The organism is Arthrobacter sp. NPDC056493, from assembly GCF_042795115.1.
GTDB lineage: Bacteria > Actinomycetota > Actinomycetes > Actinomycetales > Micrococcaceae > Arthrobacter.
This window is the reverse complement of the sequence record NZ_JBHTSL010000011.1, coordinates 1-57,671: the sequence shown is the minus strand read 5'-3', so window position 1 is coordinate 57,671 and position 57,671 is coordinate 1. Positions and strand designations below refer to the sequence as shown.

Annotated in this window: 49 protein-coding genes, 1 tRNA gene and 1 pseudogene (1 of these 51 running past the window's edge); 24 read left to right on the top strand and 27 right to left on the bottom strand. The window is 65.3% G+C overall.

The genetic code is table 11. From position 1 onward, the window contains the following. A protein-coding gene (locus ACFQ50_RS07190; RefSeq protein ID WP_377994842.1) for a DMT family transporter crosses the window boundary here: on the top strand, positions 1–116 show its 3' portion. 808 nt of this gene lie to the left of the window's left edge; only the last 116 of its 924 coding nucleotides appear in the window; the start codon falls outside the window, past its left edge; the stop codon is at positions 114–116. Positions 117–125: 9 nt separating this feature from the next. On the opposite strand, the gene ACFQ50_RS07185 is transcribed toward ACFQ50_RS07190, so the two are convergent. After that, positions 126–995 (bottom strand): glycosyltransferase, encoded by an 870-nt coding sequence (locus tag ACFQ50_RS07185; RefSeq protein ID WP_377994841.1) that lies wholly within the window; start codon positions 993–995, stop codon positions 126–128. A 143-nt stretch (positions 996–1,138) separates the two neighbouring features. Continuing rightward, positions 1,139–2,110, bottom strand: coding sequence for a hypothetical protein (locus ACFQ50_RS07180; protein WP_377994840.1), 972 nt, complete (start codon positions 2,108–2,110; stop codon positions 1,139–1,141). 156 nt (positions 2,111–2,266) lie between these two features. Here ACFQ50_RS07180 and ACFQ50_RS07175 point away from each other — a divergent pair, with 156 nt between their 5' ends. The 3 genes from ACFQ50_RS07175 (at position 2,267) to ACFQ50_RS07165 (ending at position 4,733) form a co-directional block, all read left to right on the top strand. Next, positions 2,267–2,812 (top strand): peptidylprolyl isomerase, encoded by a 546-nt coding sequence (locus ACFQ50_RS07175; protein ID WP_377994839.1) that lies wholly within the window; start codon positions 2,267–2,269, stop codon positions 2,810–2,812. A gap of 4 nt (positions 2,813–2,816) precedes the next feature. Next, complete coding sequence (locus ACFQ50_RS07170; protein WP_377994838.1) at positions 2,817–3,698, top strand: rhomboid family intramembrane serine protease; 882 nt, start codon at positions 2,817–2,819, stop codon at positions 3,696–3,698. A gap of 567 nt (positions 3,699–4,265) precedes the next feature. Then, positions 4,266–4,733, top strand: a complete 468-nt coding sequence (locus tag ACFQ50_RS07165) for a carboxymuconolactone decarboxylase family protein (protein ID WP_377994837.1) — start codon at positions 4,266–4,268, stop codon at positions 4,731–4,733. Positions 4,734–4,931: 198 nt separating this feature from the next. Here ACFQ50_RS07165 and ACFQ50_RS07160 read toward each other — a convergent pair whose 3' ends face one another. Further along, positions 4,932–5,528, bottom strand: coding sequence for a DNA-3-methyladenine glycosylase I (locus ACFQ50_RS07160; RefSeq protein ID WP_377994836.1), 597 nt, complete (start codon positions 5,526–5,528; stop codon positions 4,932–4,934). Positions 5,529–5,538: 10 nt separating this feature from the next. Continuing rightward, the gene (locus ACFQ50_RS07155) at positions 5,539–5,790 is read right to left on the bottom strand and encodes a cell division protein CrgA (RefSeq protein ID WP_377994835.1); all 252 of its coding nucleotides are present in this window, start codon (positions 5,788–5,790) and stop codon (positions 5,539–5,541) included. Positions 5,791–5,962: 172 nt separating this feature from the next. Between ACFQ50_RS07155 and ACFQ50_RS07150 the strand changes: the two genes are divergently transcribed. Together ACFQ50_RS07150 and ACFQ50_RS07145 are read left to right on the top strand one after the other, a co-directional pair. Continuing rightward, a complete protein-coding gene (locus ACFQ50_RS07150; RefSeq protein WP_377994834.1) occupies positions 5,963–6,763 on the top strand; it encodes a class E sortase in 801 nt (266 codons plus the stop codon). Between the two features lie 169 nt (positions 6,764–6,932). Continuing rightward, entirely contained in the window at positions 6,933–7,574 is a 642-nt protein-coding gene (locus ACFQ50_RS07145) for an aminodeoxychorismate/anthranilate synthase component II (protein WP_377994833.1), read from the top strand. A gap of 13 nt (positions 7,575–7,587) precedes the next feature. On the opposite strand, the gene pknB is transcribed toward ACFQ50_RS07145, so the two are convergent. The 7 genes from pknB to ACFQ50_RS07110 are packed head-to-tail and all read right to left on the bottom strand — an operon-like array spanning position 7,588 to position 17,299. Further along, a complete protein-coding gene (gene pknB / locus ACFQ50_RS07140) occupies positions 7,588–9,531 on the bottom strand; it encodes a Stk1 family PASTA domain-containing Ser/Thr kinase (protein WP_377994832.1) in 1,944 nt (647 codons plus the stop codon). 3 nt (positions 9,532–9,534) lie between these two features. Then, positions 9,535–11,373 carry a protein kinase gene (locus ACFQ50_RS07135; protein WP_377994831.1) on the bottom strand — a complete coding sequence of 613 codons (1,839 nt, stop codon included), beginning with the start codon at positions 11,371–11,373 and terminating at the stop codon, positions 9,535–9,537. Then, positions 11,370–12,824, bottom strand: a complete 1,455-nt coding sequence (locus ACFQ50_RS07130) for a peptidoglycan D,D-transpeptidase FtsI family protein (RefSeq protein WP_377994830.1) — start codon at positions 12,822–12,824, stop codon at positions 11,370–11,372. Before ACFQ50_RS07130 ends, ACFQ50_RS07135 begins: the two co-directional genes overlap by 4 nt. After that, on the bottom strand, positions 12,821–14,269 hold the full coding sequence (locus ACFQ50_RS07125) for an FtsW/RodA/SpoVE family cell cycle protein (protein ID WP_377994829.1): 1,449 nt from the start codon (positions 14,267–14,269) through the stop codon (positions 12,821–12,823). The genes ACFQ50_RS07130 and ACFQ50_RS07125 overlap by 4 nt, the downstream gene beginning before the upstream one ends. Continuing rightward, complete coding sequence (locus tag ACFQ50_RS07120) at positions 14,266–16,077, bottom strand: PP2C family protein-serine/threonine phosphatase (protein WP_377994828.1); 1,812 nt, start codon at positions 16,075–16,077, stop codon at positions 14,266–14,268. Before ACFQ50_RS07120 ends, ACFQ50_RS07125 begins: the two co-directional genes overlap by 4 nt. 2 nt (positions 16,078–16,079) lie before the next feature. After that, a complete protein-coding gene (locus ACFQ50_RS07115) occupies positions 16,080–16,562 on the bottom strand; it encodes an FHA domain-containing protein (protein WP_087872353.1) in 483 nt (160 codons plus the stop codon). After that, positions 16,559–17,299 carry an FhaA domain-containing protein gene (locus ACFQ50_RS07110; RefSeq protein WP_377994827.1) on the bottom strand — a complete coding sequence of 247 codons (741 nt, stop codon included), beginning with the start codon at positions 17,297–17,299 and terminating at the stop codon, positions 16,559–16,561. The genes ACFQ50_RS07115 and ACFQ50_RS07110 overlap by 4 nt, the downstream gene beginning before the upstream one ends. Before the next feature lie 391 nt (positions 17,300–17,690). Between ACFQ50_RS07110 and ACFQ50_RS07105 the strand changes: the two genes are divergently transcribed. Next, positions 17,691–17,773: transfer RNA gene (locus ACFQ50_RS07105), tRNA-Leu, on the top strand. A 183-nt stretch (positions 17,774–17,956) separates the two neighbouring features. Here ACFQ50_RS07105 and ACFQ50_RS07100 read toward each other — a convergent pair. From ACFQ50_RS07100 to ACFQ50_RS07090, 3 genes are all read right to left on the bottom strand, one after another. Then, positions 17,957–19,312, bottom strand: coding sequence for an MFS transporter (locus ACFQ50_RS07100; RefSeq protein WP_377994826.1), 1,356 nt, complete (start codon positions 19,310–19,312; stop codon positions 17,957–17,959). Between the two features lie 169 nt (positions 19,313–19,481). Then, positions 19,482–20,177, bottom strand: a complete 696-nt coding sequence (locus tag ACFQ50_RS07095) for a FadR/GntR family transcriptional regulator (RefSeq protein WP_377994825.1) — start codon at positions 20,175–20,177, stop codon at positions 19,482–19,484. Positions 20,178–20,187: 10 nt separating this feature from the next. Continuing rightward, the gene (locus ACFQ50_RS07090) at positions 20,188–21,315 is read right to left on the bottom strand and encodes a mandelate racemase/muconate lactonizing enzyme family protein (protein ID WP_377994824.1); all 1,128 of its coding nucleotides are present in this window, start codon (positions 21,313–21,315) and stop codon (positions 20,188–20,190) included. Between the two features lie 126 nt (positions 21,316–21,441). Here ACFQ50_RS07090 and metH point away from each other — a divergent pair, with 126 nt between their 5' ends. Next, a complete protein-coding gene (gene metH / locus ACFQ50_RS07085; RefSeq protein ID WP_377994823.1) occupies positions 21,442–25,092 on the top strand; it encodes a methionine synthase in 3,651 nt (1,216 codons plus the stop codon). Between the two features lie 35 nt (positions 25,093–25,127). On the opposite strand, the gene ACFQ50_RS07080 is transcribed toward metH, so the two are convergent. From ACFQ50_RS07080 to ACFQ50_RS07050, 7 genes are all read right to left on the bottom strand, one after another. Further along, positions 25,128–27,923, bottom strand: a complete 2,796-nt coding sequence (locus ACFQ50_RS07080; protein WP_377994822.1) for an ATP-binding cassette domain-containing protein — start codon at positions 27,921–27,923, stop codon at positions 25,128–25,130. After that, on the bottom strand, positions 27,920–28,477 hold the full coding sequence (locus ACFQ50_RS07075) for a hypothetical protein (protein WP_377994821.1): 558 nt from the start codon (positions 28,475–28,477) through the stop codon (positions 27,920–27,922). The genes ACFQ50_RS07080 and ACFQ50_RS07075 overlap by 4 nt, the downstream gene beginning before the upstream one ends. A 70-nt stretch (positions 28,478–28,547) precedes the next feature. Next, the gene (locus tag ACFQ50_RS07070; protein ID WP_377994820.1) at positions 28,548–29,468 is read right to left on the bottom strand and encodes an AEC family transporter; all 921 of its coding nucleotides are present in this window, start codon (positions 29,466–29,468) and stop codon (positions 28,548–28,550) included. An 85-nt stretch (positions 29,469–29,553) separates the two neighbouring features. Beyond that, positions 29,554–30,882, bottom strand: a complete 1,329-nt coding sequence (locus ACFQ50_RS07065; RefSeq protein WP_377994819.1) for an enolase C-terminal domain-like protein — start codon at positions 30,880–30,882, stop codon at positions 29,554–29,556. Then, positions 30,879–32,492: an aldehyde dehydrogenase (NADP(+)) gene (locus tag ACFQ50_RS07060; RefSeq protein ID WP_377994818.1), complete on the bottom strand. Its 1,614-nt coding sequence runs from the start codon at positions 32,490–32,492 to the stop codon at positions 30,879–30,881. The genes ACFQ50_RS07065 and ACFQ50_RS07060 overlap by 4 nt, the downstream gene beginning before the upstream one ends. Positions 32,493–32,539: 47 nt before the next feature. After that, complete coding sequence (kdgD, locus tag ACFQ50_RS07055; RefSeq protein ID WP_377994817.1) at positions 32,540–33,454, bottom strand: 5-dehydro-4-deoxyglucarate dehydratase; 915 nt, start codon at positions 33,452–33,454, stop codon at positions 32,540–32,542. Positions 33,455–33,597: 143 nt separating this feature from the next. Further along, the gene (locus tag ACFQ50_RS07050; RefSeq protein ID WP_377994881.1) at positions 33,598–34,485 is read right to left on the bottom strand and encodes a LysR family transcriptional regulator; all 888 of its coding nucleotides are present in this window, start codon (positions 34,483–34,485) and stop codon (positions 33,598–33,600) included. A gap of 143 nt (positions 34,486–34,628) precedes the next feature. Here ACFQ50_RS07050 and ACFQ50_RS07045 point away from each other — a divergent pair, with 143 nt between their 5' ends. From ACFQ50_RS07045 to ACFQ50_RS07020, 6 genes are all read left to right on the top strand, one after another. Next, complete coding sequence (locus tag ACFQ50_RS07045; RefSeq protein ID WP_377994816.1) at positions 34,629–35,630, top strand: Bug family tripartite tricarboxylate transporter substrate binding protein; 1,002 nt, start codon at positions 34,629–34,631, stop codon at positions 35,628–35,630. Between the two features lie 5 nt (positions 35,631–35,635). After that, positions 35,636–36,223, top strand: coding sequence for a tripartite tricarboxylate transporter TctB family protein (locus ACFQ50_RS07040; RefSeq protein ID WP_377994815.1), 588 nt, complete (start codon positions 35,636–35,638; stop codon positions 36,221–36,223). A gap of 9 nt (positions 36,224–36,232) precedes the next feature. Further along, positions 36,233–37,765, top strand: coding sequence for a tripartite tricarboxylate transporter permease (locus ACFQ50_RS07035; protein WP_377994814.1), 1,533 nt, complete (start codon positions 36,233–36,235; stop codon positions 37,763–37,765). Continuing rightward, complete coding sequence (locus ACFQ50_RS07030; protein WP_377994813.1) at positions 37,762–38,166, top strand: universal stress protein; 405 nt, start codon at positions 37,762–37,764, stop codon at positions 38,164–38,166. Before ACFQ50_RS07035 ends, ACFQ50_RS07030 begins: the two co-directional genes overlap by 4 nt. Before the next feature lie 89 nt (positions 38,167–38,255). Beyond that, complete coding sequence (locus tag ACFQ50_RS07025; protein WP_377994812.1) at positions 38,256–38,588, top strand: hypothetical protein; 333 nt, start codon at positions 38,256–38,258, stop codon at positions 38,586–38,588. A 176-nt stretch (positions 38,589–38,764) separates the two neighbouring features. After that, positions 38,765–39,040, top strand: a complete 276-nt coding sequence (locus ACFQ50_RS07020; protein WP_377994811.1) for a hypothetical protein — start codon at positions 38,765–38,767, stop codon at positions 39,038–39,040. Positions 39,041–39,475: 435 nt separating this feature from the next. Here the strand turns inward: ACFQ50_RS07020 and pdxA are convergent, their stop codons facing one another. The 3 genes from pdxA to ACFQ50_RS07005 form a co-directional block, all read right to left on the bottom strand. After that, positions 39,476–40,504 carry a 4-hydroxythreonine-4-phosphate dehydrogenase PdxA gene (pdxA, locus tag ACFQ50_RS07015; RefSeq protein WP_377994810.1) on the bottom strand — a complete coding sequence of 343 codons (1,029 nt, stop codon included), beginning with the start codon at positions 40,502–40,504 and terminating at the stop codon, positions 39,476–39,478. After that, complete coding sequence (locus ACFQ50_RS07010; RefSeq protein ID WP_377994809.1) at positions 40,497–41,849, bottom strand: four-carbon acid sugar kinase family protein; 1,353 nt, start codon at positions 41,847–41,849, stop codon at positions 40,497–40,499. Before ACFQ50_RS07010 ends, pdxA begins: the two co-directional genes overlap by 8 nt. Positions 41,850–42,181: 332 nt before the next feature. Beyond that, positions 42,182–43,387 carry an exo-alpha-sialidase gene (locus tag ACFQ50_RS07005; protein WP_377994808.1) on the bottom strand — a complete coding sequence of 402 codons (1,206 nt, stop codon included), beginning with the start codon at positions 43,385–43,387 and terminating at the stop codon, positions 42,182–42,184. Between the two features lie 43 nt (positions 43,388–43,430). On the opposite strand from ACFQ50_RS07005, the gene ACFQ50_RS07000 reads away from it, so the two are divergent. The 8 genes from ACFQ50_RS07000 to ACFQ50_RS06965 all read left to right on the top strand — a co-directional run bounded on the left by ACFQ50_RS07000 (position 43,431) and on the right by ACFQ50_RS06965 (position 51,656). Beyond that, the gene (locus ACFQ50_RS07000; RefSeq protein WP_377994807.1) at positions 43,431–44,264 is read left to right on the top strand and encodes a DeoR/GlpR family DNA-binding transcription regulator; all 834 of its coding nucleotides are present in this window, start codon (positions 43,431–43,433) and stop codon (positions 44,262–44,264) included. A 581-nt stretch (positions 44,265–44,845) separates the two neighbouring features. Then, positions 44,846–46,363, top strand: a complete 1,518-nt coding sequence (locus tag ACFQ50_RS06995; protein ID WP_377994806.1) for an extracellular solute-binding protein — start codon at positions 44,846–44,848, stop codon at positions 46,361–46,363. 24 nt (positions 46,364–46,387) lie between these two features. Further along, positions 46,388–47,356 (top strand): ABC transporter permease, encoded by a 969-nt coding sequence (locus ACFQ50_RS06990; RefSeq protein WP_377994805.1) that lies wholly within the window; start codon positions 46,388–46,390, stop codon positions 47,354–47,356. After that, positions 47,356–48,282 (top strand): carbohydrate ABC transporter permease, encoded by a 927-nt coding sequence (locus ACFQ50_RS06985; protein ID WP_377994804.1) that lies wholly within the window; start codon positions 47,356–47,358, stop codon positions 48,280–48,282. Before ACFQ50_RS06990 ends, ACFQ50_RS06985 begins: the two co-directional genes overlap by 1 nt. Before the next feature lie 4 nt (positions 48,283–48,286). Further along, on the top strand, positions 48,287–48,946 hold the full coding sequence (locus tag ACFQ50_RS06980; protein ID WP_377994803.1) for a YesL family protein: 660 nt from the start codon (positions 48,287–48,289) through the stop codon (positions 48,944–48,946). A gap of 184 nt (positions 48,947–49,130) precedes the next feature. Beyond that, complete coding sequence (locus ACFQ50_RS06975; protein ID WP_377994802.1) at positions 49,131–50,120, top strand: aldo/keto reductase; 990 nt, start codon at positions 49,131–49,133, stop codon at positions 50,118–50,120. A gap of 41 nt (positions 50,121–50,161) precedes the next feature. Further along, positions 50,162–50,941 (top strand): HpcH/HpaI aldolase/citrate lyase family protein, encoded by a 780-nt coding sequence (locus tag ACFQ50_RS06970; RefSeq protein ID WP_377994801.1) that lies wholly within the window; start codon positions 50,162–50,164, stop codon positions 50,939–50,941. 475 nt (positions 50,942–51,416) lie between these two features. Beyond that, positions 51,417–51,656 carry a hypothetical protein gene (locus tag ACFQ50_RS06965; protein WP_377994800.1) on the top strand — a complete coding sequence of 80 codons (240 nt, stop codon included), beginning with the start codon at positions 51,417–51,419 and terminating at the stop codon, positions 51,654–51,656. A 484-nt stretch (positions 51,657–52,140) separates the two neighbouring features. Here ACFQ50_RS06965 and ACFQ50_RS06960 read toward each other — a convergent pair whose 3' ends face one another. The 3 genes and pseudogenes from ACFQ50_RS06960 to ACFQ50_RS06950 all read right to left on the bottom strand — a co-directional run bounded on the left by ACFQ50_RS06960 (position 52,141) and on the right by ACFQ50_RS06950 (position 54,397). Beyond that, the gene (locus tag ACFQ50_RS06960; RefSeq protein ID WP_377994880.1) at positions 52,141–52,404 is read right to left on the bottom strand and encodes an enolase C-terminal domain-like protein; all 264 of its coding nucleotides are present in this window, start codon (positions 52,402–52,404) and stop codon (positions 52,141–52,143) included. Continuing rightward, a pseudogene (locus ACFQ50_RS06955) lies at positions 52,398–53,207 on the bottom strand (mandelate racemase/muconate lactonizing enzyme family protein); the annotation flags it as partial. The pseudogene ACFQ50_RS06955 and the gene ACFQ50_RS06960, both read right to left, overlap by 7 nt. A 92-nt stretch (positions 53,208–53,299) precedes the next feature. Beyond that, on the bottom strand, positions 53,300–54,397 hold the full coding sequence (locus ACFQ50_RS06950; RefSeq protein ID WP_377994799.1) for an alcohol dehydrogenase family protein: 1,098 nt from the start codon (positions 54,395–54,397) through the stop codon (positions 53,300–53,302). Between the two features lie 244 nt (positions 54,398–54,641). On the opposite strand from ACFQ50_RS06950, the gene ACFQ50_RS06945 reads away from it, so the two are divergent. Both ACFQ50_RS06945 and ACFQ50_RS06940 read left to right on the top strand, forming a co-directional pair. Further along, positions 54,642–55,460: an IclR family transcriptional regulator gene (locus tag ACFQ50_RS06945; protein ID WP_377994798.1), complete on the top strand. Its 819-nt coding sequence runs from the start codon at positions 54,642–54,644 to the stop codon at positions 55,458–55,460. 435 nt (positions 55,461–55,895) lie between these two features. Beyond that, the gene (locus tag ACFQ50_RS06940; RefSeq protein WP_377994797.1) at positions 55,896–57,422 is read left to right on the top strand and encodes an MFS transporter; all 1,527 of its coding nucleotides are present in this window, start codon (positions 55,896–55,898) and stop codon (positions 57,420–57,422) included. Positions 57,423–57,671 lie beyond the last annotated feature (249 nt).

The following is a 57,671-nucleotide window of genomic DNA, read 5'->3' as shown; positions in this document are numbered from 1 at the left end:
GGCTGGCGCTCATCCTCGTGGGCCTGGCCGTTGTGGTGGCCGGACAGCGGAACGGCAAAGCCCGACGGGGCCAGCCGCCTGAGGAACGCCCGCTTCTCGAGCTGGGGGCCGACTGACCCGCCGGACTACTGGCCGCCGCGGCGGACCGGCTGGCTGGTGTTCACGGTGTGGATGGCGCGCAGCAGCTTCGCCGGGAAATACACCGAGAAGAAGACCACCATGGGTGCCTTGAGGGCCATCTTCTTCACGTTGTGGGCCTTGTACGTGCGGTCGAAGCGCGTCACGTAGTACCTGTAGTCGCGCGGTGAGTCCTCAAGCCGGCGGGCCGACATCCCGGAGACCATCTGCGGCCAGTACTGGACCTTGAGATCGTGGTCCGCGAGATGCAGGGACAGGTCGATGTCCTCGTGCATCTCATCCTTTTCATCCCGGCAGGTTTCACCGCGGATGGTCTCCCACGCGGACCGGCGGAGGGCCATGTTGGAGCCGAACAGGAAGTGGTACTGGTGCTTGGCCAGTTTCAGCATCAGCTGGCGCATCTTGTCATCTGCCTTGAGTCCGAAGCGGCGCATCGGCATGTCGTAATAGACCACGGGCCCGGTGGCGGCGGAGGTGGAGAGGTCCTCGAAGGCCTTCTGCACCTGCTCCACCCAGTCAGGTTCGACCACCGAGTCGGCGTCGATCCGCCCCAGGACGTCGCCGGTGGCGTTGTCCAGGCCGAAATTGCGGGTGGGGATGAGTCCCTGCGCCATGTCTTGGCGGAGCAGGATGATGGGGCTCTCCGGGTACTCCTGCTGCATCTGGGTGACGATCGATGCCGTGCGGTCCTTGGACATGTTGTCCACCACGATGATCTCGTGCGCCGGAACCGACTGGTAGACCGCCGCGATGAGGCACTGCCGGATAACACTTTCCTCGTTGTAGGCCGGGATAACAATCGATACGCGCGGCTCAGTGTCAGTCAAGGCATCCTCTGCGGATCTATCGGGTGACATCACCTCAAACTTAGCACCGATGCTTTCCATTACGGCGGCACAGTGCCCGCCAGGCAGGGAGGGCACAGGACACTCCCGCAGAGACGGCAAGAGGGGCCCCGCCGTTGCGGAACCCCTCTTGTTACTGCCCTGCGGGCAGTTGGCTAGGCCTTCTTATCGGCACCGTTCCCGATGTTGGATGCGATGTTCTTCACCGCAGTCTTTTCATCGGTGGCAACCTGGCCGGCGTCGGAATCCGCGTCGTCGGCAACGTGCTTTGCCTTATCGGCGGAGGCGGCGGCGTTGTCCTCTTCCAAGGAGGCCAAGTCTTCCAACGAAGCCGACGTGGTTGCGGCGGGAACCGGCGCCGGAGTTTCGGACAGGGCACTCTCAGCTACCGGGGTGGCGGAGGCTGCCGGGGTGGTTGCAACCGGCGTCGAGGGTGCGGGCGTCACGGGCGCGGGGGTCTTCCACGGATCCTCGACCGGCTTTGACGCCTTCCATGCGGCCACGCCGGCGGCTACGGCCGCTGTGATCACCCCAAGAATGAGGAGTCCGCGCTTTTTCGGCTTCTGGGGCTCCACTACCAGCGCCTTGCCCGTCACTGCCCGGCTGGCCTCGTTGGCGGCTGATTTCAGGTGGCCGCCGGCAACATGGGCCTGTTCCTGGATGGTGTGGATGATACCGACGTCGCCGAGCTTCTGGGCCACGGCGTCAACGCGGGCGGGGGTGCCCTCGAGTGTCCTGTGGACAGCTTCGGAAGCGGTTCCGATCTGGTCCGAGAGCCGCGGAAGGTACTCCACCACTACGCGGTCGCGGGCCTGCGCAATAACGGGTGTGGCCCGGTCCAGCGCGTCATGCATGTATGGGGTGGCGCCTTCCACGACGTCGTGGATCTTCGGGGCAAGCTGCGCCAAACCGTCCTGGAGCCGCGGGGTTACCGTGGCGACACCGTCCGCAAGGTTGTGGGCCGCCACCTTGAGGCCCTCCTGGATCTTGGGGGAAGCCGTATCAATGCCGTGCTGCAGGCGGGGAACTGCCCAGTCCACTGCTGCTTCCACGCGGTCTTTTGCGTTCTCAACTGCAGAACTGACCGACAACTCCAGTTCGCGGGCAATACGATCCGATTTCTTCACAACTACCTCCCGATTAATGTGACGGTTCTGTTGTTAGCCTACGTGTACGAATAGCCGGGCTGCTATTGTTCCGGCGGATTCACGGTGGATTTCACCGAGCGCGGAACTGTCTTTTCCGCCCGGGTTCGCGTTGACGCGCCGTGAAAGAATGGCCGTATGACTGCCTCAGCAACTGCAAAAGCAACCATCCACACCAGCCTCGGCGACATCGTTGTGAACCTCTTCGGCAACCACGCGCCGAAGACTGTTAAGAACTTCGTCGGACTGGCCACCGGCGAACAGGCCTGGACCCACCCGGAAACCGGCGAGGACAAGACGGGCACGCCGCTCTACAACGGCACCATCTTCCACCGCATCATCAAGGACTTCATGATCCAGGCCGGCGACCCGCTGGGCCGCGGCACCGGCGGACCGGGCTACCGCTTCGACGACGAGATCCACCCCGAGCTGAGCTTCAGCGCTCCCTACAAGCTGGCCATGGCCAACGCCGGCATCCAGATGGGCAAGGGAACCAACGGTTCACAGTTCTTCATCACCACCATCCCCACCGACTGGCTGCAGGGCAAGCACAGCATCTTCGGTGAAGTTGCTGACGATGAATCCAAGAAGGTTGTGGACGCCATTGAAGGTGTCCGCACCGGCATGGGCGACCGCCCGGTTGAAGATGTGACCATCAACAGCATCGACATCGAGCAGCTCTAGCCACATGAGCTACGGAACTCCGGCGGCGGAGCCGTCAGCGCAGGTACCGGTGTGCCCCCGGCACCCGGACCGGCCCTCGTATGTCAGCTGCCAGCGTTGCGGGCGGCCGGCATGCCCCGAGTGCCAGCGCGCGGCCGCCGTCGGATTCCAGTGTGTTGACTGCGTCAACGAGGCAAAGCGTACGACGCCGACAGCACGGACCGTTTACGGCGGTGCCGTCGCGTCCGGCAAGCCTGTGGTGACATACGCGATCATCGCCGCGTGTGTCCTGCTCTTTGTTCTGCAGTGGCTGCTTCCCGGAAACGCGGTGTTCCGGACCCTCGCCTACGCATCGGTTTATGCGACGCCCGAGTACGGGGTGTTCCAGCCGTGGCGCATGCTCACCTCGGCCTTTCTGCATTCCCAGGGCTTCCTGCTCCACATCGTCCTGAACATGTACACCCTGTGGATTTTCGGCCAGGCGCTGGAACCGCTGCTGGGCCGGATCCGCTTCCTTGCTGTGTACCTGCTGTCCGCCATCGGCGGGTCGGTGGGATACCTGCTGCTGACACCGATCCTGCCCGAGGGCGGGCCCGTGGGACTCGTGGGCGCCTCCGGCGCGATCTTCGGGCTGTTCGGTGCCATGCTCGTTGTGCAGCGCCACCGTGGCGGTGAGACAAGACAGCTCTGGGTACTGATCGCAATCAACGGCGTCATCGGCTTCATGGTGCCGCAGATCGCCTGGCAGGCCCACTTGGGCGGCTTCATCACCGGCGCCCTGTGCGCAGCTGCCATCGCCTACGCCCCACGTGGCCCGCGACGCAACATCCTGCAGGCGGGCGGGCTGGCGCTCGTGATGGCCCTGCTGGTGGCGGCGTCCTGGTACCGGGTACTCGTGGCGTCCTGACGCTGGGGCTCCGGCAGCTCTGCCGGGTCCAGCCCTCCCCCATGCCCCCGCTTTCCGAAGCGGGGGCATTTTTGTGTGCGCAGGCCGCCGGTGCACCTCCGTCGTGGACCTGAGCCGGTGGGTTTTCCACAGCGGTTATCCACAGTGTTAATAACTTACATAGGTGTAAGTCACCGGCCAGACCCCGGGATGACGGGCCGATGAGCCGGTTAAGGACAATGTGCGCGGCTTCATCCACACCTGTGGATAACTTTGGTGCCCGCCGCTGTGGTTAAGTGGACAACTTCATCCAAATTTCACCACAGTGGGGTGTTCTGGGCCTAGACAGACATCTGAAAGCCGGTTGGCCCGCTTTGCTGGCGTGCTTTCAACAGGGTTATTCACAGTGTTAATAACTCACAGGTCTGTCATTCCACGGCGCAGAGGCCCCGCAACGCCTAGTTTCTGCCGTTCCTGCCAACGATCCCCACAAGTTTTCCCCATCTGTGGATAACTTGTGGGTAGTCGCCTGTTGCTAAGTGGATAACCGTCCCTGTATCCACACCGCGCCCGTGTAGTCTCTATGGCGTGAGTACCCACAACCACATCTTCCTGGACAAGCACCACCCCGCAGCCTGGCGGGCACTGAACGGACTCGGGCTAAAGGCCAAGGAAGCGATGCTTGAGACCGGCCTGGACGAGAAGCTGATCGAACTACTCAATGTCCGGATATCGCAGATCAACGGCTGTGCCTATTGCCTCGACATGCATGTCAAGGACGCCGTCAAAGGCGGGGAATCCACCCAACGCCTGGCCGTCCTGCCGGCATGGCGCGACACCGCGGTGTTCGAGGACCACGAGCGTGCCGCGCTGGCCCTGGCCGAGAGCGTCACCGTCCTCCCGGATGCCCGCACACGCGATCTGGAAGACTCCTACGCGCGGGAGCACCTCACCGAGGAGCAGTACTCAGCGGTGAGCTGGCTGGCCATCGCGATGAACGCCTTCAACCGCGTTTCCATCACCAGCCAGCACCCTGTCCGGCCTGAAAAGGGCTAGCGGCCGGGGTTTTCCACAGTCATTTCCACAACTGTTAATAACTTGGAAAATGCAAGTTTCGGCCCTCTCGCGCCGTCAACCGGGGACGCGGTGCCCTTTCCCCGGGCCGCAGCCAGCGAAGTTATCAACACTGTGGATATCTTTACCAACATGTGTGGACCGGTCATCGGTGGGCCGGCCGGTCCGGGACGGCAGCGGTTAGGACCAGACGCCTGACGTTCCCCGCCGGTGGCTGTCCACTAGGTGTGTGTCCACCATTCCGATCGCCTCCATGAGGGCGAACATGGTGGTGGGCCCCACGAAGGCAAAGCCCTTCTTCCGCAGTGCCTTGGAGAGGGCTATGGACTCGGGGGACGTTGTGGGCACGTCGGCGTAGGTGACGGGGGCGGGGGTCGCCGGCGGCTGGAACTTCCAGACGAAGTCCACGAGGCCGCCCTCGGCGCGCAGCGCGATGGTGGCGTTGGCGTTGGTGATCGCGGCACGGATCTTAAGGCGATTGCGGACGATGCCGGGGTCCTGAAGCAGCCGCTCGACGTCGGCGTCGGTAAAGGCGGCCACGGTCTCGGGGCGGAAGTTGTCGAAGGCCGCACGGAAGGCAGGCCGTTTGCGCAGGATCGTGGCCCACGACAGGCCAGCCTGGAAAGCTTCGAGGCTGATGCGCTCGTACAGGCCCTGCTCGTCCCGGACTGGCAGGCCCCACTCGGTGTCGTAGTACTCGCGCAGAAGGGGATCCGTGGAAGCCCACAGCGGACGGGCCAGGCCATCGTCGCCGATGATGACGCCTTCTGCGGTCATGGGCGCGGGCTCAGGAGCGCCAGCGCGTGGTCATCAGGAAGCCGACGATTGCGATGCCGAACCCGGCCATGATGTTCCAGGACCCCCAAGACTCGACGGGGAACACACCCTGGCTGATGTAGAAGGTGATGATCCAGAGCAGGCCGATGATCATCAGGCCGAACATGACCGGCTTGAACCAGACGGGGTTCGGCTTGTAGGCCTCGGTGGAAACGGGCTCGGCGGGGCGGGCAGGCTTCTTGCGGGGCTTTGACTCGGGCACATGTCCTCCTTGGCGGCTGAATCAAGAGGAGGGACCGAGGCTTGATATCCTGCTGGAAGGGGATTGCCGGCGGTCTGCACACTCTTGGTCAGGTCTGAAGTCTTACTAGCAGCCAATTCTAGCTGTAGTTCAGTCCGCGCCGGTGCCCCGCAACCGCCTTGGAGGAGATCGCTTGGTAGTGCAGGAGAAGGTGACGGCCACCGCCAAGCCGGCAACCGGCGTCGTAATCCTGCGGAAGGCCGTCCAGATCTTCGGCGAGCTGCTCATCACCGCCGGCATAGTGCTGCTGCTGTTTGTTGCCTGGCAGCTGTGGTGGACCAACGTGGAGTCCGATGCCAAGCAGAGCGCCGCGGTCAAGGACTTTGCCCGGGACCTGGGCGGACCCGTGACCCCCGCGCCCACGCCGGCAGCCACAGGCGGCACCGCTGCTGCCGGCCCGAAGGACTACGGAGCGCCCGTGGTGGGAGAGGCCCCCGGGCACGGCGGCACCATCGGAATCATGTACATCCCCCGGTTCGGTGAGAACTACACCCGGCCCATCGTCGAAGGCACCAGCGCGGACGTCCTGGACACCCTGGGCCTCGGGCACTACGGCAACACCTCCATGCCCGGTGCGGTAGGCAACTTCGCCGTGGCCGGCCACCGCCAGACGCACGGCGCCGTGCTGGACAACATCCACACGCTGGTGCCCGGGGACAAGATCTACGTCCAGACGCGGGACGGCTACTACGTCTATGTCTTCCGCAACAACCGCATCGTCATGCCCACTGAAGCCGATGTCCTCCTGCCGGTGCCCAACCAGCCCGGAGTGCGCCCCACCGAAAGACTTCTCACCATGACCAGCTGCAACCCCCGCTTCGGCTCCGAGGAACGGATCATCGCCTACTCGGTGCTGGACCACTGGCAGCCGGCCTCGGCGGGGCCGCCCGCCGAGATCGCAGCCCAGGTGGCCCGCACTCGAGGGGGAGCATAGGCATGTACGGCTGGATATTCCGTCATCTCCCCGGCCCCCTTTGGCTCCGCGTACTCACGTCGCTGGTGCTGGTTGCCGGTGCCCTGTTCCTGATGGTCGAGTTCCTTTTCCCCTGGATGTCCCAGTTCACCCAATTCACCGACTCAACGATTGGTGCGCCAAAAAACCCATGAGCACAGCAAAGATTCTCGTCGTGGACAACTACGACAGCTTCGTCTACACCCTGGTGGGCTACCTCCAGGAGCTGGGCGCCGAGACAACAGTGGTCCGCAACGACGATGTGACCCTCGCCGAAGCGATCGAAATGGCAGAAACGCGCGACGGCGTACTCATCTCGCCCGGCCCGGGCTCGCCGTCCGAAGCGGGAGTCTGCATCGAGCTGATCCGGTGGTGCGGCGAGAAGACAAAGCCGATGTTCGGCGTGTGCCTCGGGCACCAGGCCCTGGCGGAGGCCTACGGCGGAACGGTGACCCACGCCCCCGAGCTCATGCACGGCAAGACGTCGCTGGTCCAGCACAACGGGGCCAGCGTTTTTGCCGGCCTGCCCTCCCCCGTGACGGCCACGCGCTACCACTCCCTGGCCGCCGTCCGGGACACAATTCCGGAGATCCTGGAGATCACCGCGGAAACCGCCAGTGGCGTCATCATGGGGCTGCAGCACCGCACCGCGCCGCTGTGCGGTGTCCAGTTCCACCCCGAGTCCGTCCTGACCGAGGGCGGCTACCAGATGCTGGGCAACTGGCTCGAGTCGCTGGGCATGAAGGGCGCGGCCGGGCGGGCAGCCAAGCTCAGCCCGCTTATCCAGCACTAGGGCTGGTCCGGCCCTACTTGCCCTTGGTGGGGCTCGCCGTCGGCGTCGGGGTGGGTGTGGGCTCCGGGGCCGGCGCAGGGGCTGTGGCCACTGTAACGGTGATGGCCTTGCCCTGTTCCACGAGCGAGTTCAGCGGATCGCTCTGGCCGGTCACTTTGCCGGGCTGGACCTGGGAGTTCTCCACCTCACGGATGACGGCAACCAGGCCGAGTTCCTTGAGTGCCGCCTCGGCCTCGGCGCGGGTCATGCCGCGAAGCTCGGGCATGGCCACCTTGCCGGTGGAAACCAGGATCTCGACAGTGCTCCCCACCGCCACCTGCTGGCCCGGGGCCGGCTTGGTGGTGATCACCAGGCCCGCCGGAACAGTGGCGCTGTTGGCCATGGTGGTGGACGGCGCGCCCACCAGTCCCGCCTGCCGCAAAATGTCACGGGCCGCCGCCTCCGTCCGTCCCGGCAGCGTCTCCGGGATCTTGACGGCACTGGGGCCCGCCGAGATGTTCAGGACCACTTCGGAGTTCGGTTCCAGCGACGATCCCGCGGGCGGCGCGGTGCCAATGGCTGTGCCCTTGGCGATCGAGTCGTTCTGCACCCGCTTGATCTGTGGCCGCAGCTTCGCGTCGTAGAGCGTCTGCAGCGCCTCTGATTCGGACAGCTTCTCCACCGAGGGAATCGCGACGCGCGCCGGTTCGGCAGGCGGTTGGTTGAGGAAGTTATAGAACCACAGGCCGCCGCCGGCCAGCACCAGGAGGGTAAAGATCACGAACGTCGTGATCCAGGCCCGACGTCGGGACTTCTGTAGGCCGGATCGCTCCCGTTCACGGGGAAGCCCGAGCGGAAGTTCGTCGTGCTCGGCCGTCTCGTAGACGGCCGAGGCCTCAGCCGGCAGCACGGACCCATCATCATCGGTGTCCCGGGTGCGCCGAAGGCGGCCACCGGGAGCGTCGTCGAGGAAGCTGGCTCCGGTCATGGAGAACGCTTCCGTCGGCGGCGTGCGGTGCGGCTCAGGGATGTCATTGGGGTCAGTCGGAGCCTCGCTCGGTGACAACGCGGGGACGGCAATCCCGTTCTTCGCGGCCCGCAGCGCACGGCGGAAAGCCGCGGCGTCCTGGAAACGGTCCGCCCGGTTCTTCTGCAGCGCCTTTTCCAGCACGCTGTCCAGCGCCCCGGAAATATCAGGGTTGAAATTGCTGGGCGGTTCGGGCCTCTCGCGGACATGCTGGTACGCCACGGACACGGGGCTTTCACCCACGAAGGGCGGGCGGCCGGTCAGCGTTTCGTACAGCAGGCAGCCTGCCGAGTACAGATCGCTGCGGGCATCCACGGCCTCGCCGCGCGCTTGCTCCGGCGACAGGTACTGGGCGGTGCCCACCACGGCCTGGGTCTGGGTCATCGTCGCGGAGGAATCGGCAACCGCGCGGGCAATGCCGAAGTCCATGACCTTGACCATGTCCGAGTTCTCGCAGTACATCACGTTCGCCGGCTTGATGTCCCGGTGCACGATTCCGGCCTTGTGGCTGTACTCCAGTGCCGACAGGACACCCAGCGTGTACTCCACCGCTTGGTCAATGGTGATGTCGCTGGCCCTGATCAGGTCCCGGAGGGTCTTGCCGGCCACGAACTCCATGACTATGTAGGGAACGCGGACCTGGTCGTGCCCGTCGCCCGGCACGGTGTGCTCGCCGGTGTCGTAGATTGCCACGATAGACGGATGGTTCAGGGCTGCGACGGCCTGGGCCTCGCGCTTGAACCTGGCCTGGAACTGGGGGTCGCGCGCCAGGTCGGGGCGGAGCAGCTTGATGGCGACCGTCCGGCCCAGCCGGCTATCCAGGCCACGGTGCACGTCGGCCATGCCCCCGCGGCCGATGAGTTCCCCGAGTTCATAGCGTCCGTTCAGGACGCGCTGACTGGTCACCGGGACGTTGTCTTCCCGGTGTGACGGAGTTCGTGGCGTGGTCACGGCTTACCTTCCAGTCGGCGAGCCGCTTGGAGTTGGCGTGGGTGTGGGAATCAGCGCCTCGGCAAGGTGGTAGGTCACGACCGACCCGGCGTCGACCTCCCGGCCGCTGTCGGGCTCGGTCCGGACAAGCGTTCCCGGTTCCTGGCCCGGTTCGCCGGCCTCGTCGGCGCCCTTTTGCCAGCGCAGCCCGGCCTTCTCGATGGCTGACTGCACCTCGGTTTCGCTGCTGCCCGTGCTGATGTCCGGAACCTTGATCTTTTCGGGCCCCTTGGAGTAGGTGACCGTGACGGTGTCGCCGGCCTGCAGCGGACCCGACGGGTTGAGGTCGGTGACCGTGCCGGGAGTGGCAGGGTTAAACACTTCCTTGCCGTCCACCTTGAGGCCCAGAGCGATGAGTTCGGTGCGTACCTCGCTGAACTGCTTGCCGAGGTACGCCTCCGGAATCACGTTGATGGCCTCGGGAGTTGTCTGCGTGGGCGTCGGTGTGGGGGTCGGCGTCGGGGTTTCCGACGTCTGGGTCGGCGTGGGCGTGGCACTGGTGCTCACGCTGCGGCTGGGCGTGCCCGACGCGGTGGCGGCAGGGTTCTGGCCCGGGAACAGGAAACCTGCCTGGCTCAGCAGGATGCCGGCGACAGCGAACAGGACCAGTAGGATCAGGGCGATCAGCGGCCAGGTCCACGGGCTGCGCTTCCGCCGCTCGGGCTCATCCTCTGGTTCGTCGTCGTACTGCTCCGGTTCCTGGTCCCAGGAGCGTTCGGCGGCCAGGGCATCGGCACGCGAGAGCGTACTTCCCGCCCGGGTCGGCGCGGCATCCGGGTCTCCGGCGGCTGCTGCCGCCCCGCCGGCCGCAGCACCGGCCGCCGCTGCGCCCAGCACGGGCAGCGCGGAAGTGGCCGTCGTCGAGTTCTTCTCCGAGCCGATCACGCCGGTCGGCGCGGTGGCGATATTCACCGGTGCCGTCATGGCGCCGGTGCCGCCTTCGTACAGGAGCATGCCGGGGACGGCGGCATGGGCCGCGGAGATGTCACCGTTGCGGATGGCCTCTGCCGCCTCGGCCAGCTTGATGGCGTTGGCCGGGCGGCTCTTTGGATCCTTGGCCAGCATGGACATCAGGAGCGCACGGACCGGCTTGGGAAGCGACTCCGGCAGGGGTGGCGGCGCGTCGTTGACCTGGGCCAAGGCGATGGCGATCTGGGACTCCCCGGAGAACGGCCGGTGTCCGGTGAGGCACTCGTAGCCGATCACGCCGAGAGAGTAGATGTCCGACGCACCGGTGGCGGTCTGGCCGGTGGCCTGCTCGGGGGCAAGGTACTGCGCGGTGCCCATGACCTGGCCGGTCTGGGTCAGCGGCACCTGGTCCGCCAGGCGCGCGATGCCGAAGTCGGTGACCTTGACCCGCCCGTCGGGGGTGATCAGCAGGTTTCCGGGCTTGACGTCACGGTGCACCAGGCCTTGGGCGTGGGCCACGGAAAGGGCCCGTGCCGTCTGCGCCATGATGGACAGCGTGCGGTCAGGTGAGAGGACCTGCTCGTGCTCGATGATGCTGCTCAGCGGCTGGCCGGGGACCAGCTCCATGACCAGGTAGGCGGAGCCTTCCTCCTCGCCGTAGTCGAAGACGTTGGCGATGCCCACGTGGTTGAGGAGGGCGGTGTGGCGGGCTTCGGCGCGGAACCGCTGGAGGAAGCCGGGGTCGCCCGTGTACTCCTCTTTGAGCACCTTGATGGCCACGATCCGGCCCAGGATCTGGTCCTTGGCCTTCCAGACTTCACCCATGCCGCCGATCGCAATACGCGTGGTCAACTGGAATCTGCCGCCGAGGGTGATTCCCGATGTAGGCCTCACTTATTCAACACCGCCTCAAAAATCTTCTTTGCGTTCGGACTGGTTAGCTGTGCTCCGGTGGTGATGTCCACGCCCTGCATGACGACGGTGACGGAGACTTGCGGATCGTTGGCCGGGGCGAAGCCCGTAAACCAAGAGTTGTTCAGGCCGTTCCCGAGCTCTGCGGTGCCGGTCTTGCCGGCCACCTGGACACCGGGGACGCCGGCCCCGGAGGCGATGCCCTCGCTGACCACGCTGGTCATCCAGTCAGTGATCTGTCCGGCGATCTCCGGCGTCGTCGAGGTCCGCAAAGCCACCGGCTTGGGTTCGTCGATGACCCTGAGGTCCGGGGAACGGACTGCCTTGATGAGGTTCGGAGCCATCTGCACCCCGCTGTTGGCAATCGCCGAGGTCATCAGTGCGATCTGGAGCGGCGTAGCCCGGACGTCGCGCTGGCCGATGGCCGACTGCGCCAGTCCGGCGGCGTCGAGATCCGACGGGAAAACGCTCTTGGCGTAGTCCAGCTTGAGCTGGTCGCCGAGCTCCTGGCCGAAGCCGAACTTGCTGGCCTGCTGGGCGATCGCATTTTCCCCGAGGTCGCGGGCAATGCTGGCGAAGGGCGTGTTGCAGGACTGCTGCAGCGCGAACGCGAAGCTGGCCGTGTTCCGGGTGTAGCAGTTGCCGCCGGCGTAGTTGGGCAGCTGGTACGCGATGCCCGGGAAGCTCATCTGGGCCGGGTTGGGCAGCACGCTGTCGGCGTTGTACTTGCCGGAGTTCAGGGCTGCTGCCGTGTCCACCAGCTTGAACACCGAGCCGGGTGCCAGCAGGGCGCCGGTGGGGCCGCTGACCGAGGGGTTCAGGTTGACGCCCGGGACCTTGATGGCCTCGTTGTAGGCTGCCTGTTCCTTGGCGACGTCCTGGGTGGCGATGAGGTTGGGATCGTAGGACGGCTTGCTGACCATGGCCAGGATGTTGCCCGTCTTGGGATCGGTCACCACGATCGAGCCCCGCTGGCCGTCCGGAATGAGGTCGTACGCCAGTTTCTGGATCTTGGGGTCAATGGTCAGCTCGACGGACGCGCCCTTGGGCTGGTTGCCCAGGAAGAGCTGCCCGATCCGGTCGAAGAACAGCTGGTCCGAACTTCCGGCCAGCTGGGCATCCATGGCGCCTTCGAGGCCGGTGACCCCGTAGCTCCGGGAGAAGTATCCGGTCAGCCCGGCGTACAGCTCGGGCTGGTTGTACTTGCGCTGGAACTTGCAGGATTCATTGCCCGGGACGGATTCGGCGATGGCAGAGCCGCCCACCAGGATCGCCCCACGGTCATTGCAGTAGTTCTGCAGGATGGCCCGCCGGTTCCACGGGTTGGCTTTGAGTTCGTCCGCGCCCACCACCTGGACGTAGCTGATCGCGCCGAAAATCAGGGCGAACATGGCGATCGCGGCGATCCATGAATGTCGAATGGCCTGGTTCACAGGTGTTTCACCGCCTCGGTGGGAGCGTCCGGGAGAGTCTGGGTGGCGTTACGGTCCTGCCGGTTTCCTGCCGCGGTCACCGGCTTTTGTGCCTCCGGTGTCCGGCCGGGCTGCATCGGTGAGGTGTCCACCGGGCCGCGGGCCGTGTGCGAGATCATCAGCAGCAGGCCCACGATGATCCAGTTGGCCAGCAGCGAGGAGCCACCCGCGGCCAGGAACGGCGTGGTGAGGCCGGTGAGCGGGATCAGCCGCGTGACGCCGCCGATCACCACGAAGCACTGCAGGGCCACCGCGAAGGACAGGCCGCACGCGAGCAGTTTGCCGAAGGCGTCGCGGGTGCCGAGGGCCGCGCGGAAACCGCGGGTGAAGAGCAGCAGGTACATCATCACGATCGCGAAGAGGCCGATCAGGCCCAGTTCCTCGCCGAAGGAGGCGATGATCATGTCGCTGTTGGCGAACGGGACCAGGTTGGGCCGGCCCTGTCCGAGGCCGGTGCCCACGAGCCCGCCGCTGGCCATGCCGAACAGGCCTTCGACGATCTGGCCGCTGCCGCCGGGGGAACGTCCGAAGACTTCCTCGGTGAAGGCATTGAGCCAGCTGTCGATGCGCAGCGCAACGTGCGAGAAGACCTTGGACGCCACGAAGCCGCCGCCGAGGATCAGGGCGACGCCGATGACCACCCAGCTGATGCGGCTGGTGGCCACGTAGATCATCACGATGAACAGGCCGAAGAACAGCACGGACGATCCGAGGTCGCGCTGGAAGATGAGCACGCCGATGCTCACGAGCCAGGCGGTGATCATAGGCCCCATGTCCTTGAACCGCGGGAACTGCATGGGGCCGATCTTGCGTCCGGCCAGCATGATGAGGTCGCGGTTCGAGGAAAGATAGCCTGCAAAGAATATGGCGAGGGTGATCTTGGCGACCTCACCCGGCTGGAACGTCATGGGACCGAGCCGGATCCAGACCCGGGCGCCGAGGATTTCGCCGGCGGAGATGCCGGGGACCAGCGGCAGGATCAGGAGCAGGGCACTGACGGCCAGGGAAATGTACGTGAAGCGGCGCAGGACGCGGTGGTCCTTGAGGAACCAGATCACGGCGATGGCAACAGCCATGGCGATGACGGTCCAGCGCAGCTGGTTGTTGCCGGTGTCCTCACCCGGGGCGTCGAGGCGGTGGATCATCGCCAGGCCCAGGCCGTTAAGGGTGATGACCAGCGGAAGTATTACCGGATCGGCATATTTGGCGCGGAGCCGGAGGACGACGTGGAACACGAGCGATGCCACGGCGAGCAGGCTGGACTGGAACCAGAAGTCAGTGTCCAGTGACGTCTGCTCATCGATGCTGATCAGTGCGTTGGCACCGATGCTGACCGACAGGGCCAGCACGAGCAACAGCAGTTCCACGTTGCGCCGGGGTTTGGGCATGGTGTCGGCGTGGCTCATTGGCCCCCCTCACAGGTTGCGGTTGGGGTGGGTACGGCCGAGGCGCCGGCTGTTGCGGCCGGCGATGCCGTCGGCTTGGCGGTTGCGGTCGCTTTAGGGGACGCCGTGGCTGTTGGCTTCGGGGTGGCGGAGGCCTTGGCCGTTGCTGTACCCGTGGCTTTCGTGGTGGCCGTGGGCGTGACCGAAGCTGTGGGGGTGGGTGACGCCGTCAGGCACTCATCCGAAGGCGCCGTGCTTCCTGTGCGCTCCAGGTTCTTGACGATCCGCTGGGCATCGTAGAGGTCCCGCGCGGGGACCGTCTGGCGGACCCGCTGCTGCGAGAACTGGGGCAGCGAGTCCATCTTGATGTCCGTGACCGCCTCCAGGGTGGAAAGCTGTATGGGCCCGAGGCGCTGGGATACCCCGTTGAAGATGGCCACCCGCTGGTCGAATTCGCCGATGTAGTAGCGCGTCTGGGTCCAGGCGTATCCGAGCCAGAGGCCGACGGCGAGCACCAGGAGTGCGGCGCCCGCAATTCCCAGGGTGAGCCAGCGGCGCGGACGCCTGGCCGGCGTGAAGTCGTCAGCCTCCTCGCGGGCCTGGTCCGACTTGTGGGTCAGGACCGTGGCCGCGCGGCGCGCGACGGTGCGGCCCGCAATGGTGGGGATGGAGCCGGTTTCGGCAGCAGCAACGGCTGCGCCGACGAGGATGTGCGGCCGGGAGGAAAGCTCCTCACGCAGCACCTCGGCGGAAAGGTGTTCCCCCAGGTGGGGATCGGTGCTGGTGGCCGGCTCGTTGGACGGCTTGCCGGCACCCTCTTCCGCCCCCTCTGGCCCGGATGCCCGGTCAGGCGGGGAGCCGGCGGACGCGGGTGCTGCGGCGGGCGGGGCGGGAGGAGCCGCGGGCTTCGAGTCGGCGGGCTGGGCGGCAGGAGCCCCGGCGGCGGGCTGGGCGGCAGGAGCCGTTGCTTCGTCCGGGGCCGCTGCCTTCGTTCCGGTAATCGCTTCCGGTTGTCCGGCGCCGGGCACGATGTCGACGGCGGCCGTACTGACGTCGTCGGGCGTTTCTTCCACGATCTCCACCATGACAACCGTGACGTTGTCTGGTGCGCCCGCCTCCAGGGTGAGGTCTACGAGCGTCTCGACGCATTCGCGGAGATCCGGCGTTTCGCGCACGGTGCGCTCCACGACGTGACCGGCAACATAGTTCAGGCCGTCGGAGCAGAGCAGCCAGCGCTCACCGGGCTGCACATCGATCGTGGCGAGGTCCAGCTCGGGGCTGGCATCGACGTCACCGAGGACGCGCATCAGGACGTTCTTGTGCGGATGGGTTTCCGCTTCTTCGGGGCGCAGCCGGCCTTCGTCGATGAGGCGCTGGACGAACGTGTGGTCCACGCTGATCTGTTCGAACTCGCCGTCGCGCAGCCGGTAGGCGCGGGAATCACCGATGTGGGCGAAATGCAGCTTCCCCCCGGCCAGCAGCAGGGCGGTCACGGTGGTGCCCATGCCCGCCAGCTTGGGATTGATGTGGACGAGTTCCGAGAGCAGCGAGTTGGCGGTCTGGATCTCGTCGGCCAGTACGGTGCCGGCGTCGTCGTCGTAATCGTCGGTGTCCAGGTGGATCATGTCCAGGACGGTGGCGGCGGAAGCGACATCGCCGCCGGCGTGTCCGCCCATGCCGTCAGCCACAACGGCGAGGTGCCGGCCGACATAGGCGGAATCGTCGTTCTTCGCGCGGATGCGGCCAACGTCAGAGCGCGCCGAGTAGCGCAGGATGAGGGGCCGAGGCGAGGCTGGCACCTCGCCCGCGGGCATGTCCGGAGCGGCCATGGCTACGGCCTCAATTCAATGACCGTCTTGCCGATTCTCACGGGTACACCAAGGTCCACGGGGAGGGCCCTGGTGAGCTGCTGGTCGGCCAGATAGGTGCCGTTGGTGGAGCCGAGGTCCTCGATGAACCAGCGGCTTCCCTGCGGAAAAAGCCGGGCGTGCCTGCCGGAAGCGTAGTCATCCTCAAGCACCAGTGTGGCCTCCTGCGCGCGGCCCAGCAGAATGGGGCTGGCAGCCAGGGGGACAGTACGGCCCTTGAGGGGGCCTTCGGTGACCACCAACTGGCGGGCCTGCTGCCTGGCCGGCGCGGGAGCCGGTTCGGCGAGTTCGGGGTTCTTCCGCACCTGCCGTGCCGTGGGGGCCCCGGTGGCGGCCTTGCGGCCGATCATGAGGTCCCGCCGCATGGCGGAGACGATGCTGAAGATGAGGACCCAGAGAAGAAGCAGGAACCCGAAGCGCAGGGCAGTGATGGTCAGTTCGCTCATGGGCGGCCGCCATTGTTGGCGGGCAGGAGGCGGAAAATGATTTTGGTCCGTCCCATCGTGATGGTGGAGCCATCGGTGAGCTCCATGCTGCCGGCCACTTTATGTCCGTTGACGTAGCTGCCGTTGGTGGAGCCAAGGTCGACGGCGGTGGTGGTTCCGTCGTGGGTCTGGATTTCCAGATGCCGGCGGGAGACTCCGGTGTCGTCCACCAGGATGTCAGCCTCTGATGAACGGCCCAGGACGACTGAGGGCGCATTGAGTGAATACCGCTGGCCGTCGATGTCCAGGACAGGCTGCAGGCGGACCGGCTGGCGGCTTGGCGCTGCCGGGACATTTGCCCGCGGGGCGGTTGGCGCTGAACCGGAGGACTTCTCGGTCTTTGAGGTGATTTCGAAATCGCCGGCCCGGTGGGATTCGTCCCGGCGGAAAGAAATCCGGACCGGCCCTTGGAGGATGTAGCCCTGGCTGCGGACGTGGTTAATTACGACATCGCAGAGTTCCTCGGCCAACGGCGTTCCCCATTCCTGGGCGCGCTGGAAATCCTCGTCACTCAGGAGAACGTCGAAGACGTTGGGCACCAGAGTGCGGCCGGCGGCGATGGTGATGGCCTTGTGGTCAACTTCGCGGCGGAGGCGGCTCGCGATTTCCACGGGCTCAACCTGGGCTTTGGAGCCGGTGGAGAAGACGCCGCGGACGGCTTTTTCAATGCCGCGCTCGACCTTGTCCAGCAAACCCATGGTCTTCTCCTTTCCTTGCTGCTGAGGGACAGCACGTCCCGGGAAACTCATTCTGGCAACGTAGTCACAACAGAACACTGTGCCCGCCGGAAGCGGGCCCCTATGTATCCGATACTACTTGCCACGTCTGCGAAAGACCTTAATCCACAACGCGCCGGGAACCCGATTCGTTCACGATTCCCCAGTCAATGTGGGCGCGATCACAGGCGCGAATCCTCCGTTGGCCGCGGCTTAGGGGCCCGCCTCGCCGTGGCTTCGCAGGGGAAAACCGTGCCGCAAAGTGGCTCCCATGCCCCGATTAGGAATTTGCGGGGAACGTCCGTTATGCTTGATCTCGCTGCTTTTACGAGGTACAAACCGGATTCCGGTGGGGCCGAGTGGGAGAAGTTGCGCGCGAGTGGCGGAACGGCAGACGCGCTGGCTTCAGGTGCCAGTGTCCGAAAGGGCGTGGGGGTTCAAATCCCCCCTCGCGCACGCATCAGAACCCCGGGAAATCAATAATTTCCCGGGGTTCTTTCGTTGTTTCAGCTGGGAGGCCGCCGGTAACCGGCGGTTAAGCGCCGCGGGGCGGATGCCGGAAATTCCGACACCCGCCCCGAGCTCCTCCGCATAATCCCGTCCCGACGATGCGGGACGGTCAGATCACTGTGGATGGCCCTACTTCGCCGTTGACGGTTCCATCCGGGTTGGGCCTGGCGCCGGTGCCTTTTCGGTAACATCGCCGGCGGGCTTCCGCTCCTTCAGGAAGTACACCAGGATGGCTGCCACCGTTGACGCCGCGGCGAGGGCGAACAGGCCGGGCACCACGCTGCCGGTCTGCTCCTTGATGATGCCGAACCCGAACGGCGCCACGAAGCCGCCGAGGTTGCCCAGCGAGTTGATGATGGCGATGGCGGGGGCGAGGACCAGCGGGTGCAGGGCCGACTGCGGGATGGTCCAGAACAGCGGCGAGGCGCTCTTGAAGCCCATTGCTGCGACCGCGAGGAACACCAGGGCTAGGACCGGGGTCGCGACGGCTGCCGCGAGGGTGCCGACGGCGGCCACGAGGAGCGCGGCAACCAGCAGTGGGCGCTTGGACTTCGCCTTGTCCTGCCACTTGGCGGCGAAGTACATGGCAAAGACGGCGCACACCCACGGGATGGAGGAAAGGAATCCGACGCTGAGGTCCGTGGTGCCCGGGATCTGCTTGACGATGGTCGGCAGCCAGAACGTGTTCGCGTAAATGGAGAGCTGCACCGAGAAGTAGATGCCGCACAGCAGGAGGATCTGCGGGTTCAGGAGCATCTTCCAGCGGTTGACCTTGCCGCCGTCAGCGCTGGTGTGCTGGGCGTCCTCCGCGTCGATCGTTGCGGTGAGGGCTGACTTCTCACCGGCCGTGAGCCACTTGGCATCCTGGATCTTCGCGTCGAGGAAGAAGAACACGATGATGCCGACGGCGACGGAGAGCACGCCTTCGAAGCCGAACAGCCACTGCCAGCCGCGCAGGCCCAGGACGTCGTGCAGGCTCAGGAGCAGGCCGGCGATGGGGCCGGACAGGGCAGCTGCCACGGAGGACCCGGCGATGAAGACGGCGGTGGCCTTGCCGCGCTGGCCGGCGGGCACCCAGCGGGCGAAGTAGAAGATGACGGCAGGGAAGAAGCCTGCTTCCGCCGCACCCAGCAGGAACCGCAGAACGTAGAACATCATCTCGTTCTGGACGAAGGCCATCAGGAACGACACGATGCCCCAGCTGACCATGATCCGGGTCAGCCAGATCTTGGCACCGTACTTTTCCATCATCACGTTGCTGGGGAGCTCGAAAATGGCATAGGCGATGAAGAACAGCCCGGCGCCGAAGCCGTAGGCCGCGGCACCGATGCCGACGTCAGCCTGCAGGTGGTCCTGGGCGTAGCCAATGTTGGACCGGTTCAGCTGGTTGCACACGAGCATGACCAGCATGACGGGCAGCACGCGCCGGAAAAACTTCTTCATGGCCGAAGCCAGATCCGTGACAGCGGTGTCTACAGACTGCATTGGGGGAATCCTCTTTGATAGAGCAGCAAGATCACGCTGTGGGGACGACGGGGCAGGCCGTTGTGGTCCTCGCCACAGCACGCATTAACTGTAAGCAGTAGGTTTCATGCCCGTCCAACACGCATATTGCATGGCGTGATACCCGCAGGGAACTACTGCCGCATGGCGCTTATTCGCGCCCCGCCCGGAGCCTGCGCCGGGAGTTGGCCAGGTGATTGCGCATGGCTGCGGACGCCGCGGCCCCATCGCTGTCTGCGATGGCGGCAAAAATGGACCCGTGTTCATGGACCACCTGCTCGAAGTGGTCCCGCGCGTAATGCTCGACGCCGGTCATCAGCCGGGTGCGCGGCATGGCAATCATGGTCTGGCCCAGCGAGGCAAGGCAGTCCGTGTAGAAGGGGTTTCCCGAGGCTGCGGCGACGGCTTTGTGGAACTCAAAGTCTGCCTTCATCGCGTGTGCAGGGTGCTCGACGCTGTCGGTGAATTCCGCCAGTGCCTGCCGCAGGGCGTTCAGCTGCCGCTCCGTCCGGTTTCCGGCTGCCAGGGCTGCTGCTTCGGTTTCGACGCCGATCCGGAATTCCAGCAGGTGCAGCCGGTCCTCCGCGGTGACCACAGCCCTGGTGGGCTGGCCCGGCGTCGGACCCGCCGTGGGCGGGGTCAGCGCGAAGCTGCCCCGCCCGCGTTCGGTTTCCACGAGGCCCTCTGCCTGGAGCCGGGTGAGGGCGGACCGGACCACCGTCCGGCTGACGCCGAACTCGCCGATGAGGGTGTTTTCGCTCGGAAGCTTTTCACCGGGCTGGATGTCGCCGTCGACAATGCGGGTGCGAAGATCGGCGGCGAGGTCCGCGGTCAGGTTCCGGCTCATGGATTCAAGGTTACGCGCCGAATTCCACCGTCTCGGTGGTCCACGCGCGGGCCTGGTCGCTGAGGCTCACGCCGAGGCCCGGACGGTCCGGAACGATCATGCGGCCGTCCTTGGTTTCGAGGCGCTCGTTGAACAGCGGGTCCAGCCAGTCGAAGTGCTCCACCCACGGTTCGCGCGGGTAGGCGGCGGCCAGGTGCAGGTGGATTTCCATCGCGAAGTGCGGGGCCAGGCCCAGGCCGCGTTCGTCGGCGAGGGCTGCCAGGCGGAGGAACTGGGTGATGCCGCCGACGCGCGGGGCATCGGGCTGGATGATGTCGCAGCCGTTGGCAGCGATGAGGCCCTTGTGCTCGGCCACGGAGGCGAGCATTTCGCCGGTGGCGATGGGTGTGTCCAGGACCTGGGCGAGGTGCGCATGGCCCTCAAAGTCGTAGGCGTCCAGCGGCTCCTCGATCCAGATGAGGTTGAACTCTTCGAGCTGGCGGCCCATGCGCAGTGCGGTGGCGCGGTCCCACTGCTGGTTGGCGTCCACCATGAGGGGCACGTCCCAGCCGATGTGTTCGCGGATGCCGGCCACGCGGCGCAGGTCCTCCCTGGTGTCCGGGAGGCCGACCTTGATCTTGATGCCGCCTATGCCCTCCTCGACGGACTGCGTGGCGCGGGCCTTCACCTCGTCCAGGGTGGCGTTCAGGAAGCCGCCGGAGGTGTTGTAGGTCTGGACGGAGTCACGGTAGGAGCCCAGGAGCTTGGCCAGGGGCAGCCCGGCGCGCTTGGCCTTGAGGTCATACAGGGCGATGTCGATGGCTGCGAGGGCCTGGGTGGCGACGCCAGAGCGCCCCACGGAGGCGCCGGCCCAGAGCAGCTTGGTGTAGAGCTTGCCGATGTCGTTGGGGTCCTCGCCGATGATTCCTTCGGCAACTTCCTTGGCGTGGGCGTACTGGGCCGGACCGCCGGCGCGCTTGGAGTAGCTGAAGCCGAGGCCGGTGTGGCCCTGCTCCGTGGTGATCTCGGCAAAGAGGAAAACGACCTCGGTCATGGGCTTCTGGCGGCCGGTGAACACCTTGGCGTCGCTGATCGGGACGGCCAGCGGAAGGCGTGCGGTGGAAAGTTTGACGTGCCGGATGAGATCGACGGTGCTCATGGGTGTTCTCCTTGGGAAGTAGGGGCAGCATCGCCCGCTCACTTAGGATACAAGTTGGTTACTTATAGTACAAGTAGTACCTGAAAAGACGGCGCAATGTTGGGGCCCCGCCCGTAGTCTGTTCCTATGCCTCGTTTTGCGCTTGATATCGACTCCGTCCCCCGTCCCGCCCGCTCCCAGTCGCTGCTGGATGCGGTGAACCAACGGGTGGTCATTGCCGATGGGGCCATGGGCACCATGCTGCAGGACCGGGAACTGTCCCTCGAAGCCGATTTCCTGGGGCTGGAAGGCTGCAACGAGATCCTCAATGTCACGCGCCCGGATGTCCTCGCGGACATTCATGACGCGTACTTCGCGGTGGGCATCGACGCTGTCGAAACCAACACCTTCGGGGCGAACTGGTCGAACCTTTCCGACTACGGCATCGACGACCGGATTGAAGAGCTCGCCCGGAAGGGCGCGGAGATCGCCCGGGACCGCGCCGAGGCGGCAGAAAAAGCTGACGGACGGATGCGCTGGGTGCTGGGCTCGATGGGGCCGGGCACCAAGCTCCCCAGCCTCGGGCACACCACCTACGACTACCTCAAGCAGACGTTCGCGCTCCAGGCCGAAGGCCTCGTCGACGGCGGAGCGGACGCCTTCCTCATCGAAACCAGCCAGGATCTCCTGCAGACCAAAGCCGCGGTCAACGGCTGCAAGCAGGCCATCGTGTCCCGCGGCGTCCGGCTCCCGATCTTCGTCGAGGTGACCGTCGAAACCACCGGGACCATGCTGATGGGCTCCGAGATCGGCGCCGCACTCACCGCCCTCGAACCCCTCGGCATCGATGCCATCGGCCTGAACTGCGCCACCGGGCCGGACGAGATGAGCGAGCACCTGCGCCACCTCTCCAAGCAGTCCTCCGTCGCGATCGCCTGCATGCCCAACGCAGGCCTGCCTGTCCTTGGTGCCAACGGTGCGCACTACCCGCTCTCACCCACCGAACTCGCCACCGCGCATGAGCAGTTCGTGCGGGAATTCGGCCTGGGCCTGGTGGGCGGATGTTGCGGTACGACGCCGGAGCACATGGCCGCCGTCGTCGAGCGTCTTGCGCCCTTCCGCACCAGCGCCGCCGTCACCAGCGGCGGGAGGGGCGCCGACGGCGGCCGCGTACCCACCGAGCGTGAAGCCGGCATCGCTTCCCTTTACCATCACGTGAATTTCGACCAGGAGTCTGCGTACCTCGCCATTGGCGAGCGGACCAACGCGAACGGTTCAAAGGCGTTCCGCCAGGCGATGCTCGAGGAGCGCTGGGACGACTGCGTCGACATTGCGCGCGAGCAGGTCCGCGTCGGCGCGCACCTGCTCGATGTGTGCATTGACTACGTGGGGCGCGACGGCGTGGCCGACATTAAGGAGGTCGTCTCGCGTTTCGCGTCGGCGTCCACGCTCCCGCTCGTCATAGACTCCACCGAACCGCCGGTGCTGCAGGCCGGGCTCGAACACATCGGCGGACGCCCTGTGGTCAACTCCGTTAACTACGAGGACGGCGACGGCCCCAACAGCCGCTTCGCGCGCATCATGCCGCTCGTGAAGGAACACGGCACCGCCGTGATCGCCCTGACCATCGACGAACAGGGCCAGGCACGCACCACCGACGGCAAGGTGGCCATCGCCTCGCGCCTCGTCGACGCCCTGGTGGGCGAATGGGGGATGCGCGTGGAGGACATCATCGTCGACGCCCTGACCTTCCCCATCGCCACCGGCCAGGAGGAAACCCGCCGGGACGCCATCGAAACCATCGAAGCCATCCGCCAGATCACCACGAAGTATCCCGGCATCCAAACCACCCTCGGCGTCTCGAACGTGTCCTTTGGCCTGAACCCGGCAGCGCGCATCGTCCTGAACTCGGTGTTCCTGCACGAGGCCGTGCAGGCCGGCCTGACCAGCGGCATCATCGACGCGGCCAAGATCGTGCCGCTCGCCTCCCTCCCGGAGGACCAGCGCAAGGTGGCGTTGGACCTCGTCTGGGACCGCCGCGAATACGACGCCGACGGCAACCTCACGTACGACCCCCTGGCCAGCATGCTGGACCTGTTCGCCGGCGTCGACACCGCAGCGCTGAAGGACCAGCGCGCGGCGGAACTTGCGGCGCTGCCCACCGGCGCGCGCCTGGAGCGGCGCATCATCGACGGCGAAGGAAAGGGCCTTGAAGAGGACCTGGACCTGGCCCGCGCCGAGGGGCTGACCCCGCTCGGCATCATCAACGACTACCTGCTCGAGGGCATGAAGGTGGTGGGCGAGCGTTTCGGCGCGGGCGAGATGCAGCTGCCGTTCGTGCTGCAGTCCGCCGAGGTCATGAAGACCGCCGTCGCTCTGCTCGAGCCGCACATGGAGAAGTCGGATTCCTCGGGCAAGGGCACCATGGTGATCGCCACCGTGCGCGGCGATGTGCACGACATCGGCAAGAACCTGGTGGACATCATCCTCACCAACAACGGCTACAAGGTGATCAACCTCGGCATCAAGCAGCCCATCGCCGACATCATCGCCGCGGCCGAGGAACACGACGCGGACGTGATCGGCATGTCCGGCCTGCTCGTGAAGTCCACCGTGGTGATGAAGGAGAACCTCGAGGAACTGCAGTCCCGTGGCCTGGCGAAGAAGTGGCCGGTCATCCTCGGCGGCGCGGCGCTGACCCGAGCCTACGTGGAGCAGGACCTGGCGGGTCAGTTCGAGGGAGAGGTCCGCTACGCGAAGGACGCCTTCGAGGGCCTGTCGCTCATGGAGCCGCTGGTGCAGGTCGCCCGCGGCGCTGACGCCGCGGAGGTCGGACTGCCCGCGCTGAAGAAGCGGATCCATAAAGGAGGCCCGAAGTTCAAGGTGACCGAGCCGGAGGCAATGCCCGGGCGTTCCGACGTCGCCGCCGACAACCACGTGCCGTCGCCGCCGTTCTGGGGCACGCGCATTGTGCGCGGCGTCTCGCTCCACGACTTCGGTGCATTCCTGGATGAACGCGCCACGTTCATGGGGCAGTGGGGGCTCAAGCCCGGCCGCGGCGACGACGGCGCCTCGTATGAGGAACTGGTGGAACGCGAGGGCCGGCCGCGCCTGCGGTACTGGATGGACCGTATCCTCGGCGAGGGAATGCTCGACGCGTCCGTTGCGTACGGCTACTTCCCGGTGGTCTCCGAAGGCGAACAGGTGGTGGTGCTGCACCACGGGGAGGACCGCGACGGCGTCCTCGGCACCGCGGGCCTGCTCGCCCCCGACGGCGGATCAGGCGGTCCGCTGGGCACCGAGCGGCTGCGTTTCGACTTCCCGCGCCAGCGCCGCGACCGGCACCTGTGCCTCGCCGACTTCGTTCGGTCTCGCGAATCGGGGCGGATCGACGTCCTGCCGGTGCAGCTGGTCACCGCCGGCGGCAATGTCGATGAGGTGACTGCCAAGCTGTTCGCTGGTGATCACTACCGCGACTACTACGAGCTCAACGGCCTGGTCATGCAGCTCACCGAGGCGCTGGCGGAGTTCTGGCATGCGCGTATCCGCTCGGAGCTGGGTTTCGCGGCCGAGGAGCCGAAGGAGAAGGCCGGCCTGTTCAAGCTCGACTACCGCGGCGCGCGGTTCTCGCTCGGCTACCCTGCGTGCCCGGACATGGAGGACCGCCGCAAGGTGGTGGAACTGCTGCATCCCGAGCGGATGGGCGTGGTCCTGAGCGATGAGCTGATGCTGCACCCCGAACAGTCCACCGACGCGTTCGTCTTCCACCACCCGGAGGCGAAGTACTTCAAGGTGTGAGGTGGAGCCGGTCTCTGGTCTCAGATGGATAGGGCTTAGATGGATACGGCCTGGGTGGATTGGGCCTGTTCGGCCTGTCCGCCCGCGCTGGAGACCGGCTTCACCCGCCGCAGTGCAGCGAGAATGGCGCGCCCCACCACAGCGATTCCGATGATCGTGGTGACGGCACGCAAGGTGTCCCATCCGGCCGTCGAGGTCAGGAGGGAGTAGAGCAGGAAGCTGCTGAGGTTGGTGCCCAGCGGAGCTCCGGGAACGTAGGAAATGCCGGTGCCGGCGCCCACCGCGAAGGGCCAGAACCATAGGTTGGTCAGCAGGCCGAACAGGTAGGCTGCCAGGGCGCCGTAGCCGCACAGCATCCACAGCTCGGCTCTCCCGCGCACCCGGCGGGGGAGCAGGCCAGCCCCGGCGCCCACCCATGCACAGGCGAATATCTGGAACGGGCTCCAGGGCCCGATGCCACCCCACAAGGCGCTGGAGAGGGCGATGGTGGCGGCACCGAGAAGCATGCCGAAACGGGCACCGAACGCGCGGCCGGCCAGGATCAGCAGAATAAAGACCGCTTCCACGCCCCCGACGCCGGTGCTCGCCACCCGCACCGCCGAACCGACGGCGGCCAGGACGCCGAGCAGCGCCACTGTGTGTGCCGAGCGGACCGACCCGTCGATGGACACGGCGACGGCGACGGCGGCAATGGGGGCGATGGCCAGCGCCGCGTAGGGGACAGCCGCGGCGGCATCTTCCGGAAGGGCCGCCGCGAGCAACGGCCAGCAGAACGCTGCGAGAGCCAGAAGGTTTGCAGCGGCGAGAACCGTGAGCTCCGCAGCCCGCGGCATCCGGATGTGGCGCCGTCTTTGCGCCTCGGGGGAGTCTGTTTGTTCGATGACCCGTGGCGTTGGTCCGGCACCCCCTCGAGGAGGAGACTGCAAGAAGGGCTCGGGCTCATGGGTCAGCAGGGCTGAAGGCGCGACGCCGTCACGCATCGGGAGGATCCGGGCGCCGAGGCCGTCGGCAAAATCAAGGTCGTGCGTGGCGATCAGAACCGCCGTGCCGGCGTCCGCTGCGGCCCGCAGCGCTGCCGAGACTGCTGCGCGCGCCGCGGGATCGAGTCCGCGGGTGGGCTCATCGATCAGGAGCACCTGTGGGTTGTCGGCGGTCTGCAGCGCGATGGCAAGGATCCTGCGCTCCCCTGCAGAGAGGTCCCGGGGATGCTCGTGTCCGATGGGCATCCCCGCGTCTCCCCGCAGGCGGGCAAGGCGTGACTCGGTGGCGCCGTGGGCAGGCTGTCCACCGCGGTTTCGGCGCGCCTGGCGCCGGTCCGCCGCGCGGAGCTCTGCCGCGACGGTGTCCCTGGTGAAGAGGTCATCGGAGGCGTCCGGAACGAGGGCGACCCGGCCGCCGTCGACCGTTCCTGCACCGAGCGCGAGTGCCACGAGCAGGGACGACTTCCCGGCCCCGTTTGGCCCCACCAGGGCCACCACTTCACCACGGTGCAGGGTCACGGATGCATCCCGCACCAGTGGCTTGCCCCCGCGGTGCACCGAGAGCTTTGTCGCCGTCAGCACGGGCGCATGCCCCGCCGGCTCGAGTGTTGGCCGGACAGTGACCGGGGCCGAAGCGGAGGGTGCGACGCCGGGCACCAAGGCGCCGTCGTCGATGGTCCACCACGTGTCGGCAACGGGCACGAGCGACTCCGCCCGGTGCTCCGCCACGATGACGCAGACACCCGCTTCGCGGGCGAGGGCGGCCAGCACGGCGATGACACGTCCGCGTGCCGCGGTATCAAGGTCGGCCAGGGGCTCGTCAACCAGGAGCACGGCCGGATGCTCCACGACGGCGGCGGCGATGGCGACGAGCGTCGCCTCACCCGCCGAGAGGGTGCTGACGTTCCGGTCCAGCAGCGCCGAGACCCCGATACGCTCTGCGACGTCTGACACCCGGGCCTTGGCGATGCCGGATGCCACACCGCGCAGTTCGAGTGCGAGGGCGATCTCGTCGCGGACCCGGGAGGTGGCGAAGGCGGCGCGCGGATTCTGCAAGACGACGCCGATGAGGCGGGCCGTATCGCGCGGCGGCGTCGTGGCACGGTCCGTCCCGGCGACGCGCACCGTGCCGGAAATTCCACCACCGTCAACGTGTGAAAGCAGGCCCGCGATACCCCGGAGGATGGTGGACTTGCCGGAACCCGTCGGCCCGGTAATGACCGCGATTGACCCTCCCGGCGGCGTGAACCCGGCGACCCGCACCCGCGCCTCGCCGATGCGGAATTGTGCGTCCCGGACGAGAATCGGTGCTTGGATATCGCCGCCGGGCTGGTGTGCCGCCCGGCTCCCGAAACCGCGCAGCTCCAGGGCCGCGGCCACCCGGCCGGCGTGCTCGAGGGTGCGCTCCAGCACGGGAACAAGCGCGCGGGGTCCAAAGCGTTCGCCCCGCAACCGGAAAGCCAGGCGCACGGAGCCCACGGCGTCGGAAAGCGCCGGGAGCGCAGCCCAGGCCACCACAAGCATCCGGGCCAAGCCCTGCATGGGGCCGCCACGCGCCAGGAGAACGAAGCCGCGGGCCACGTCCACCCAGGCGTTGAGGAGACCGAAGCCGAAGATCATGCCGGCGATCGGCAGGGCGGACAGGACCGCCTCCCACAGGCCTTGTGTTGTTACCGGGCCGAAGAGGACCACATGGGCGTACGGGGCAGGCAACGGGAACGCCGGTATGTTGAGCAGAACCGTGTCACCGATGCCCGCCCCGTTGAAAAGGATGCGGTAGATGACCCGCGCCGCGATGAAGACGACGGCTAGAGCCGTCCCTGCGCGAAACGGCGCGGGTCGAAAGGTCATGCCGCGGGGGCGGCCGGTGCGCCGTCGACCGTGTACAGCAGTTCCAGGCTCTGTCCCGGGCTGACCTTCAGGGTGGCGAGGCCTTCCTGCGCGTATGCCCAGGCACCGGAGGCCGGCTTAACCCAGAGGGACCAGTAGGCGAAGGCAGCGGGCATCTTCTTGCATTCCTCGCGGTACGTGCCGTCCTTGTGGACGATGTCGAGGTCCGCGGCGGGCACACCGTTCACGCGGCACACCAGTTCCTTGGGATAGGCGTCAGTGCCCTCGGTTTTCACCTTTGCCTCGTCGAGTACCTTGGAAGCGAGAGTCGGCCCGTCCACAGGCACGCAAACCGACGCATCAGCGGCCGCCTGCTTCAGGGCGCCCGAATCGAGGATCACCTTCACGCCGGTGCAGGGCCCGGCGGCGGCGCTGGAGGAAGCCGTTGCCGGCGAAGCCGGGGCAGAGGTAGTTGGCTGGGTGGCGGCCGGGGTGGAACAGGCGGCGAGGGTAAACAGGAGGGCTGCGGCGGCGAGTGAGCTCGCGGCGGCGGTGCGGATCTGAGTCAAAGTCACCTGTCAAGGGTAGGGCGTTGCCTGTCCGGATCCGGTTGCTGTCGCGTTGTGTGACGTCGTGCGCCCTTACCTACCCCGCAGCCCACGCCACAACCAGCAGCGCCCCCACGCACAGGATGGTGGTGCAGAGGATCACGTCGCGGGCCACCGTCATGCCCCGGCCGTACGGGGAAGCAAAGAGGAAGACGTTCTGCGCGGTGGGCAGAGTCCCCATGATCACGCTTGCCAGCAGATGCTGCCCCTCCAGCCCGAACACAAAGCGCCCCAGCAACCAGACAACCAAAGGCATGCCGGCGATCTTCAGGGACGTGGCCACCAGGGTCTCGGTCCGGCCGTTGTCCTTCTGCAGCGGCGCCCTCCCCGCCAGCGACAGGCCAAAGGCGAGAAGCACCATGGGGACAGCGCCGCCGGCCAGCATGTCGATGGGTTTTTCCAGCAGGTCCGGTTCCTGCCAGCCCGTCAGGGCAACGACGACGCCAAGCGCGGAGGCAATGATCATCGGGTTGGACAGCGGCTGGAGCAGCACCTTCCTCCACGAGATCCGGGCGCCGGAGAACAGCCCCAGAAGCGTGAGGTAGAACGGGGCCATGACCAGGAGCTGCACCAGGAGCACGGGCGCCACATGCTGGGCCGTGCCGACGGCGTACAGCGAGACTGGGATCCCGATGTTGTTGGCGTTGGCGTAACTGCTGGCCATCGCGCCGACGGCGGTCTCCGCAGCCGGGCGGCGGAAGAACAGGAAGCTCAACAGCCAGTAAAGAAGCCCCACTGCCGCTGCTGAAAGCAGCGCCAGCGGGGCGTCCGTTCCGAGGGCCGCCCGGATATCGGAGCCGGCCACCACGGTGTAAAGCAGGGCAGGGTTGGTGATGTAGAACGCTGTGCGGGTCAGCGCACCCTGGACCTCCGGACCCAGAATGCGGAACCTGGCAGCGAGGTAACCGACGGCGATGACTGCAGAAACGATGAGTAGTCCGGAGACAACGCCGCCCACGCTTGACCCTTCTATGTATCTGTATGTTGGGAAGTTCTCGACCTTACCGGACCGGGCCTACCGGCCCGTGTCTACCGGACCAGGCTTACCGGACCAGGCAGGGCCGCTTCGGGTCGAAGGACCAGCCGTCGATGTAGTACTGCATGCCGATGCTGTCGTCGCGGGCATCGAGGCCATGCTCCAGGTACAGCTGGTGCGCCTTGTCCAGCGCATCGCGGTCCAGTTCGATGCCGAGTCCGGGCGCAGCAGGAACCTCGATGGCGCCGCCCTTGATCTGCAGCGGGTTCTTGGTCAGGCCCTGGCCGTCCTGCCAGATCCAGTGCGTGTCCAGCGCGGTGATCTCGCCGGGTGCTGCCGCGCCGGTGTGCGTGAACATGGCCAGCGAGATGTCGAAGTGGTTGTTCGAGTGCGAGCCCCAGGTCAGGCCGAACTCGTTGCACAACTGCGCTACGCGGACCGAACCGTGCATGGTCCAGAAGTGCGGGTCCGCCAGCGGGATATCGACGGCGTTGCTGCGGATGGCATGCGCCATTTCGCGCCAGTCCGTGGCGATCATGTTGGTGGCGGTCTTCAGCCCGGTGGCCCGGCGGAACTCGGCCATGACCTCGCGTCCGGAGAAGCGGCCTTCAGCGCCGCAGGGGTCCTCGGCGTAGGCCACGACGCCCTGCATCCGCTTGCCCAGCCGGATGGCCTCCTCGAGCAGCCAGCCGCCGTTCGGGTCCAGGGTGACGCGGGCATCGGGGAAGCGCTTCGCCAGCGCCGCGACCACGTCCACTTCGTCGTCGCCGGACAGCACACCGCCCTTGAGCTTGAAGTCGCTGAAGCCGTAGCGCTCCTGCGCGGCTTCGGCCAGGGCAACCACGGCCTCGGGGGTCATGGCCTCCTGGCGGCGCAGTTCTTCCCAGCGGTCCGACGGCGCGTTCTCCACGAGGTACGGAAGACCTGTCCGCTTGTGGTCACCGACGAAGAACAGGTAGCCGAGCATCGGCACGGAGGTGCGCTGCTGGCCGTCGCCGAGCAGTTCGGCCACGGGGACGCCGAGGAACTGGCCGTGCAGGTCCAGCAGTGCGGATTCGACGGCGGTGACGGCGTGGACGGTGGTGCGAAGGTCGAAGGTCTGCAGGCCACGGCCCCCGGCGTCGCGGTCGGCGAACTCCGCGGCGATTTCGCGCAGCAGCGAGCGGTAGCGTGCCACCGGCTTGCCGGCGATCAGCGCGCCGGCTTCCTCGATGGTGGTGCGGATCTTCTCGCCGCCGGGGACCTCGCCGAGGCCGGTGCGGCCGTCGGAGTCGGTCACGATGACCACGTTCCGGGTGAAGAACGGCCCGTGCGCGCCGCTGAGGTTCATCAGCATGCTGTCGTAGCCGGCAACCGGGACTACTTCCACGCGGGAGATTGTGGGCTGGGCGGTCATGCGTTGACCTCCTCTTTCTCCGCAGCGGCGTCAGCGGCGATGACCGTACCGTCGATGCGGCGGTTCAGCTGCCACGGGTTGGCGTCCTGCAGCGCGGCCGGCAGCAGTTTCTGGGGGAGGTTCTGGTAGGCGACGGGGCGGAGGAAGCGGTTGATGGCCAGGGTGCCGACGGAGGTGGTGCGGGTGTCGGAGGTGGCGGGGAAGGGTCCGCCGTGGACCATGGCGTGGCCGACTTCGACGCCGGTGGGCCAGCCGTTCACAATGATGCGTCCCACCTTCTGCTCGAGTGCGGGGATCAGTTGTGCCGCCGTCGGGTAGTCCTCTTCGGTGAGCTGCAGGGAGGCGGTGAGCTGGCCTTCGATCCGGTGGGTGGCCTCGATCAGTTCCTCGGCGGAGGAGTAGCGGATCACCAGGGATGCTGCGCCGAAAATCTCCGCGTGCAGGACCTCGTTGGTGATGAAGTCGCGGATGCCGGTGCCGTAGATCGCCGGTGCCGGGGCGTTTTGGGTGGGGCCGGGGGTTCCGGTGCCGACGACGGTGACGTTGTCGGCGGCGCCGAGCGCCTCGGTGCCGGTGGTCCAGGAGCCGGCGATGCCCGCGGTGAGCATCGTCTGGCCGGCGCAGGCGGCGACGGCGCGGCCGACGGCGGCAGCGAGTTTGTCGCCCGCCTCACCGGCGGGGGCGAACAGCAGGCCGGGGGAGGTGCAGAGCTGGCCGGAGCTTCCGGTCACGGCGGCGACGTACTGCTGGGCGAGGGCGTCAATGTCACCCTTGAGGGCCCCGGGAAAGACGAAGACCGGGTTGAGCGAGGACATTTCGGCGTAGACCGGGATGGGTTCGGGCCGGTTGGCGGCGGTGCGCATCAGGGCGATGCCGGCGGACTGGGAGCCGGTGAAGCCGACGGCCTTGATGGCCGGGTCGGCGACGAGGGCCTGGCCGATGCTGGCGCCGGGGCCGTAGATCAGGGAGAACACGCCCGGGTGCAGGCCGGCGTCGGCCACGGCCTTGGCGATGGCCTGGCCGACGAGTTCGCTGGTGCCGGGGTGGGCGTTGTGCGCTTTGAACACGACGGGGCAGCCGGCGGCGAGGGCCGAGGCGGTGTCGCCGCCCGCCGTCGAGAAGGCCAGCGGGAAGTTGCTGGCGCCGAAGACGGCGACGGGGCCGAGCGGGATCTGGCGCTGGCGGATGTCGGCGCGCGGCAGTGGGGTGCGGTCCGGGAGGGCCGGATCGATGCGGACGCCGCGGAAGTCGCCCTGGCGGACCACTTTGGCGAAGAGGCGGAGCTGGCCGGTGGTGCGGGCGCGTTCGCCGGTCAGGCGGGCGGCGGGCAGGCCGGTTTCCTGGCCGGCGCGGACGATCAGTTCGTCGCCGATGGCTTCGATGTTGTCCGCGATCGCGTCCAGGAACGCGGCGTGGGTTTCGGGGTCAAGGGTGCTGAAGGACGCGAAGGCCTCGGCGGCAGCGGCAGTGGCCCCCTTCAGTTGTTCCCCGGTGAGCAGGGTGTAGGCGGGTTCGAGCTGTTCGTTGCTGGCCGGGTTGAAGGCGAACGTGGTCTTGCCTTTGCCGGCAACGGTCTGTCCGGCGATCAGGGAATGTCCGGTGAGGGTCACGATGGTTCTCCTGGGTAAAAGTTGGGGGTTGGCTAAGCGGCCGGCAACTAGGAGACCTTGGCGATGAGTGCCTTGAGGTCGGCCAGGTCCTTTTCGGCCATGTTCTGCAGCGGGGGACGGACGCCGCCGGCGGAACGGCCGATCGCGTCGAGGCCGCCCTTGACGATGGAGACGGCGTAGCCCTTCACGCGGTCGCGGATGTCCAGGTAGGGGATGACGAAGTCGTTGAGTTTCTGGTTGACCGCCGCGCGGTCCTGGTTGCGGACGTCCTGGTAGAAGTCCAGCGCGAACTGCGGAACGAAGTTGTACATGGCGCTGGAGTAGGTGCTCATGCCCAGCTGCAGGAGCGGCAGTGCGAAGGTCTCTGCGGTGGGGAGGCCGCCCAGGTAGAACAGGCGGTCGCCGAGCTTGGCGTAGACACGCGCGTCGTGCTCGAGATCGCCCACGCCGTCCTTGAAGCCGATCAGGTTCTCGTGGCGGTCGGCCAGGGTGGCCACCGTGGTGTCCTTGTAGATGGCGTTGGCGCGGTTGTAGATGATGACGCCGAGCGACGTGGCACTGCACACGGCGCTGACGTGGTCGATCAGACCGCCCTGGTCCGCTTCGGTCAGGTACGGCGGCAGGAGCAGGATGCCCTCGGCGCCGGCAGCCTCAGCGGCCTTGGCGTTTTCGATGGCCTGGGCGGTGGAGCCGCCGGCGGAGGCCAGGACGGGGACGGTGTTGCCGACTTCCTCGACGGCGGCACGGACCACGCGGGCCGACTCGGCGGGGGTGAGCGAGAAGCCCTCGCCCGTGCCGCCGGCGGCGAAGAGGCCGGCAACGGGGTAGCTGGCCTGCCATGCAAGGTGCTTGCGGTAGTTTTCCTCGTCGAACTGCAGCTCTGCATCGAAGGAGGTTACGGGGAAGGACAGCAGCCCGTCCTTGAGGGTGTTGGCGAGTTCCTGGGGTGAAAGTTTTGCCACGGGATGTCCTTGGAGTCGGTGCCGGGAGCGGCGGGGTGGTGTGGTTCCTTTTCAGATTAGGGAGGCCCGTCCATGCCTGTCCAAGTGCATTTTTGTATCTATTGATACCCTGGGCGCATTGAGTCTGCCGAAGCCGGAAGCGCTCAGTTGGCCGCAAACTCCAGGTCCCGCAGCAACCGCACCAGAGCCGGGTTTTTGGCGTCCCTGTTCCAGATGGCATGCAGCTCCACGGGTTCCTCTTCACCGCTGGCCAGACGCAGGAACGAAACACCCCGGATGCCCAGCGCTGTTGCCGAGTGGGGTACGAAGGCCACCCCCCGCTTGGCGGCCACCAGCGAGACCATGGTGAGGATCTGGCTGACGGTGTGCACCACGTTTTCATGTCGGATGGCGTGCAGCCGGACCACGAGGTCGTAGAAGTACCTGGCCTGCGTCGGGGAATGCATGATGAGCGGCTCGTCCTTGAGGTCCTCGTTTTGGATGTCCCGCTTGAGGTCCGCGAGGGGGTGTGATGCCGGAACCGCCAGCACCATCGACTCGCGGTACAGCAGGTGGGAGTCGAAAACTTCAGTGTCGAAGGGCGGACGCGCCAGGCCGAGGTCCAGTTCGCCGGTGAGCAGGCCCTGGATCTGTTCGCCCGTGACCAATTCCTGGAGGTCGATGTCCACATCGGGCACGATTGCGCCGATCTCCTCCAGCAGCGGGCCCAGGATGCTGAATCCGCTGGCGGCCGTGAAGCCGATGCGGAGATGGCCCTGCCGGCCGGAGGCAATGCGCCGCGCCGTCACGGGTGCCCGGCTGGCCAGCGCCATGAGCCTGCGGGCCTCGTCAAGGAACGCGCGTCCGGCGGCGGTCAGCTCAACCCGGCGGTTGTCCCGCTCGAGGAGTTCGGCCCCCACCGTCTTCTCCAGTTTCTGGATCTGGCGGCTCAGTGGCGGCTGGGTCATGTTGAGGCGCTCGGCGGCCCGGCCGAAGTGCAGTTCCTCGGCGACGGCGATGAACCCGGTCAGCTGGTCGAAGGTAAACGTGATGCCCTCCCGGTATTACTTGATGCATATTTGGGCTTAGACATGCATCATAGCGCTTCCCTACACTCGACCTAGCGATCCGGCAGTGACCCGGTTCACACACACCTGGGGGCTGAGGCAGCCCTCAGTGCAAACGAGGAGTTTCAATGATGCACTTCCCCACCCGCCGCGCCGTTCTCGGAGCGGCGTCGGCCATCACCCTGCTGGCCATGACCGCATGCGGCAACGTTGCAGGCGGCAGCAGCGATTCATCGAAGTACCCCAACGGCCCCGTCACCCTCACCGTGGGCCAGGCACCCGGCGGCAGCACCGACCTCATCGCGCGCGCCGTTTCCGAAGGTGCCGCCAAAACCCTCGGCGCCCCGATTCCCGTCGTGAACAAGCCCGGTGCCAACGGCGCACTGGCCAGCAAGGAAGTGGCGGGCAAGCCGGCCGACGGCCAGAACCTCCTGCTGCTCACCGCCTCCCTGATCACCATCACGCCGCTGGCCGTGACCCAGGACGAAGCAGTGAACATCGATGACTTCGACATCATCACCGGCCTGTCCCAGGACGACTATGTGCTGGTGGCCAGCGAAAAGTCCGGCTTCAAGTCCATCAAGGACGTGACCTCGGCCGGCCGCAACGTCACCTACGGCACCACCGGCGTCGGCACCGGCAGCCAGCTCGCCCAGACCGTGCTCTTCAAGCAGGCCAACGTCAAGGGCACCGACGTTCCCTTCGACAGCGGCAAGCCCGCGCTGACCGCCGTCCTGGGCAACCAGGTGGAACTGGCCACCATCCAGCTCGGCGAGGCCATGCCGCAGATCCAGGCCGGCAAGGTATCCCCGCTGCTGGTCTTCTCTGAGGAGCGCAACTCCTTCCTGCCGGACACGCCCACCGCCAAGGAATCGGGCTACGACGTTCCGGTCGCCCAGTACCGTGCCGTCGCCGCCCCGAAGGGGACTCCCAAGGAGGTCAAGGACAAGCTCCTCGCCGCCATCCAGGACACCCTGAAGTCGGACTCATACAAGGAGTTCAACAAGAAGAACATGCTGACTCCGAAGGAAATCTCCGGTGCGGAAGTAGTCACCCAGTGGAAGGACTACGCAGCCAAGTACAAGGCCCTGGTGGAGAAGTACAGCATCAGCCTCGCCGGGAACAAGTGATTCCAATGCAGGCAGCATCACCGGTATCCGGCGGAGGGAACAGCTCCAACGCTGTTTCCTCCGCCGGGGACGGCACCAATGACCTTCCCGTCGGCGAGCCCGACGATCTGACCCCGGAACAGCTGGCGGCCCAGTGGGAGGAAGAAAAGCCCCCGGCCGCCGGTGCGCTGGCAAACGTGGGATCCTCCCTGGTGGTCATCGGCGTCGGCGTCGGGGCCGTGGTACTGTCCGTGGCCATGGGCCTGGGCACACCGTCCGCCCCGCAGCCTGGCCTGTGGCCGTTCATGATCAGCTGCGTGATGGTGGTCCTCGGGCTATTCCAGCTGATCATGGGCCGGCACAACCGGGACGCGGAGAAGTTCACCCGCATGTCCGTGGCGCCGCTGACCGGGCTGGTCACCCTGGCCGCCATGGTGGCCCTCATGCCGGTCGCCGGCTTCGAACTGCCGGCCCTGGTGCTGTGCATCATCTGGATGCGCTTCCTCGGCGGCGAAACCTGGCGTTCCACGCTGCTGGTGAGCGCCGTCGTCGTGGCAGCCTTCTACGGCATCTTCGTGACGGCGCTCAACACTTCCATCCCCCACCTCTTCTAGGAGACCACCGTGGATTTCCTGAATCCCGTGATCAACGGATTTGCAGTCGTCCTGGAGCCAATGAACCTCCTGTACTGCCTGATCGGCGTCGTTATCGGAATGCTGATCGGCGTATTGCCCGGCCTGGGGCCCGCGGCGACCATCGCCATCCTGCTCCCGCTGACCTACAACGTTGAGCCCGTCACCGCCATCATCATGCTGGCCGGCATTTTCTACGGCGCCCAGTACGGCGGCACCATCACCTCGGTGCTGCTGCGGCTGCCCGGCGAGGCGTCCTCGGTGGTGACCGTCTTCGACGGCTACCAGATGGCCAAGCAGGGACGGGCCGGCACGGCCCTCGGCCTGGCATCCATCGGCTCGTTCATCGGCGGCACCGCATCCATCGTCGGCCTGACGTTCCTGGCCCCGATCGTGGCGAGCTTCGCGCTGGACTTCGGTCCCGCCGAATACACCGCCCTGGCGCTGCTGGGCATCCTGCTGGTGGCCACCATCAGCAGCGGTTCCAAGACCAAGGCACTCATCGCCGCCGCGATCGGACTGCTGCTGGCCACCGTTGGCCGGGACATCTTCACCGGTGAAAACCGGTTCACCTTCGGCAGCCTGGAGCTGGCGGACGGCATCGACTTCGTGCCGATCGCCATGGGTATCTTCGGCCTCGGCGAGATCATGTACAACCTCGAGGAGCGCCACCGCGCCGCAAAGGCCCCCTCCGCCGTCGCAAATGTCTGGCCCTCCCGGGGCGACCTCAAGCAGGCGTCCGGCGCGATCGGACGCGGTTCGGTCCTCGGCTTCTTCCTGGGCATCCTGCCCGGCGGCGGTGCCACGATCGCCTCGATGGCCTCGTACGCCATGGAGAAGAAGCGGGCCAAGCAGCCGGAGCGCTTCGGCAAGGGTGCGCCGGAGGGCGTGGCAGGGCCGGAAACCGCCAACAACGCCGCGGCGACGTCGTCGTTCATTCCGCTGCTGACCCTCGGCATCCCGGCCAACGCCACCATGGCATTGATGTTCGGCGCACTGCTGATCCAGGGCGTCACCCCCGGCCCGCAGCTCGTGGAGCAGGACCCGGGACTGTTCTGGGGCGTGGTGAACTCCATGTATATCGGCAACATCCTGCTGCTGATCATGAGCCTGCCGCTGGTGGGGATCTTCGTGAAGATCCTCCGCGTCCGCGCCGCGATCCTGGCGCCCATCACGGCGCTGATCACCCTGCTCGGCGCGTACACGATCAACAACAGCATGTTCGACGTAACGCTCGTGGTGGTCTTCGGGATCGTGGGCTACCTGATGAAGAAGTTCGGTTTCGAACCGGGGCCGCTGGTGCTGGCCTTCGTGCTGGGTTCCCTGCTGGAAAGCTCCCTGCGCCGCGCGCTGCTGGTGTTTGGCGGCGACCCAATGGGCTTCTTCAGCCGGCCCATTTCCGCCACGCTCCTCATCGTGTTCGTCGTCGTGGCCGTGCTTCCGGGCATCCGCTCAGCGCTGGCCAAGCGCAAGGCCCCTGTCCCCGCGGGAACCGCCGCCACTGAAATCAAGGAGAAGGTATGAGCATCATCGTTGGATTCGTCCCCACCCCGGCGGGGGAGGCCGCCCTCGCGGCCGGCATTGCAGAGGCCCGCCTCCGCAACCAGGATCTGGTGATCGTCAACTCCGCCCGTGAAGGCGCCCTGGTGGACAAGTCGGTCGCGCCGGACGATGTCCTGGCCAAGGCCTCCCAGCAGGCGGCGGACGCAGGCGTGACGGCCCGGGTGATCCAGCCGCCCTACCAGCATGATCTGGCGGATGAGTTCCTCGACGTCGCCCGGGATGAAAACGCCTCCCTGATCGTCATCGGGCTGCGGCACCGCACGCAGGTGGGCAAGTTCATCCTTGGCAGCCACGCGCAGCGCATCCTCATGCAGGCTGACCGTCCCGTTTTGGCCGTGAAGGCCGACGGCGGACAGTTTTAGTTCCAGAACCACCGCTTGGTAAGAGGCGGGCCGGCACCCGAACAGGATTCCGGCCCGCCTTAGCCATACTCTTCTAAAGGTAAAGACCCATGTCCACTTTGATGGCACCCACGCCGAGCGCAGCCACGCCGATCGCAGCGCCCCGCCAGCACCGCCTGCGCAAGCCGCCTATCGCCGCCGGCGGGCAGGCCCGCCCCATCCCCCTCGAGCCGGTCCCCAACTGGTGCAAGCTTTCGCGTTCGGACGAGGTTACCGTGTGCCGCGACCGGCGGGTCATGGCCAGCGGGCGCGTTGACATGGTGGCGCTGGATGGCAGCGTTTTCTGGATCATCCAGGAAGACGGCAAGGGCCGGGCGATGATCCACAAGAAGGACGGGCTGACGGTTTTCCGGAAGGCCGCCGCGGGCAGGGCCCGCCGCTAAGGCACCGTTTCCGCCCGCCATGGTGACGGATCCGGCGTCGGGCGTTTGTTGCCGGCGGGTCGGGATCACTCCGCCGTGACGTCGGACTCATAACCTGCCGAAACGGAATAACAGCGGCCAAACGGACCTTGTTCTATATCGGCGCCGACCACCGGCTGCCTCTTGAGAGGACATCTTTGCCTACTGCTTTCATCCCGTTCACCATGTGCGCCACGGTCCGCGACGACCACCGGCGCTCCTTCCGCACCGACCTGGAACGCCTCACTTCCACCCACCGTGGTTGGGCGCCGCTGGACATGGTTAAGTCCACCAGCACCAAGGCTCTCCTCCGCGGAGCGATCCCGCAAAGCGTTCACACCGACAGCGACGCGAGCCTTGCCCGTTACCTCCAGGAACGCCTGGCCGTCGGCACCGACATCCACCTGGATCTCACCGTCAGCATCGAGCGGTAACAGAACCCCGCGCAGCCCCGGACCTTCCAGGTCCGGGGCTTTTCCGTGCTGCGGCACAGTTTGGTGTAGCGGTCGCCGCCGCCGGGTGGTTCGGGCCCGCCTGTGATCGGCTCATCGTTGGATGCGGTGTCTATGTCAGGTTGCGATCTAAGAGTTCCCGAAGCTCCTGTCAGAAAAGAGGAATCCGGACCCTATTCTGACGCCATTAGGCTTCGTGCCTGACGTCAGGTTGGGCTGTACCCCAATCCGAAGCGCCTCAGGCGTGCACGAGGCCGAAACATCTTCTCTTCTCGTCCGGACGAAGCAGCGTATCACTGGTGTGGCTGCGCGGGTCGTCCTCCAATTCTCTTACACGCCCTCGCGTTGTCGTGTCGTGGCCCGATCTGCAGTCGGGGCTTGTGATCAGATGGCCGATGAAGGCGTGAGTCAGTGCGCTTAGAAGGCCATGGACGGGCGGGTGGCCATCTCCGCGGCCTGGTGCAGAGCCTCCACCATGGACCGTGAATCGGCGATTGCCTTGCCGGCGATGTCGAACGCGGTGCCGTGGTCCACGGACGTGCGGATGACGGGCAGGCCCACGGTGATGTTCACGCCGGCCTCGATGCCCAGCACCTTCACCGGCCCGTGTCCCTGGTCGTGGTACATGGCCACTACTAGGTCATAGTCGCCCCGGCCGGCCAGGAAAAACAGGGTGTCCGCCGGCAGCGGACCCACCGCGTTGATCCCGTCCGCCTGCGCGGCCTTCACGCCTGGCTCGATCTTCTCCGCTTCCTCGCCCTGGCCGAACAGGCCGTTCTCGCCGGCGTGCGGGTTGATGGCGCACACGCCGATCTTCGGGTTCGGGATGCCCGCCCGGACCAGCGCCTCGTGGCCGCGGCGGATGGTGCGCTGCACAAGGTCCGGGTTAATCTTGCGGATCGCATCCGCCAGCCCGATGTGGGTGGTCACGTGGATCACGCGGATCTTGGGCGTGGAGAGCATCATGGACACTTCCGCGGTGCCCGTGAGGGAGGCCAGCAGCTCGGTGTGCCCGGGGAAAATGTGTCCGGCGGCGTGCAGCGCCTCCTTGTTCAGCGGCGCGGTGCAGATAGCCTGGACTTTCCCGGACATCGCCAGCTCGCTGGCCACCCGAATGTACTCGTACGCGGCGTGCCCGGCCACTCGGGAGAGCTGGCCCCAGGGCAGGTCCTCCGGCAGCAGCGCCAGGTCGATCACGTTCACCCGGCGCGACGTAAACACCGCGTCCTCAACGTTTTCGATCCCCTGGATGTCCGCCTCGACGCCCAGGATGTCCGCAGCCTGGCGCAGCCGGAGCGCATCGCCGATCACCACCGGCCGGCATTCCTGCAGGATCCCCTGGTCCAGGACCGCTGGCACGATCACCTCCGGGCCGATGCCGGCGCCGTCGCCCATGGTCACGGCCACATAGGGGAGTGGCTGGTTCTGGTTTGTCTCGTCAGTCATTGTTGCTCCAGGTTCTTGGGAAGTTCTGCGGAATGGCGTTGGCGGGAGTCCCTTGGGGCGGCCGGGCGCGGCGCTTCCGGATTTCGTCATACAGCTGCAGGAGGGCCAGGTCATCGCCGAAGTTACCCGGCTTGGTGCCCACCAGCGTCCCGTCGTTGGCCCGGCTCAGCACGGCCCCGTGCTGCACGGCCGCGATCGGCACCAGGTTGGAGCAGCCGACGGCGTCCAGGACTTCCCGGGCCGTCTCTCCGCCGGTGAGGATCAGGTCAGCCGGGACTGCTTTCGCTGCCTCGGCCGCGAACTTCGAGAGAGCTCCCACGATGTTTGCGGCTTTTGCCGGATCCACTTTTACGGCCGCCAATGCGACTGCTACGGGGTTCCCTGCCTTCAACTCGGAGGAAACTTGGGCCAGTTGGGGCACGTAGGCGTGCATCGCGCCGGCGTACAGCGGGTGAAGCCGGACCACTGTGAAGCCCTGGGCCTCCAGTTGCGCCAGCTGCGCCTGTGCCGTTTTGGACGCGGAACCTACGACGGCGAGCACCGGTCGCCCGGGTGCCTCTGGTTCGACAGTGGCTGCGTCGGTGTCTACCACTTTTTGCGTATTCCGCACAGCTTGTGTCTTAAGGCGCTGAGCGAGGACATCAGCAGCTCCGCCGGTTCCTACCAGCACGATGCGGCGGCCGCCTGCCCGAAACATCAGGTCGAGCAGTGCATCCACGACATGCTCCAGGTCCGGCATGGTTTCACCATCGACCACCACTAATCGGGGCAGGTCGGAGTTCAGGAGTCCGGCCAGCTTGGTGGTCAGCGAACTGGACCGAACGCCATCCAGATTCACGGTCTGGATCGATGCCGGGTCCTCCGGGCGGAGCAGGGACGGTACGTCCGTCGGCGGGGAGGCAACCTCGGCCTGCCACAGGTCCGTTTCCGCTAAGGGAATGCCGGCGACCAGCGGCCGGCCATCCACTACCGAGCGCTCCAGCTGTGGGAGTGCTCCGGCAACAACGGCATGGAAACCAAGGCTTGCCAACGCGCGAATCTCGGCAGGCATGTTGCCGCGCCACAGCGAGTCCATCTTCTTGAACATCACCCGCGCACCCGAAGCCGAGGGGCCGGAGAAAGCACCTTTCACCAGCCCTTCGGCGGCAGCTTCAGACAGTCCGCGGGAGTGCGTATCGGTCACGATCACGTCGGTGCTTGGCCCCTCAACGGTGTCGGCACCGTCGTGCATTCTCGAAGTACCTGTACCCAGGAGGACTTGTGCGGACAGGTGGTGCTCCACAAAGCAGTAGCCAACCTCGGCGGCGCCGGAGAAATCATCGGCCTGCACAAACACGGAACCCACGTTGCTCCTCTCGGGTCGATAAATCGGCTGAAGTCCACACTGGTCAGCTGGATCTGCTAAACATCATTACATAATTGCGCGCAGTGCGCCATAACAAATGCGCGCATCGCGCATACGGTTTCCTCAAGAACGTCATCCTGGCCGCATAACCGGGTGCGCGTCGATGGAGCTGGGAGGTGCGAGGCGCATTTTCGAGGGGCAGCCAAGTCATGCCGTTGGTTGGTTTGCCCTCGGGCGGGCCTGGCCGGAAGCCGGATGTGCGTCTTCCGCCAGGGGTCGATGGGCCACTTGGGTCGGAGCCAACCAGCGGGACCGCGGTTGAGTTTTGGAAATCAGTGTCCCCATACTGCCGCTGGAACGCGCACGTACTTAATGGCGTCGCGAAGGTACGAGTAGGTCACGTGAGCGGTCCCCGCGTCGTCAACGTAGAGGCTGGGGTAGGAGATCTCTAAGCCGCGATATTCAGCCTCCGACTCGACGATGCCGGCTTCAGCGAGCGTCTGGCTATCTTCGAGGTCGAGCACGGAGCGCCACGACTGCCCTTCGTCGTCCGACAAAAGCAAGGTGAGTGGGAGGCGGGGGGTTCCCCACACGGCGTGCCGTGCAAGCGGCTGCCGGGTGCCGGGGGCCGTGTACTTTCCCTCGGTGAGCAGTTCATCGTCGTCGCCTTCATGTGCTCCTTCGGGTGCCGCGACCGGGTTCGCGACGAGAAGGAGTGGACCGGAGGCTTCCCGGGAGCCGACAGCGATCGATGAATTGTTGTTCGGCACCTCCGTTGGCGTCGGCGCAGACCACGTCTCGCCCTCGTCGGCAGAAGTGGTGCGGTAGACCCTGTCGGCCCAGCGGCTTCTGAAAAAGCCGAGCAACCGGCCTTCGGACCGCCGTACTATCGCCATGTGGACGAGGCCGGTCGACTCTGGCACCTCGACTTCGCGCCACGTGGTGCCAGCGTCGTCAGTGATGAGAACAACAGTGACATCTGCCGAGCCGCGCCACTGCCGCCCTGGAAGCGGAAGGCAGCGGAACGCCGGCAGCAACCACCGTGTCGGGGAGATGGCGACGACCGGCTGGCGGATGAAAAGCCCAGGGTCACCGGCGATCTCGGCAGGTTCAGACCAAGACTCACCACCATCACTGGAGCGACGCAGAAGGACGCGGGAAGTGTCCTGCGCTCCCAGGACCTGGGCAGTGTGCAAAAGCACCAGTTCTCCGGTGGGGCTCCGAAAGAGAACAGGGTTCTGGTCCGAACGTCCTGGCGTGGCTGCCACCACGCGCTCTTCCGCCCAGTTGCCCTCCCCGGAGGAAAGCGTCGACATCACAATGTCGACGTCGGGTTTTCCTTCCGCGCTTCCAGCAAACCAGGCGCAGCCAAGGGCGCCATCACCAAGCCCGGTAATAAAGGATGCATGGTTTTCCCGTGCGGATGTCGGAAGCAGCTGAAAAGCAAGTCCTTGCGCTGTTTCCTCGAACGTGCTGGTCCGGGGACCCTGACTACTGTGCATGATGCTCCTAGAAAAATGCGCGTTGTGTTCGACCATGGTAGCGCGTTATGCGCAGCTTTCCAGACCCTACACTAAGCATGTGGAAGAAAAAGGAATTGTCGTTACAGAAGAACCCATTGACGGAGCGCGTGGCATCCGCTCCCTGTCTGCGCGCGAACGGCGTGAACGAATCGTTCAACTTGCCGGCGAGATGGGTGTCGCGAATGTCGCCGCCATCGCTCGCCAGTTCAACGTCACGCCATCCACCGTGCGCCGCGACTTGGCGCTTCTGAGCAGCAGCGGCCGCCTGGCGAGGACATATGGTGGCGCAATCGCCACCGTAGGGCAGGTCGAAAGCAGTATTGCTGTTCGCAGTCGCGAAGCCTACGACCAGAAAGCGGCTATCGCTTCCTGGGCCGTTGCCCAAATCGGTCAAGGCGACAGCGTCCTCCTTGACGCCGGCTCAACATGCGCACTGGTTGCACGGACCCTGCCCGCGGACTCGGCTTTGACAATCACTACCCCAAGTCTTGTCGCACTGAACCACATCCACGCACGCCAGGATCTGGATGTGTTCTGCCTTGGCGGACACCTGCGACCCGCGAGTGATTCATTTATTGGCCCGCTGACCGAGTCAACGCTGGAAAGAATGTCGTTCGATGTCGCGTTCCTCGGAGCGGACAGCGTGCTCCCGACGGGCGAGGTCATTGAGGCCGATCTCGAGCAGACCCGCCTCAAAGAGGTTATGGCGCGACGGTCGAGGAAGGTTTACGTGCTTGTGCACGCAAGCAAAATGGGAAGCAGGACGTACAAATACTCGGCACGGTTTGACCAGAGGGATTGGACAATCGTCACCGATTGGACTGCCGACCCTAAGGTGCTTGCAGAGTTTCGGAAAGAAGGAATAAACGTGGAAGTGGTTCCCGCACCATAGCCACCCAGGGGTGCGGGCGGCCGATGGGTGATGCGGGTCGACGGCCGCCCAATGGATCCAGGGGGCTCGCCGTCTGCCGAGGCCACTGCAACGCGCGACATTGCTGCTGGTTCGGTCGTCTCCACCATTGAATTAGGCGGCCTCCCGGCCTGCTGCGTCTTCCCCTCGCTGAGATTGACGCTTCTCGATTTCAGGCGGCAGGACGGATGGTGCATGCATGTTTTAACCACACCCGCCGGCCCACCCGACGGCCCAAGAGTCCTGATATCGCCGCTCGACCGTAGGCGTGGCCTTCCTCCGGAAATTTTCGCGCGGTGTGTGCATTTCCTCGACTACGGTTCATCCGTGCCTGCCCCCTATGCACGGCATGGTGCGACGGCACTCCGGCAGAACCTAAACTGCTGCGTCCCAATGCTGCTATCCCGCGGAAGAACGCGATTTGCGCGAAACAAGCGATCAAGTTTGCTTGCAACGCGCATGCTTTGGGCTTAGAGTGGTTTCACTCACACGTGAAAACGCATTGCGTTGAACACGGATCTCCCCCAACACAAGGAAGTGCGTTGAAGACTTCAATCAAGAAAATGGCTGCCGTTGCCGGGTCAGCCGCCCTCCTTGCGGCGCTTGCTGCGTGCACCCCGGGGGCGCAAGATAGCAACTCGAGCGCCAGCGGCGGTTTCTCATACCGCCTCGCTACTCAGTACCAGGACTGGCTTAAGGACCTCGAATGGTTGCCGGCTGCACAAAAGCAGTCGGGCGTGAATGTGGACCTCGTGGACGGCGGGGCAAACGACAGTTACTACCAGAAGCTCGACCTGGCAATGACGTCCGGTGATGTGCAGGACGCGGTCATTTCCTCCTACGCCCAGTCCCAGGTCTACGGCGGGCAGGGCGCGTTCCAAGACCTTGCCCCGCTGATCAAGCAGGACGCGCCGAACATCCAGAAGTACCTCGACTCGAACCCCGAGTACCGCAAGCTCGTCACGAACTCCAAGGGTCAGATCTTCGGACTCATGGCAGAGCAGCCCAAGCTGTCGCACGTCACCTTCTACCGGTCTGACATGTACAAAGCAGCAGGCATCACGCCCGCCAAGTCGGTAAGCACCCAAGACTTCACAGATCAGTTGCAAAAGCTCAAGGACTTCTACGGGAAAAAGGTCGGGAACTACTTCCCGCTCTCTGGCCGTGACTCTTTCCTCAAGTTCAACTACGCATTCGGCGCCGAGGACCGCATTGTTGACGGCAAGGTGCAGGGAGAATACGAGAGCGGTGCTGGCCAAGACCTGTACTCCCCGAACTTTAAGAAAGAAATCGAGTGGTACAGGGACCTGTACTCCCGCGGTCTCATCGATCCCGAATGGGTGAACGGCTCGAACACCGAGGATTCCTGGCAGGAAAAGATGCTCACGGGGAAGGCTTCCGTGGCCGATGATTTCTTCACCCGCCCGCAATGGTTCATGCAGAACGGCGGACCTAAGAATGATCCGGCATACGCGATCGGTGTCCTGCCGGCATTCACAACCAGCGACGGCCAACCCGGGAAGCGTCCGACCAGCATCTACCAGACCAACCGTGTTCTGGCCGTTAGCGCCAAATCGAACAAGGCCCCTCAGGTTCTGAAATTCCTCGACTACCTGTACAGCCCGGAGGGACAAACCACCATGCACTATGGTGTCGAGGGCCAGTCCTACAAGATAGTTAATAAAAAACCCCAATACACGGTTGACTTCACGAAGGAAGGCAACAAGCCCGTAGGCACACCGGCATGGAACTTCCTTCAGGAACGGCTCACGTTCCCGACGCCGGCCGACAACAACGCGTATCAGCAGTGGATGGACCCGCAGACCAAGTCTTTCGCTCCTGAATACTTCAACAACTCCGTCAAGGTTGTTCCGACCCTGACGTACACCGCGGAACAACTCGATAAGCGGACCTCGCTCAAGGCAACTGTCGACCCCTTCGTAACCGCCCAGATTGCGCAGTTCGTGCAGGGCAAGCTAGGCATGGATCAGTGGAACTCCTTCCTCGACCAGGCCACAGCCAAGGGCTACAAGGACATTGTGTCCATCGACCAAGCTGCCTACGAGTCTTTGCAGAAGTGACCTAGAGACAGACCAGGCAGCATCATGACCCTCCTCGAATCAAAACCCGTTGCCCCGCCGGAGGCTCCCGCAAGGAGCCGCCGGCGCGGCAAGCGCAGTCTCCTCCGGAACAAGTGGCTTTATCTCATGCTCGTACCGGGGCTCATCCACCTGGCGGTCTTCAAGATCGCGCCCGTCGCCGCGCTTGTCATCGCCTTCAAAAACTTCAGCCCGTTCCTCGGCCTCTGGGGCAGTCCCTGGGTAGGACTGCAGCAATTCCAAGAAATCTTCAACGATCCTCAGATCCCGGGACTCGTGGGCAACACGCTGATCCTCGCGGTCGGAACCCTGATCTTCAGCTTCCCCGCGCCGATCATCTTCGCCCTCTTCCTTAACGAAGTCCGGCTCACTTACGCACGCAAGTTCATTCAAACTATGAGCTTCGTCCCCTACCTCATCTCCTCCGCGGTTCTCGTCTCGATCCTCTACACCCTGCTCTCCCCGCAGGGAGGCCTGGTCAACGAGATCATCAAAAACTTCGGCGGCCAACCGATCTCATTCCTCACTGACCCGGCCTGGTTCCGTCCCCTTTACATCGGACTCAACGTCTGGCAGACGTTCGGATATGGGACCATCATTTACCTTGCCGCAATGACTGCAATCGACACATCGCTTTACGAAGCCGCGGAAATGGATGGCGTTGGGCGGTTCGGCAAGATGCGCTACGTCACGCTGCCGGCACTGGTGCCCATGATGGTCGTCATGCTGATCCTGGCACTCGGCCAGGTACTGACCGTCGACGTCGACAAGATACTCCTCATGTACAACCCCAACACATATTCGACCGCCGACGTACTCCAGACCTACGTCTACCGCCTCGCGTTCGCCTCAGAAGGCTTCCCCAGGTACAGCTACGCAGCGGCAGTCAGCCTGCTGCAAGGCATCGTAGCGTTCATCCTCGTGCTCGGGACCAATCGGATCACCAAGCGCCTCACCGGATCGGGGCTCTTCTAATGACTCTCACCCTCCGCCAAAACAAGCGTCCTTCAACACTTCAGACCCGCCGCCGACGGAAGCCAACAGCGTTCGACATCGTGAACCTGGTCGTGCTCTTCGCCATCGTCGCAGCCTGCATCTACCCCTTCGTGTACATCCTCGCCGTCTCACTCTCAGACGGCTCCGCGGTTAACGCAGGCAAAGTCGCACTCATCCCCGAGGGCATCAATATCGAGACGTACAAATACGTACTCACGAACGAACGACTCGGAATCCTTCGGTCTCTGCTGAACTCGCTCCTCTACACTTCCGTCGGTGTTGCCTTCTCAGTCGCCATCACTTACCTCACCGCGTATCCGCTATCCAAGGCTCGGCTGCGAGGCGGCGGAGCCATCGTCATGCTGTTTCTCATCACCTGGGTCTTCGATGCCGGCATCGTCCCCACGTACGTGATCAACTCGCAGCTCGGCTTCGTCAACAACTGGTTGGCGATGGTAATCCCGTTCGGATTCAGCACCTTCCTGCTCCTGATAGCAATAACGTTCCTGAGAAACATCCCGGTCGAACTTGAAGAATCGGCGCTTATCGACGGAGCCAACGACCTGCAGACCATGTGGCGGATATATCTGCCACTGTCCAAGCCTCTGCTCGGAACAATTGGCATCTTCTACGCCGTCCAGATATGGAACTCCTTCCTCGTCCCACTGATCTACTTGCAGGACAAGACCCTTGCCCCGATCCAACTCGTGCTCTACCGGCTGCTGCTCAACACCGATACGAACGCCACGTCATTCCAGCAGATAACAATGGGAGGCCACCAGTTGGTCCCGCAGAACATCGCAGCAGTCACCATGATCTTCGCGATCGTGCCAATCCTCGCCTTCTACCCCTACGCCCAGCGCTACTTCCAGCAGGGAATCCTCGTCGGGGCCATCAAGGGATAACATCGTGCAATCTCAGACACACCCCTTCCCGCGTTCCGGCGTCAAGGCAGCCACCTCACTGGCGAACCCCGGTATTGAATGGATCTGGCGCCTCGCCCTTCTCAACCTGCTCTGGATCGGACTGACCCTGGCTGGAGGAGTGATCCTGGGCCTGTTCCCAGCTACGAATGCGGTGTACGTAGTGATGCGAAGGTGGTTAGTGCACCCTGAAACACGCGACCAGTCTTCGATCCGTGCCATGACCGCCGCTTGGCGCGACGGTTTCTGGCGGGCCAATGCGCTGGGCTGGGCCCTCACCGTGGTGGGTGCCCTGCTCGCCTATGGACTATGGCTCAGCATTGGAAACCCCGGAGTAGTCGGATCGGTGGCCTTCTACGTCCTCGTCATTGTGGCGGCTATGTTCTGTGCGACGCTCATCCACTTGCCCTTCGTTGCCGCTCACCTCGAGGCGGGCGGAATCCGGCTGGTACGCGCAGCATGGATGCTAGCGCTCGCCCAGCCGTTCGCGACGCTGGGGCTTGCCGCTGTCTTTATTGGTCTGTCGTACCTCCAGGCGGCCGCACCGGCGCTTCTTCTCTTCGCGTCGCTCAGCCCCCTCGCACTGGTGACCACGATCCTCGACTTGAGAACCTTTGAGGCGGCCATCCGGCGGTCAAAACAGTGATGGGGGAGCGGTCTGCCAGCTCGTCATGTCCAGGCAGTCAACGCTGAACCAGCCGCGCGCAAAACGGGTCGAATCAAGTGAGGCCCGTCCCAGCTGGCAGAACTGTTCGCCACAACAAAACATCCCGGAGAGGAAACGACCTTTCCTGGCGAAAGCAATGAAGCAACCCACGGAGAATCAACGCATGAGCAAGCAGCCAGAAGGAAACCCGGTGGAAGGACTGAAGCTCCCCATCTCGCGGCTGGTCCTGGGCACCATGACGTTCGGCGACACCGCCGATGAGGCCACCGCCGCGCGCATGGTGGACGAGGCGCTCGACGCCGGCATCACCACCATCGACACCGCCAACGCCTACGTGGGCGGAGTGACGGAGGAAATACTCGCCCGTCTCCTCAAGGGACGCCGGGACGAGGTCATCCTCGCCACCAAGGCCGGCATGCCGCACCCGGACCACGGCCAGCATTCGCCGCTGTCCCCGCAAGGGCTTCGCAACAGCGTGGAGGGCAGCCTGCGCCGGCTCGAAGTGGACAGCATCGACCTGTTCTACCTGCACCAGCCCGACCGCGCGACCCCGCTGCAGGACACCGTGCGCACGGTGGCCGAGCTCGCTGAAGAGGGGAAGATCGGGGCGCTGGGCGTCTCCAACTTCGCGGCCTGGCAGATCGCCGACGTGATCCACGTTGCCCGCGAGGTGGGTGCGCCTAAGCCCGTCGTGGCGCAGCAGCTCTACAACCTGGTGGCCCGGCGGGTGGAGGAGGAATACCTCGAATTCGCCGCCACCCACAACGTCCACACCATGGTCTACAACCCGCTGGGCGGCGGCCTGCTCACCGGAAAACACAGCTTCGAGGCCAAGCCCTCCGAAGGCCGCTTCGGCGATTCCAAGCTGGCTGCCATGTACACCCAGCGCTACTGGGACAAACAGCTGTTTGAAGCCGTCACCGCTCTGGCCGGCATCGCCAAGGGGGCGGGCCTCACCCTCGCCGAACTCTCGCTGCGCTGGCTCGCCTACCGGGACGGCGTCGGCTCGATGCTGCTGGGCGGCTCCAAGGTGGAGCAGCTGCGCGCCAACATCGCCGCCGTGGCCGAGGGACCGCTGCCCGAGGACGTCACCGCCGCCTGCGACGCCGTCGGCTCCGGGCTCCGCGGACCCATGCCCGCCTACAACCGCTGAGTCCCCCAAGACCACCCACGAACTGAAGGTAGAAGATACAGATGACATCGGACCTGGCCATTGAATTCGCCCGCAAGATCCGCGCCCGCGAGCAGGCCGTCGGCTACTGGGCGGTGCTGGACGCACCCGTGGCAACGGAACGCATCGGCCGGCTCGGCTACGACTACGTGGCCCTGGACGCCCAGCACGGCCTGCTCGGCTACTCGGGTGTATTGAACGGCCTGATGGCGATCGACGCCGGGCACACCGCCGTCGGCATGGTCCGGGTGGAGGCCAACGACTTTACCGCGATTGGTAAGGCGCTCGACGCCGGCGCCGTCGGCGTCATTGTCCCGCTCGTCAACAACGCCGCGGACGCGGCCGCGGCCGTTGCCGCGGCCAAGTACCCCCCAATGGGCGGCCGGTCCTATGGGCCGATGCGCTCGGCGTTGCGGATCGGCCCTGTCCCGGCTGATTCGAACGCGGCCACCCTCGTCTTCGCCATGATCGAGACGCCCGAGGGGCTGGCCAACGTCAAGGAGATCTGTGCGACCCCGGGCCTGGACGGCATCTACGTCGGCCCCTCGGACCTGGCCATCGCCGTCGGCGGCGCCTTCCCGGGCGATCCCGCCGTCGAGGCTGAGTTCAACGCGGCGCTGGAGACCATCGCGGATGCGGCCGCCTCCGCGGGCATCGCCGCCGGCATCCACACCGCCGCCGGGGAGATCGCTGCCCAGCGGCTGCGCCAGGGCTACACCTTCACCACCATCGCCTCAGACTTGACGCACCTGGAACAGATCGCCAAGTCCCACCTCGACGCCGCTACATCCGAGGACCAGTAACCAATCTGAACCCCACCCCGAACGGCGCAGCGAAGAGGGCCGACGGCGCTGACTCGTCTGTCTGCCCGCGATCACCGCAGCAGATCCTGGCCGATAATCGGCAACGTCGTACTTGATAACGGCCTATGCTCACTGCGTCTGCAGACGCTTATCTCCCGCAGTAACTCGAACGCCCTAACGATCCCAATGGAGGTTCGGTCAATTAGCCGGCGGATTATGCCCGGGAGCAGAAACCGGCGGAGGGTCCCATTACCCGTCGCACCCGTCGAGGTTTCGCGGAGGTCGCCTCGCCGTAGAACCGCGTTGGACGGGGTGGCGGGCAGCGCCGGACCACTCGCGATCGAGGGAGTGCCGTCCTCATAAGCTACGCGAAATTCGACGCAACGATCAGCGTCGACGTCAGAATAGCCACCGCTGCGCGAGTGCCAGCGCGGCCAGTTCAAAACATGTTCAGATTAGGGAGCCGGGAGTCCCCATGAATGATGCGACAGCCGGGGCAGAGACTGTTCGTGCACCGGCACCTGGAATGCTCGAAGTCACCATCACCAAAGGTGCGGACGTCGAACAAACGCTGGCGGGCGCCATAAAGAAGATCTCTCCCGCCGCCAAATTTCACGGAACCGGAATAGTGATTACGCGCATAACCGACGACCACTACATCGTCAGAGCCCACACGAGCGTGCCGGCAGGACTAGTGCGACACTGCAACTTTTGAAAGTGCAGAGGGTGGGAGCGGTGGAATATTGGGACAAGGACCAAATGGTGCCCCCAATGCTTGCTCCGCTGTTTGACGGGAGGTATGGGCGCGACCGGCTGTCCTCAACAAGGGTTCGCCCGAGTCCAGGATGGGCCCTGAGATCCTCCCGCTTTCATTACTCGAAGCGGCACCTGCCCTTGGTGTGCCAGCGTCAGAATAGGGCGAAATTACGTTTTATTGACGGTGACTCATGATGTTCTCAGATCCCACCCTGACACTCAGAGGGGAAGAAAACCGCAGCGGTGCAGCTGGAGAATAGTCGAAATAATCCAAGCCTTCTGGACTTGATAAAGTCCGCTGGGCCAGGAGCTGGCTATGCCGCATGTTGTGACTGGACGGGCATCCAAGAAGGAGCCGGAGCGCCAGCCACAGGACAGATCCTCCCTGCTCAGACGCTCTTGACGTCAGGTTGGCGATTGGCGTTGCACTTGGATTTTGCTTGTCAGTCGAACACTGCAACGGGGGAGCCGAAGAGTGTTTCGTCTGGTTCGATGCCGAGGCCGGGGCCTTGTGGGAGACGGATGTGGCCGCCTTCGACGGTGATGCCGCCGCGGGGGTCGTAGTGGCCGTCGATATAGGGTTGGGCGACCCAGACGCCTTCGTTGAGCGCCGGGCGTACGGTAGCTCCGAGGTGCGTGCAGGCTGCGGCGATGATGTCCCCGCCCCAGGAGTCGTCGCTGGTGTGGGTGTGGAGTAGGCCTCGCACACGTCGCGAATGACCGACATGGGGTGCAGGCCGCCGACACGGGTGACTTTCAGTCCGAGTCCGTCGCAGTCGCGCCTGGCGACCGCGCCGACGGCTTTTGCGAGGTCGGTGGTGAGCTCGTCCAGGTAGATCGCGTGGTTTGTGCGTGCACGCACATCTTGTACTTCTTCGATGGTGTTGCAGGGCTGTTCGATGATGAACGGGATATCGGGGCATTCGCGGCTGAGCCGCAAGGTGTCGCGAACGGTGAGGCCGCGGTTGGCGTCGACGGCGAGGCTGGTGCCCAGGTTTCCGACGCGTTCCCAGACCTTGCGGATTGTTTCGATGTCGAGGTCGACGGGGCGGCCTCCGACTTTGAGCTGCAGGCGGGGGTAGCCCTCTGCCGCTTTCGCGGCGGCGCGCTCGGCAACGACGTTGGGTTCGTCGACGGCCAGGGCGTAGTACGAGGGGATGCGTTCGGTTTCGGCGCCGCCGAGCAGGTCGGCGACTCGGACGCCGTAGTGTTTGCCGGTCAGGTCGTGCGCGGCGATGTCGATTGCGGCCTTGGCGTAGCGGTGCCCGTAGAGGAGTTCGTCCATGCGCCGGTGCAGCAGGTTGATGTTGGTCGGGTCCTGGCCGATGAGTCCTTGTGCCATTTCGGCCAGGGCGGCGCGGTTGCCTGTGACATGGGTTTGTTCGTAGATGGGGCCGATGGGGCAGGTCTCGCCCCATCCGGTCAGGCTCGTGTCGGTGGTGATGCGGACGAGGGTGGTGTCGAGGGCGAAGATCTCGCCGTGGGACATGCGGTACGGGCCGTTGCGCACGGGAAGCTCGTGTGCGTAGATGGCGATCTCGGTGATTTTCACGGGGTTCTGACTCCTGGATTCTGAACTTCTTGGGCGTCGCGGGCGGGGGGCTACGGGTGGACGGCCGGTGGCACGAGCACGAGCTTGCCTGGGAAGTTCTTGGAGATGAAGTCCTCCTGGGCGCGGTGGATCTCACTCAAGGGGTAGGTCTGGGAAACGAGGGGCCGGATCTGGCCGTTGTTGATGTAGCGCACCAGGTTCTCGAAGACTTCGTCTTCCTGGAAGGTGCAGCCGAACAGTGAGAGATCGTTGAGGTAGATGGTGCGCAGGTCAATCTCTGAGATGGGACCGCCGATGGCGCCCGCGATGGCGTATCGGCCGCCGCGGCGCAGCAGACCCAGCAATTCGGACACGCCTGAGCCGCCAACCACGTCGACCACGACGTCTGCCGAGAACGGGCCGAGTGCCGCGGCCAGGTTCGCGCCCCGGTCAATCACCTGGTCCGCGCCGGAAGCGCGGACAACGTCGGCCTTACGCGGCGAGCAGATAGCGATGACTTTGGCGCCGCGCAGCTTCGCCAGTTGCACGGCTGCGAGGCCGACACCGCCGGACGCGCCGGTAATGACGACCTTTTCCGCTCCCAGCCGTGCCCGGTGGAGCATGCCTTCCGCGGTGGAGTAGGCAATCGAGATCGCCCCAAGCTCTGTCGCGGAGAGGTCCGAGTCAATCGTGTAGGCCTCGCTGGAGGGCGCGACGGCGAACTGGGCGAAACCGCCGTCGCAGTCACTGCCGTAGGTCCAGCATTCGTAGGCGCGGCGCTCGACATAGTGGCGCATCAGGGTGCGTACGATTACGCGATCCCCGATCCGGCTTTCATCGACGTCGCTGCCGACGGAGACGATCCTGCCGTAGACGTCCCCGCCCTGAATGCGCGGGAAGGCCAGTGGCACACCTGACCAGGAGGCGTCGTCGGCGTCGGCGGTGGCGGCGCCCCCGGTTGCGGTGGAGTTCGTGTCGCCGCTGACGGCCTTCGAGTACCAGCCGATGCGTGTGTTGATGTCGGTGTTGTTGATGCCGGCGGCCTCGACCCGGATCAGTACCTCATCGGCACGGGGTGCGGGCACTGGCACGTCGGTGCGGTACACGAGCTTTTCCGGGCCTCCGTGGCCGGTGAGCAGGACGGCGGCCATCGTTGTGGGCAGGGTCATCATTGATCCTTTCGCGGGAGCAGAAGGGGTGGCGGCGGTTGCTGTGCAACTGCCGTGATTCACGCTTGTTGTCCAATTAGTGGACATGGTGTTCATTTTTACACCATGAATGATGCGTGGACAATCCCCTGGGGGACTCGAAGACCTGGCTGAAGCGAAGAAGACAGCGACCGCGGCTGCGCGCGTGTGGGTCTTCCCGCGGCGCGATCCATAGGATGGAAGCTCATAGATCAGTGCAGCGGAGGTGGCTCCCATCAGCGAACAGGTGCCCGAAGTGAACGACGACGAGGCCGGTTCTGACTCTGAGTTGAACCAGCTGAACCGCTCCGCGCTGCGCGCGGCCTCGATTCTCATCTCCGTGGGTGAGCATCCCGACGGCGCCAGTGCGGCGCAGCTCGCCCTCGAGACGGGTGTTCCGCGCCCCACGACCTTCCGCATCCTGCTCAGCCTGGTGCACACCGGGCTTCTTGCCCGCGATGGAGGGACTTTCAAACTCGGCTGGCGGACCGCCCAGCTCGGCCGGCTCGCCGACCCCTACCGGGACATCCTGCCCCGCGTCCAGGTAATCCTCGACAGCCTCGCGGCCGAAGTCAACGAATCCGTCGAGTTCGTCATGTTCACCAGCCCCACAACCCAGGAAACGATCGCCCAGGCTTCGAGCAGCCGACTGCTCGCCCCGTCGCAGCAATACGTTGGCCGCAGCTTCCCGCTGCACGCGACGGCAACCGGAAAGCTTTTGCTCTCAGCCCTCGACGATGACCAGCTCCGGGCCTTTCTTCCCGAACGGCTCGAGGTGGTGACGCCAGTGACGATCACCGACCGCCAAGCGCTGCTCGCTGAGCTCGACACAGCACGTTCCCAGGGTTTCGCCACACTGGATGGCGAGCTCGAAGAAGGCCTGTTCGTCGTCGCGGTGCCGGTGCGCAACGCCGCGGGTAAGCTCATCTCCGGCTTGGCCGCCTCCGGCCTTTCCCAGCGCATGAAGTCCATGGACATCGGCTTTTACGTGGAGAAGCTGCACGCTGCTGCCGCGAAGCTCGGGACGGTCGTCAGCCCGTCCTGACGGCCCAAAGTCCACACGGGCTTGCGGCGCAGTCCGCCCATCCTATGGCGTCTCCCGATGCCGATTAGCCGCTCCAAGGACGCCTCGCACGCGCGACGCAGCTCGGCGCATCTGATCCCCGACGCTTGCTCTGCCTTGGAGACATTTTCGATGAGTGGTTGACACCACATGTGGTGCATGACATATTTTTTGATCACGACGTTCAAAAAATGAACGAGCACCACAGGCTCTTCAGCATCGCCCCGCCGGTGACCCACCTCCCCACGCCGGCGGCCGGCGGGCTTCCATCGCATTCGAAGGACCGCACCCTGACAAGGACGCGGATCGTGAGTACACCCGCGCTACGGCTGGCTGGCACGTCGAGCCAGTCGCCCTCTTCAGGCGTTTGCGCAGCCACGGTTCGCGCCTTCAAATTTTCAAGGAAGTAGGACAAAGATGTTCGATCAGCGCGGAACGCAGCGTTCCAGATCACCCAGAACCACCCGCCGACTGCAGGCGGACGACTGCATCATCGTCGACAACCGCGAACTGCGGAAAGCGCAGCTCGGCGCAGGTGTCGGCAACTTCATCGAGTGGTACGACATCGGCATCTACGGCTACCTCGCAGTCACCATGACCTCTGTCTTCACCGAGGGTATGGACTCGCGGATGGGCCTGCTGGTCACTCTCCTGGGCTTCGCGGTCTCCTTCGTGGTCCGTCCCCTGGGCGGAATGATCCTGGGCCCGCTGGGCGACAGGATCGGCCGACGTAAGGTGCTTTTCTTCACCATGGCGCTCATGGCCGGAGCGACCACCGTCATCGGCCTGCTGCCTACCGCCGGGCAGGTGGGGCTGTGGGTCATCCTTCCCCTCTACCTGTTGAAGATGCTCCAAGGGTTTTCCACCGGCGGTGAGTATTCCGGCGCAGCAACATATATCGCTGAGTTCTCCCCGGACCGGAACCGCGGGTTCATGACCTCACTGTTGAATTCCGGCGCGATGATCGGCTTCGCGGCAGGCGCCGGCATCGTGGCTGTGACGACGGCGGTAGCAACATCGGCGTGGGGCGAAACGGCGATGCGCGACGGCGCGTGGCGCATCCCCTTCCTGCTCGCCCTTCCCCTGGGTATCGTGGCGATCTCGCTCCGCAGCCGCATCCCGGAGTCACCCAGCTTCGAGGTAGCACAAGAGAAAGCCGCGAACGCGGACACCAACCCCATCTTCGTCCGGCACAACCTGCCAAACATCCTGAAACACTACTGGCCCCAGATCCTCATCGGATGCGCCCTCATCGCCGCCGACGGAACATCGTCCTACATGCTCACCAGCTACATGCCCACCTACCTTGAAACACAGGTCGGCTCTCCTGCGGTACACACCGCAGTCGCGGCCGTGGTCGTGCTGGTCCTGCAGGGCGTCCTGATTCCGGTCGTGGCACGATGGTCCGACCGCATCGGACGGCGCCCCATCTACACGATGGCCGCGATCGGCAACCTTGTCCTGCTGCTGCCGGCATTCTGGCTGATGCACGTCGGAACCCTCTGGTCACTCTATGCTGCGATGTTCCTGGTCATGGTGCCCAGCGCCTTCTTCCTGGCCCTGACCGGTGCCGTGATGTCCGAACTCTTTCCCACAGCCTCCCGCTACGGCGGAGTCGGCGTCACCCACAACCTCTCCATCTCCATCTTCGGCGGCACCACCCCGCTGGTCAGCCAGATCCTCGTCGAGACCACCGGCAACTCCTACGCCCCGGCCTTCTACATCATGTTCTTCTCCGCCGTCGCGCTCTTTGCCGTGCTGAAGATGCGCGAGTCAGCTGCACGGCCACTCCTCGGATCCGTCCCGGTCGTCACCAGCCTCGACGAAGCAGCAGCGCTGGTCGAGAACCAGGACACCGACGAGCGCATCGACACCGCGACCATGCTTCTCACCCCCATGCCCGCAGCGGCCGGGGACACCGAGGACGACGCCAGGGTTCACTGACCCCCCGTCCTTGAGTAAGTGTGCCCCGTCCAACGGCTGGCCAGCTACCAAAGTTCCGCCCACCCGGGGAGCACGCATGCCAAGGGACTCAGCGCAGCGGAAGCACAACGGGCTGAAGCACCCCACTCCGTTGAGATTAGTGACCTGGCCAGGAGGGTCTGTCAATTATTCGGTGTAACTGGGGTGGTTTCTTGTTCTAGTTGCTGCTGGCGGACAGGCGTCCGTCGAAGGTGATCTGGAAGGCGTTCA

Bases quoted from the DNA above. Each gene is read 5' to 3' on its own strand.
- ACFQ50_RS07185 (WP_377994841.1), bottom strand. From the start codon at position 995: ATGTCACCCGATAGATCCGCAGAGGATGCCTTGACTGACACTGAGCCG.
- ACFQ50_RS07175 (WP_377994839.1), top strand. From the start codon at position 2,267: ATGACTGCCTCAGCAACTGCAAAAGCAACCATCCACACCAGCCTCGGC.
- ACFQ50_RS07170 (WP_377994838.1), top strand. From the start codon at position 2,817: ATGAGCTACGGAACTCCGGCGGCGGAGCCGTCAGCGCAGGTACCGGTG.
- ACFQ50_RS07160 (WP_377994836.1), bottom strand. From the start codon at position 5,528: ATGACCGCAGAAGGCGTCATCATCGGCGACGATGGCCTGGCCCGTCCG.
- ACFQ50_RS07145 (WP_377994833.1), top strand. From the start codon at position 6,933: ATGAGCACAGCAAAGATTCTCGTCGTGGACAACTACGACAGCTTCGTC.
- ACFQ50_RS07125 (WP_377994829.1), bottom strand. From the start codon at position 14,269: ATGAGCCACGCCGACACCATGCCCAAACCCCGGCGCAACGTGGAACTG.
- ACFQ50_RS07120 (WP_377994828.1), bottom strand. From the start codon at position 16,077: ATGGCCGCTCCGGACATGCCCGCGGGCGAGGTGCCAGCCTCGCCTCGG.
- ACFQ50_RS07115 (WP_087872353.1), bottom strand. From the start codon at position 16,562: ATGAGCGAACTGACCATCACTGCCCTGCGCTTCGGGTTCCTGCTTCTT.
- ACFQ50_RS07110 (WP_377994827.1), bottom strand. From the start codon at position 17,299: ATGGGTTTGCTGGACAAGGTCGAGCGCGGCATTGAAAAAGCCGTCCGC.
- ACFQ50_RS07100 (WP_377994826.1), bottom strand. From the start codon at position 19,312: ATGCAGTCTGTAGACACCGCTGTCACGGATCTGGCTTCGGCCATGAAG.
- ACFQ50_RS07095 (WP_377994825.1), bottom strand. From the start codon at position 20,177: ATGAGCCGGAACCTGACCGCGGACCTCGCCGCCGATCTTCGCACCCGC.
- ACFQ50_RS07090 (WP_377994824.1), bottom strand. From the start codon at position 21,315: ATGAGCACCGTCGATCTCATCCGGCACGTCAAACTTTCCACCGCACGC.
- metH (WP_377994823.1), top strand. From the start codon at position 21,442: ATGCCTCGTTTTGCGCTTGATATCGACTCCGTCCCCCGTCCCGCCCGC.
- ACFQ50_RS07080 (WP_377994822.1), bottom strand. From the start codon at position 27,923: ATGACCTTTCGACCCGCGCCGTTTCGCGCAGGGACGGCTCTAGCCGTC.
- ACFQ50_RS07065 (WP_377994819.1), bottom strand. From the start codon at position 30,882: ATGACCGCCCAGCCCACAATCTCCCGCGTGGAAGTAGTCCCGGTTGCC.
- ACFQ50_RS07045 (WP_377994816.1), top strand. From the start codon at position 34,629: ATGATGCACTTCCCCACCCGCCGCGCCGTTCTCGGAGCGGCGTCGGCC.
- ACFQ50_RS07040 (WP_377994815.1), top strand. From the start codon at position 35,636: ATGCAGGCAGCATCACCGGTATCCGGCGGAGGGAACAGCTCCAACGCT.
- ACFQ50_RS07030 (WP_377994813.1), top strand. From the start codon at position 37,762: ATGAGCATCATCGTTGGATTCGTCCCCACCCCGGCGGGGGAGGCCGCC.
- ACFQ50_RS07025 (WP_377994812.1), top strand. From the start codon at position 38,256: ATGTCCACTTTGATGGCACCCACGCCGAGCGCAGCCACGCCGATCGCA.
- pdxA (WP_377994810.1), bottom strand. From the start codon at position 40,504: ATGACTGACGAGACAAACCAGAACCAGCCACTCCCCTATGTGGCCGTG.
- ACFQ50_RS07005 (WP_377994808.1), bottom strand. From the start codon at position 43,387: ATGGTCGAACACAACGCGCATTTTTCTAGGAGCATCATGCACAGTAGT.
- ACFQ50_RS06995 (WP_377994806.1), top strand. From the start codon at position 44,846: ATGGCTGCCGTTGCCGGGTCAGCCGCCCTCCTTGCGGCGCTTGCTGCG.
- ACFQ50_RS06990 (WP_377994805.1), top strand. From the start codon at position 46,388: ATGACCCTCCTCGAATCAAAACCCGTTGCCCCGCCGGAGGCTCCCGCA.
- ACFQ50_RS06985 (WP_377994804.1), top strand. From the start codon at position 47,356: ATGACTCTCACCCTCCGCCAAAACAAGCGTCCTTCAACACTTCAGACC.
- ACFQ50_RS06975 (WP_377994802.1), top strand. From the start codon at position 49,131: ATGAGCAAGCAGCCAGAAGGAAACCCGGTGGAAGGACTGAAGCTCCCC.
- ACFQ50_RS06970 (WP_377994801.1), top strand. From the start codon at position 50,162: ATGACATCGGACCTGGCCATTGAATTCGCCCGCAAGATCCGCGCCCGC.
- ACFQ50_RS06965 (WP_377994800.1), top strand. From the start codon at position 51,417: ATGAATGATGCGACAGCCGGGGCAGAGACTGTTCGTGCACCGGCACCT.
- ACFQ50_RS06950 (WP_377994799.1), bottom strand. From the start codon at position 54,397: ATGACCCTGCCCACAACGATGGCCGCCGTCCTGCTCACCGGCCACGGA.
- ACFQ50_RS06940 (WP_377994797.1), top strand. From the start codon at position 55,896: ATGTTCGATCAGCGCGGAACGCAGCGTTCCAGATCACCCAGAACCACC.